Annotated in this window: 49 protein-coding genes, 1 tRNA gene and 3 pseudogenes (2 of these 53 cut by a window edge); 31 read left to right on the top strand and 22 right to left on the bottom strand. The window is 64.5% G+C overall.

Annotation, left to right across the window (positions count from 1 at the left end; translation table 11 throughout):
• Positions 1-302: the 5' end (the start) of a DUF3556 domain-containing protein gene (locus D892_RS0113140; RefSeq protein WP_024801675.1), read on the bottom strand. The gene continues 1,417 nt to the left of window position 1, outside the view; 302 of the gene's 1,719 nt are visible here — the first part of the coding sequence; the start codon lies at positions 300-302; its stop codon lies beyond the left edge, outside the window.
• Between the two features lie 339 nt (positions 303-641).
• A complete protein-coding gene (locus tag D892_RS0113130; RefSeq protein WP_024801674.1) occupies positions 642-1,592 on the bottom strand; it encodes an SDR family oxidoreductase in 951 nt (316 codons plus the stop codon).
• Between the two features lie 222 nt (positions 1,593-1,814).
• On the opposite strand from D892_RS0113130, the gene D892_RS47715 reads away from it, so the two are divergent.
• Positions 1,815-2,510 (top strand): hypothetical protein, encoded by a 696-nt coding sequence (locus tag D892_RS47715; RefSeq protein ID WP_198036889.1) that lies wholly within the window; start codon positions 1,815-1,817, stop codon positions 2,508-2,510.
• Positions 2,479-3,603 (top strand): XRE family transcriptional regulator, encoded by a 1,125-nt coding sequence (locus tag D892_RS0113120; RefSeq protein ID WP_255360219.1) that lies wholly within the window; start codon positions 2,479-2,481, stop codon positions 3,601-3,603. The genes D892_RS47715 and D892_RS0113120 overlap by 32 nt, the downstream gene beginning before the upstream one ends.
• A gap of 167 nt (positions 3,604-3,770) precedes the next feature.
• Here the strand turns inward: D892_RS0113120 and D892_RS0113115 are convergent.
• Positions 3,771-3,844: transfer RNA gene (locus D892_RS0113115), tRNA-Gly, on the bottom strand.
• A 1,278-nt stretch (positions 3,845-5,122) separates the two neighbouring features.
• Between D892_RS0113115 and D892_RS48490 the strand changes: the two are divergent.
• From D892_RS48490 to D892_RS41090, 5 genes and pseudogenes are all read left to right on the top strand, one after another.
• Positions 5,123-5,279: pseudogene (locus D892_RS48490) on the top strand (translation initiation factor IF-2 N-terminal domain-containing protein); the annotation flags it as partial.
• The gene (locus D892_RS48485) at positions 5,261-5,779 is read left to right on the top strand and encodes a helix-turn-helix domain-containing protein (RefSeq protein WP_369801823.1); all 519 of its coding nucleotides are present in this window, start codon (positions 5,261-5,263) and stop codon (positions 5,777-5,779) included. The pseudogene D892_RS48490 and the gene D892_RS48485, both read left to right, overlap by 19 nt.
• Positions 5,780-5,962: 183 nt before the next feature.
• Positions 5,963-6,124: a hypothetical protein gene (locus D892_RS46635; protein ID WP_156959496.1), complete on the top strand. Its 162-nt coding sequence runs from the start codon at positions 5,963-5,965 to the stop codon at positions 6,122-6,124.
• 192 nt (positions 6,125-6,316) lie between these two features.
• Positions 6,317-6,997, top strand: coding sequence for a hypothetical protein (locus tag D892_RS0113105; protein ID WP_024801671.1), 681 nt, complete (start codon positions 6,317-6,319; stop codon positions 6,995-6,997).
• Between the two features lie 330 nt (positions 6,998-7,327).
• A complete protein-coding gene (locus D892_RS41090; RefSeq protein ID WP_232236077.1) occupies positions 7,328-8,374 on the top strand; it encodes a pentapeptide repeat-containing protein in 1,047 nt (348 codons plus the stop codon).
• Positions 8,375-8,554: 180 nt separating this feature from the next.
• On the opposite strand, the gene D892_RS43655 is transcribed toward D892_RS41090, so the two are convergent.
• A complete protein-coding gene (locus D892_RS43655) occupies positions 8,555-9,880 on the bottom strand; it encodes a sigma-70 family RNA polymerase sigma factor (protein WP_232236337.1) in 1,326 nt (441 codons plus the stop codon).
• A gap of 5 nt (positions 9,881-9,885) precedes the next feature.
• On the bottom strand, positions 9,886-10,236 hold the full coding sequence (locus D892_RS47710; RefSeq protein ID WP_024801668.1) for a hypothetical protein: 351 nt from the start codon (positions 10,234-10,236) through the stop codon (positions 9,886-9,888).
• 568 nt (positions 10,237-10,804) lie between these two features.
• Between D892_RS47710 and D892_RS49610 the strand changes: the two are divergent.
• From D892_RS49610 to D892_RS0113065, 5 genes and pseudogenes are all read left to right on the top strand, one after another.
• Positions 10,805-11,127, top strand: a pseudogene (locus D892_RS49610) (recombinase family protein); the annotation flags it as partial.
• 114 nt (positions 11,128-11,241) lie between these two features.
• Positions 11,242-11,577 (top strand): helix-turn-helix domain-containing protein, encoded by a 336-nt coding sequence (locus D892_RS49605; protein ID WP_369801822.1) that lies wholly within the window; start codon positions 11,242-11,244, stop codon positions 11,575-11,577.
• Positions 11,578-11,634: 57 nt separating this feature from the next.
• On the top strand, positions 11,635-12,459 hold the full coding sequence (locus tag D892_RS0113075; RefSeq protein ID WP_024801667.1) for a hypothetical protein: 825 nt from the start codon (positions 11,635-11,637) through the stop codon (positions 12,457-12,459).
• Positions 12,452-13,621: an ImmA/IrrE family metallo-endopeptidase gene (locus D892_RS0113070; RefSeq protein WP_198036888.1), complete on the top strand. Its 1,170-nt coding sequence runs from the start codon at positions 12,452-12,454 to the stop codon at positions 13,619-13,621. The genes D892_RS0113075 and D892_RS0113070 overlap by 8 nt, the downstream gene beginning before the upstream one ends.
• Before the next feature lie 93 nt (positions 13,622-13,714).
• Positions 13,715-14,566, top strand: coding sequence for a hypothetical protein (locus D892_RS0113065; RefSeq protein ID WP_156959495.1), 852 nt, complete (start codon positions 13,715-13,717; stop codon positions 14,564-14,566).
• Here the strand turns inward: D892_RS0113065 and D892_RS0113060 are convergent.
• Positions 14,549-16,252 (bottom strand): hypothetical protein, encoded by a 1,704-nt coding sequence (locus D892_RS0113060; RefSeq protein WP_198036887.1) that lies wholly within the window; start codon positions 16,250-16,252, stop codon positions 14,549-14,551. The genes D892_RS0113065 and D892_RS0113060 overlap by 18 nt on opposite strands.
• Positions 16,253-16,476: 224 nt before the next feature.
• On the opposite strand from D892_RS0113060, the gene D892_RS45100 reads away from it, so the two are divergent.
• From D892_RS45100 to D892_RS0113025, 7 genes are all read left to right on the top strand, one after another.
• Complete coding sequence (locus tag D892_RS45100; protein ID WP_084161050.1) at positions 16,477-16,752, top strand: helix-turn-helix domain-containing protein; 276 nt, start codon at positions 16,477-16,479, stop codon at positions 16,750-16,752.
• 148 nt (positions 16,753-16,900) lie between these two features.
• Positions 16,901-17,215, top strand: coding sequence for a WXG100 family type VII secretion target (locus tag D892_RS43650; RefSeq protein WP_024801663.1), 315 nt, complete (start codon positions 16,901-16,903; stop codon positions 17,213-17,215).
• Positions 17,216-17,512, top strand: a complete 297-nt coding sequence (locus tag D892_RS0113045; RefSeq protein WP_024801662.1) for a WXG100 family type VII secretion target — start codon at positions 17,216-17,218, stop codon at positions 17,510-17,512. It abuts the gene before it with no gap.
• Entirely contained in the window at positions 17,509-18,897 is a 1,389-nt protein-coding gene (locus tag D892_RS0113040) for a hypothetical protein (protein WP_024801661.1), read from the top strand. The genes D892_RS0113045 and D892_RS0113040 overlap by 4 nt, the downstream gene beginning before the upstream one ends.
• Positions 18,894-19,157 carry a hypothetical protein gene (locus D892_RS0113035; RefSeq protein ID WP_024801660.1) on the top strand — a complete coding sequence of 88 codons (264 nt, stop codon included), beginning with the start codon at positions 18,894-18,896 and terminating at the stop codon, positions 19,155-19,157. Before D892_RS0113040 ends, D892_RS0113035 begins: the two co-directional genes overlap by 4 nt.
• A gap of 4 nt (positions 19,158-19,161) precedes the next feature.
• Positions 19,162-19,440, top strand: coding sequence for a hypothetical protein (locus D892_RS0113030; RefSeq protein WP_024801659.1), 279 nt, complete (start codon positions 19,162-19,164; stop codon positions 19,438-19,440).
• Complete coding sequence (locus D892_RS0113025) at positions 19,437-19,862, top strand: YbaB/EbfC family nucleoid-associated protein (protein WP_024801658.1); 426 nt, start codon at positions 19,437-19,439, stop codon at positions 19,860-19,862. Before D892_RS0113030 ends, D892_RS0113025 begins: the two co-directional genes overlap by 4 nt.
• 87 nt (positions 19,863-19,949) lie before the next feature.
• On the opposite strand, the gene D892_RS0113020 is transcribed toward D892_RS0113025, so the two are convergent.
• The 3 genes from D892_RS0113020 to D892_RS0113010 form a co-directional block, all read right to left on the bottom strand.
• On the bottom strand, positions 19,950-24,125 hold the full coding sequence (locus D892_RS0113020) for a hypothetical protein (RefSeq protein ID WP_024801657.1): 4,176 nt from the start codon (positions 24,123-24,125) through the stop codon (positions 19,950-19,952).
• A 113-nt stretch (positions 24,126-24,238) separates the two neighbouring features.
• Positions 24,239-24,646 carry a DUF6375 family protein gene (locus tag D892_RS0113015; RefSeq protein WP_024801656.1) on the bottom strand — a complete coding sequence of 136 codons (408 nt, stop codon included), beginning with the start codon at positions 24,644-24,646 and terminating at the stop codon, positions 24,239-24,241.
• Positions 24,643-25,542, bottom strand: a complete 900-nt coding sequence (locus D892_RS0113010) for a radical SAM protein (RefSeq protein WP_024801655.1) — start codon at positions 25,540-25,542, stop codon at positions 24,643-24,645. Before D892_RS0113010 ends, D892_RS0113015 begins: the two co-directional genes overlap by 4 nt.
• Positions 25,543-26,051: 509 nt before the next feature.
• On the opposite strand from D892_RS0113010, the gene D892_RS46630 reads away from it, so the two are divergent.
• Positions 26,052-26,846 (top strand): hypothetical protein, encoded by a 795-nt coding sequence (locus D892_RS46630; RefSeq protein WP_156959494.1) that lies wholly within the window; start codon positions 26,052-26,054, stop codon positions 26,844-26,846.
• Between the two features lie 56 nt (positions 26,847-26,902).
• On the opposite strand, the gene D892_RS0113000 is transcribed toward D892_RS46630, so the two are convergent.
• From D892_RS0113000 to D892_RS49595, 4 genes are all read right to left on the bottom strand, one after another.
• Complete coding sequence (locus tag D892_RS0113000; protein WP_024801653.1) at positions 26,903-28,516, bottom strand: LacI family DNA-binding transcriptional regulator; 1,614 nt, start codon at positions 28,514-28,516, stop codon at positions 26,903-26,905.
• A 1,438-nt stretch (positions 28,517-29,954) separates the two neighbouring features.
• Positions 29,955-30,452 (bottom strand): integrase core domain-containing protein, encoded by a 498-nt coding sequence (locus D892_RS49600; RefSeq protein ID WP_369801747.1) that lies wholly within the window; start codon positions 30,450-30,452, stop codon positions 29,955-29,957.
• Complete coding sequence (locus D892_RS46620; protein WP_232236076.1) at positions 30,394-30,795, bottom strand: IS3 family transposase; 402 nt, start codon at positions 30,793-30,795, stop codon at positions 30,394-30,396. Before D892_RS46620 ends, D892_RS49600 begins: the two co-directional genes overlap by 59 nt.
• Complete coding sequence (locus D892_RS49595; RefSeq protein ID WP_156959491.1) at positions 30,747-31,151, bottom strand: transposase; 405 nt, start codon at positions 31,149-31,151, stop codon at positions 30,747-30,749. Before D892_RS49595 ends, D892_RS46620 begins: the two co-directional genes overlap by 49 nt.
• A gap of 187 nt (positions 31,152-31,338) precedes the next feature.
• Between D892_RS49595 and D892_RS0112985 the strand changes: the two genes are divergently transcribed.
• A complete protein-coding gene (locus D892_RS0112985; protein ID WP_024801652.1) occupies positions 31,339-31,644 on the top strand; it encodes a hypothetical protein in 306 nt (101 codons plus the stop codon).
• Complete coding sequence (locus tag D892_RS0112980; RefSeq protein WP_156959490.1) at positions 31,641-35,615, top strand: hypothetical protein; 3,975 nt, start codon at positions 31,641-31,643, stop codon at positions 35,613-35,615. Before D892_RS0112985 ends, D892_RS0112980 begins: the two co-directional genes overlap by 4 nt.
• On the opposite strand, the gene D892_RS46610 is transcribed toward D892_RS0112980, so the two are convergent.
• The 4 genes from D892_RS46610 to D892_RS0112955 form a co-directional block, all read right to left on the bottom strand.
• Positions 35,593-36,405 carry a hypothetical protein gene (locus D892_RS46610; protein ID WP_156959489.1) on the bottom strand — a complete coding sequence of 271 codons (813 nt, stop codon included), beginning with the start codon at positions 36,403-36,405 and terminating at the stop codon, positions 35,593-35,595. The genes D892_RS0112980 and D892_RS46610 overlap by 23 nt on opposite strands.
• Before the next feature lie 368 nt (positions 36,406-36,773).
• Positions 36,774-37,877 (bottom strand): DUF4190 domain-containing protein, encoded by a 1,104-nt coding sequence (locus D892_RS0112965; RefSeq protein ID WP_024801649.1) that lies wholly within the window; start codon positions 37,875-37,877, stop codon positions 36,774-36,776.
• Between the two features lie 310 nt (positions 37,878-38,187).
• On the bottom strand, positions 38,188-39,000 hold the full coding sequence (locus tag D892_RS0112960) for a helix-turn-helix domain-containing protein (protein ID WP_156959488.1): 813 nt from the start codon (positions 38,998-39,000) through the stop codon (positions 38,188-38,190).
• A 38-nt stretch (positions 39,001-39,038) separates the two neighbouring features.
• Positions 39,039-40,046, bottom strand: a complete 1,008-nt coding sequence (locus tag D892_RS0112955; protein WP_156959487.1) for a terpene synthase family protein — start codon at positions 40,044-40,046, stop codon at positions 39,039-39,041.
• A 253-nt stretch (positions 40,047-40,299) separates the two neighbouring features.
• On the opposite strand from D892_RS0112955, the pseudogene D892_RS49590 reads away from it, so the two are divergent.
• The 5 genes and pseudogenes from D892_RS49590 to D892_RS0112940 all read left to right on the top strand — a co-directional run.
• A pseudogene (locus D892_RS49590) lies at positions 40,300-40,626 on the top strand (Rieske 2Fe-2S domain-containing protein); the annotation flags it as partial.
• A 60-nt stretch (positions 40,627-40,686) separates the two neighbouring features.
• The gene (locus tag D892_RS45090; protein WP_232236075.1) at positions 40,687-41,475 is read left to right on the top strand and encodes a hypothetical protein; all 789 of its coding nucleotides are present in this window, start codon (positions 40,687-40,689) and stop codon (positions 41,473-41,475) included.
• A gap of 94 nt (positions 41,476-41,569) precedes the next feature.
• Entirely contained in the window at positions 41,570-44,296 is a 2,727-nt protein-coding gene (locus tag D892_RS0112950) for an AAA family ATPase (RefSeq protein ID WP_024801646.1), read from the top strand.
• Positions 44,297-44,415: 119 nt separating this feature from the next.
• Positions 44,416-45,165 (top strand): SDR family NAD(P)-dependent oxidoreductase, encoded by a 750-nt coding sequence (locus tag D892_RS0112945; RefSeq protein WP_024801645.1) that lies wholly within the window; start codon positions 44,416-44,418, stop codon positions 45,163-45,165.
• A gap of 324 nt (positions 45,166-45,489) precedes the next feature.
• Complete coding sequence (locus D892_RS0112940; protein WP_156959486.1) at positions 45,490-46,341, top strand: glycosyltransferase; 852 nt, start codon at positions 45,490-45,492, stop codon at positions 46,339-46,341.
• 162 nt (positions 46,342-46,503) lie between these two features.
• Here D892_RS0112940 and D892_RS43645 read toward each other — a convergent pair whose 3' ends face one another.
• Positions 46,504-47,451 carry a hypothetical protein gene (locus D892_RS43645; protein WP_156959485.1) on the bottom strand — a complete coding sequence of 316 codons (948 nt, stop codon included), beginning with the start codon at positions 47,449-47,451 and terminating at the stop codon, positions 46,504-46,506.
• 775 nt (positions 47,452-48,226) lie between these two features.
• On the opposite strand from D892_RS43645, the gene gnd reads away from it, so the two are divergent.
• Complete coding sequence (gene gnd / locus D892_RS0112930) at positions 48,227-49,255, top strand: phosphogluconate dehydrogenase (NAD(+)-dependent, decarboxylating) (protein ID WP_024801642.1); 1,029 nt, start codon at positions 48,227-48,229, stop codon at positions 49,253-49,255.
• A 64-nt stretch (positions 49,256-49,319) separates the two neighbouring features.
• On the opposite strand, the gene D892_RS0112925 is transcribed toward gnd, so the two are convergent.
• Positions 49,320-50,648 carry a lipase family protein gene (locus tag D892_RS0112925; protein WP_024801641.1) on the bottom strand — a complete coding sequence of 443 codons (1,329 nt, stop codon included), beginning with the start codon at positions 50,646-50,648 and terminating at the stop codon, positions 49,320-49,322.
• Between the two features lies 1 nt (position 50,649).
• The gene (locus D892_RS0112920; RefSeq protein ID WP_024801640.1) at positions 50,650-51,945 is read right to left on the bottom strand and encodes a hypothetical protein; all 1,296 of its coding nucleotides are present in this window, start codon (positions 51,943-51,945) and stop codon (positions 50,650-50,652) included.
• Between the two features lie 292 nt (positions 51,946-52,237).
• Here D892_RS0112920 and D892_RS0112915 point away from each other — a divergent pair, with 292 nt between their 5' ends.
• On the top strand, positions 52,238-53,395 hold the full coding sequence (locus D892_RS0112915) for a glycoside hydrolase family 3 N-terminal domain-containing protein (RefSeq protein WP_024801639.1): 1,158 nt from the start codon (positions 52,238-52,240) through the stop codon (positions 53,393-53,395).
• Between the two features lie 70 nt (positions 53,396-53,465).
• On the top strand, positions 53,466-54,065 hold the full coding sequence (locus D892_RS0112910; protein WP_024801638.1) for a TetR/AcrR family transcriptional regulator: 600 nt from the start codon (positions 53,466-53,468) through the stop codon (positions 54,063-54,065).
• Between the two features lie 47 nt (positions 54,066-54,112).
• Here D892_RS0112910 and D892_RS0112905 read toward each other — a convergent pair whose 3' ends face one another.
• Entirely contained in the window at positions 54,113-54,994 is an 882-nt protein-coding gene (locus D892_RS0112905; protein WP_036567004.1) for a MaoC/PaaZ C-terminal domain-containing protein, read from the bottom strand.
• A gap of 10 nt (positions 54,995-55,004) precedes the next feature.
• The gene (locus D892_RS0112900) at positions 55,005-56,369 is read right to left on the bottom strand and encodes a 3-oxoacyl-ACP reductase (protein ID WP_024801636.1); all 1,365 of its coding nucleotides are present in this window, start codon (positions 56,367-56,369) and stop codon (positions 55,005-55,007) included.
• 248 nt (positions 56,370-56,617) lie between these two features.
• Here D892_RS0112900 and D892_RS0112895 point away from each other — a divergent pair, with 248 nt between their 5' ends.
• Positions 56,618-57,671 carry the 5' portion of an acetyl-CoA C-acetyltransferase gene (locus D892_RS0112895; protein ID WP_024801635.1) on the top strand. It continues 359 nt past the right edge of the window, so only the first 1,054 of its 1,413 coding nucleotides appear in the window; its start codon is at positions 56,618-56,620; its stop codon lies beyond the right edge, outside the window.

The following is a 57,671-nucleotide window of genomic DNA, read 5'->3' as shown; positions in this document are numbered from 1 at the left end:
CAGCCGAGCCCGACCACCTCGAACAGCATCGTGTACAGCACGACCTTCTCGAAGACGATCGGCTCCGACCACCAGGACCCCACCTCGGTGAAGCCGTCGACACCGCTGGTGGCCAGCGCGAACAACCAGCCGCCGAGAATGTAGAGGAGGATCTTGACCACATAGAACAGGTGCATCACCACCGGCGTGCCGAACCCGACCTCCGCCCAGTGCCGCGCCATCGGCCGGATCCGCTCGCTGCGGGTGCCCTTACTCCACTGCTCCATGTCGACCACCGGCAGATCGGGCGCCATCAACCCCATCAGAACCTCCGTTCCCAGCGCTGGGACCCAAGGCATTTCGGGCCCCGAGACATGCCGCAGCCCCGCCGCACCGGCCACCGCCGTCGACCCGGCCGGAATCACCGGTCGTCGCGCGGCCGCCGGCCGGCGGATGCACGGGCGGTCACGCTATCACATGAAATTAGAACATGTTATAGAAATAGGCTGGACGGTCGCTCGCACCGCGGCCTTCTTCACCAGCTCGGCGACCTCCTTCTCGTCGGCGGTCAGCACAGAACGCATGGTTGGCGTCTTCGAAACCGATCACTTGCCGACGTGCGATCGCGGTCCTCGTCGCTGCTCCGTGGTCGACACCGGCAGTCAGTCCGTTCGAGGTCGGGTTTCCTGGGCAGCCCAGGCGTCGGGCTGGGTTCCGTCGATGTCGGTGCAGCCGTACTCGCGAGCGAGTTCGGCAGCGGTGACCGACTTTTGGTTCCAGCGGGCCCGGTTCGGGTCTGCGGCGAGGGCTGCAATTCCGCGGCCCACGTACCGGGGCGACTCCGACTCGGTGAAACCTTCCGGCGCCTGTGGATAACCCTCGATCGAGCCGTCGAGTGCGGCGCGCCAGTTGCCCTCGGTGACACCGAAGTTGTCCAGCATCATCTCCGACCTCAGCCAGCCAGGGGTTACCGCCACCGCAGTGGCGCCGTGCGGTTCGAGTTCGTGTCCCTGGGAGAACGCCAGCCTGTTCACCGCGACCTTCGCCAAGTCGTAGTACACCGAGATGCGGTACCGGTCGGCGTTGAATTCCGCCGTTCCATCGGTGATCTCGACCAGCAGCCCGCCCGGCCGATCCACCAGCAGCGGCAGCAGGTGATGCGAGGTGATCAAGTGGGTGTCGATCGCCAGCCGCAGAATGCGCAGTCCGGTATCCGGATCGTGGCGCCAGATCGGTGTATTCCACGTCGGCGGAGGGCCTTTCAACACTTCGGCACCCCAGATGTCGTTCACCAGCACATCGATATGTCCGTAGTCCGCACGCAACCGTTGCGCCAGCCGCGCAACCTGTTTCGAATCCAGGTGATCGACCTGCACCGGAACACCGATGCCGCCGAGTTCGGTCACCAGTTCCGCAGTCTCCTCGATGGTTTCGTTCCGCTGGTAATCGGACCGAATCGCCGGATCACCAGCTCTGCTGGTCCGCCCCGTGCACACGACCGTCGCCCCCAACTCCCCCAATGCCGCGGCGATCCCCCGACCAGCGCCGCGCGTGGCCCCCGCCACCACCGCAACCCGACCTCGAAGCCCGTTCCGATCCGGAGATCCAGCCATGCCGTGAGTCTGCCAGGAACCGCCCCACCACGTACTCGACCCGGCCGACGGTACAACGGCACGACCTTGCCGGACGGTGCGGCGACCCGACGATCTGCCGCCGGCCGACTCGCCGTGGCCGGTCGTCCCGCATGTGAGCCCGTTCTGCCGCTCGAACCGGTTCCTTCCGATACCGCCCTTGACCACGTAATATTCTGGTTTCATACAGGAATTTGAGGCTTCATGACAGACAAGGGGGGATTACTCGTGACCGAGCCGGCGCAGCAATACGGACCCGTCATCATCAGACCCGAGGACGCACCCGATTACCTCCGCAAGATGGACCTCGACGTCACCGACATCGCCGCGGCGCTCGAGGCGGGAGAAATCATGGCGGGCAACATCACTCGCCACCATCCGACCATCGCGCCCGGACTCACACGATGGATACATGTCGTAGGCGCGTTGCGGGAGAAACTCGCAAGCACCCATCGCTGGATCGGTGTCGATCCGCAGAACAGGCCGGTCTCCAGGCGAATCGGTCACTCGTACACCCTGTCCACCCTGGGCGGCACCGAGGCCACCGGAGTGATCGACCACCCGTTCGGCCCCTTCGCCGCCAGGCGGAAGGGCAAAGCGACCGCGGAGGCTGTCCACGGGATCGAGCCATTGATAACCGTCGAGGCACTGCGCCCCGTCTCCCATCCCACCGGTAGCGACTTTCCGCCGCCGGGCCCGTGGTTCCTCGTTTACCACCGCACCGACGAGGGGGTGCGGAGCGAGGTATCTCTGCCGCTAGGCTTCGACGAAGATGCCGGACAGTTCACGGGATGGAAGGTGCGGGTCGTCCTTGATTTCTGGAAGCCGCAAACGGCCGGTGAACAACCGCTCGACATTGGAGGTCAAGATGTCGACTTCCGAGTCGTCGAGGTCGCCTAGGAGGTTCCTCGACCCGGAACGAATTCAGCTCGCCCGCATGCGGCGGGGGATAACCAAAGCTGAACTTGCCCAACGGCTCTCGGTTACTCCCCGCACGGTGGCGAAGTATGAGTCCGGGCTGGCGCCGCTCGGTGTCGCGCACACGTTGGAGGAGGTGCTGGGGTTCCCCGCGGCATACTTCGAACGCGGTGGTGCCCCCGAGCTGGTCGCGGCAGAAGTACGGTTCCGCGCGGCGCGGCGTACTACCGCCCGCGAGCGTGACGCCGCCGTCGCGGTCGGGGTTTCCGGGGTCGAGATCGACCGGTGGATCTCGACCCGGTTCGTACTACCTCCGGTCGACGTACCGTCCTTTGCCGGTGACAACCCCCGCACCGCTGCGTCCCTACTTCGGGGAGTCTGGGGGTTGGGAACCAAACCACTTCCCAATCTCGTCCAGCTGTGCGAATCGCGTGGCGTGCGCGTGTACGGCCTCCCCCCGTTCGCCGATGCCGTCGACGCCTACTCGATCTGGCGCCACGACACCCCGTACGTATTTCTCGCACGACGCAAGACGCCCGAACGCCTCCGATTCGATTTGGCTCACGAGCTGGGGCACCTGGTACTCCACGCCGGCGAAACGTGCGAGACGACGGCCCAGGAACGTGAGGCCGACACTTTCGCCTCCGAATTCCTCATGCCGGCCGCCGGCCTCACCGAATACCTGCGGCCCAACCCGTCCGTGCACGAATTGCTGGCTGCCCGAGAGAAGTTCAAGGTATCCGCGATGGCACTGGCTTACTCCGCCCACAAGGCGGGCCGGTTGTCCGACTGGAGCTACCGCCAGATGTGCATCGAACTGTCCGCCCGCGGATTCCGCACCGCCGAGCCCGGCGGAATGCCGACCTACGAGATGTCGCGAGTGTTCCCCCAGATACTCAACCGCTCCAGCTCGGCAAGAGTCGACGCCCGCCTCATCGCGACCGAACTGAACCTCCCCCTCAGCGACGTTCACGCCCTGACCTTCGGCACGGAACTCCACCCCGCACAAACCACCGAAGTCACCAGCGACACCACCCGCCGCCAACCCACCGGCCGACACCTGCACGCGGTCTGAGCAAGGACGCAAGACGATATCCGCCCGGTGCACTTGGGAACCACCCGGCGCCACCCGACCTGCCACTGCAAAATCGCCACCGTCGTACTGACGACCGGAACTGGTGAATGTGCACTGAGGCAAGTAATCTCGGCGTGCCGCCGCAACCGGTGCACTGCCTTCAGAACTGGAGCCGGTGACGGGAATCGAACCCGCACTCTCAGCTTGGGAAGCTGATGTTCTACCACTAAACTACACCGGCGTTGGTACGCGTAGACCCGCAGGAAAAGATAGCAGACGGACTCGACACACACCCAACTTCCCAGGTGGGAGGGATGGTCGTCCGCGCGCACTGGGGGCGGTGTGCCCGTGCTGCTTCGGAAGCCGATGTTCCGGTACCGAACTGCACCGACCAGCGCACAACGCCGCCGAAGAGGGTGGCGGCACGGGCAGTTCGGGGCCCGAGCGCCTCGAAAGGCTACTAGACCTGCGCTTATATAAGCCGCAGCGTGACAGTTGGGAACCCGGCAGCCCATAGAGTCGCTCGTCCTCGATCCGTTTCAGGATACTTGCGCGCGTTCGGTGGCCGATTTTTCCCAGATTGCCCGCCCGAAATGCCGAACCGTGCGATGTACCGAAATATCGAAATACGGACCCATGCGGTGCACAGAAATGCTGGGCTATACGTTTCACCGAGAGCTGTCCCATGCGGTGCACCAAAGCTGAGCCATGCGACGCAACTGGACCCAACCCGCTCACGACCTACAGGCCGTCGTCGTACACACTCCTACCACCCTGTGACCGTTCGCAGCGACCGGCTAGCAAATTGCAGTCACAATCCCCACGACGCCACGCCGGCCAAAGGATGTTCATACCAAATACTATGGGGGACAACATATTAGGGAGATTCCCGGCGGGATTGAATGACAGCTGGGCAGCGCGCAGGTCGACCACCCACCCTTTGGGTCAACGGCACCCTCGACAGCATCTCCACCTAGCGAGCCTGGTCAGGCCACGATTCCTGAGCTCGCCTTAGAGGCCGATCAGTCCAACAAGATGCGGATGCTCGTCCTTGCTTGCCACGACCAGCTTGGCACCTGGCCTCGACCGGGGAGACGAGCCCACCGAAAGCGGGACGACCACTGCCACGACTCCGGGCACAGCCGGTTGAGACATCGGCCAGCGCGGTGATGGAGGCCGACGGCCCGTCCGGCCCGTTTCCTGGCCGCCGGTCAGTGAACCATCTCGGAGCTTTGCCCCGCTCGTTCCTTCTGCTGGATAGCCGTCCCGCCGGAGCGAGTCGACAATCTGTCACAGGCCATGCCAGAATTGCTGTGTTGGCGACTTTTTGCGCCCAAAACAAGGTACATCTCGGACTCCTCCGGGGTTGTTTTATGCCCTGAACAGGGCATATACCGAACTATCCTCCGATTCCAAGATCGCTCTACATAGGTTGGTTGACGCACTGTCACACCTGTTTGACGCAGACTGTCACACTTAGAACGCTTGGCGTAATCCCATGCGAAGCGAGGGAGAGCGAGTGGCAGGCAAGATCCGCGTACATGAATTGGCCAGGCAGCTCAGCCTCACGAGCCAAGACTTGCTCGCAACGCTCCAGGCGCAAGGCGAGTTCGTGAAGTCAGCGTCATCGACGATCGAGGCACCCGTCGCACGTCGCATGCGCGAGTCGGTCGCCAGCGGCAGGTACACCAGTCGGCAGAATCCACTGTCGATGCCCGGCTACGCCGCCGCTCCTCGGCCACATCCGCCGCCGGCTCGGTTGATGCTGGACGAGGACGAGGACGAGGGCCCACAGTTGGTCACGGCACGGGAGGCAGTGGCCGACCTCGAAGTAGAGCCAGCGACCATCCGCAAGTGGGTCTCCCGCGGCTACCTGCAGAATGTCGGCTACCGCGGGCGAGCAGCGCTCTACGACAGAGACGATCTCGAAAAAGTCCGACGTAGGACACGCCGCAGAACGAACACATCACCGATCCGTCCGCAGCTCAGGGTGCCGGCGCATTACCTCGGCCGATGGATCACCACCGCCGAAGCTGCCAAGCTTCTCGACGTTGCTCCATCGACTGTGCGCAGCTGGGTGACGAGGGGTCATCTCGTACCTCTGCAACGAAGTCGTCGTGGCCACATTTTCACCGCCGGGAGCGTGCTCGCAGCTGGGCGCCGCAGCGCGTTGTAAACGAGTTCACGACCTGCCTTCTCAACCGACCGTGACATGACGAGGGGCCCGCTCGACGAGCGGGCCCCTCGTCATGTCCGGCCACAAACTCCGCAGCGAACTCGCTGCGGTCTTTAGCCCGGCCTGTAATGGTTCGGGTTCACCACCCCTTGGGAAGAGGGAGGTGGCGCCTTGGAGCTTGCTGTGCTCCTCAGTGCTACGCCTCTGCTGACCGCCCTGGGCTACTTCGTGCAGCGGGCACTTCCGCCGTTCACGGAACTCCTGGTGGCGGTTCTGCCTTTGCTGTCGGATCGCATCAATAGGCGTGCGATCCGGCTGGCCAAGGCGAACAAGCAGAACAAGTAGCACCGGAAAAACGCCCCAGACTTTCCGAGGGCGAAGCTCTCAACTTACTAATGCTTAAATGCGCATGTGAGAATATTTATGAGACGAGTCATCTGCGACCGTCGAATAGCATCAGCACCTCCGCCGAGTGCACCTTGCCCCGGGGCCGGGAACCCGAGGGGCGGTGTCTGTGGGCAGTTCTAGGATTGCTCGGTGCAGCAGAACGCGGCGAAACGCGCCATCGTGGAAGATGCGTACCGGCGTAGCCGTGGGCCGGTGGCCTTCCTCGATGAGTCGTACCAGGTGCCGGACCCGGTGATCGCACCCGCTGAGACGTTCTACATCTTCACCGCAGTGATCGTGGCGTTTGACCAGATGGACGAACTGCGCGACGGGCTGGCCGAGATTGCCGAAAGCACCTGGTGGCACACGACAAAGGCGCTGCTGGAGAAAGACGGCCGTACCAAGACCCGTGAGATGCTCGAATTCCTCGCCGAAGGACACGAGACCTGCATCATCGCTTTTCAGGTCCCCGTCGATGGCCAGGACCACGACGGGGAAACCGCGCGACGGGCGTGCTACCGCGGCCTGGCCATCGAGCTCGCTGCCGGGCGCGAGGACGCCTGGGCGCCGGTGGATCTGCTCGTACTCGAAGAGCGCAACCAGAACAACTTTCGCACCAAGGACCGGATCAACCACAAAGAGTTGATCGCGGAGAAGCAGATCCCACAGCCGACGCGACTGTTGCAGACCTCCCCCGCGGTGGAGCGACTGCTGTGGCTGCCGGACCTGGTGTCCTCGGCCTACCGCCGCACCCTCACTCACACGGACACCACGAGAACCTTGTTCGACGTGGTCAGGGACCGGGTGCACTTCGTGGAGCCAGTCGAATGAAACTTCCCCAGACACGAAGCAGCCCCCGGCTGCCGTAGCTACACCGAGGGCCAGACCAGCTATCGCGACTCAAGTCGGGAACACCGGTTCCTTGCTCGCAACCACCATAACACTGATTCCGTATGTTTTATTGCCTAGTTTTGCCAGTCTCGTCACAGAGATCTGCCCAGGTAGACGGCCTGTATGACAGAGACGATGCCCTGCGACGGCCGAGATCATCGCGCGGATGGCGGCGGGCAACCTATGTGGAGGCGCGGTGGACACTCACCCTGCGGGTAGCGTCGTCACGAAGACCGATGCGCGGGCGATCTTTTCGCGAGAATCATCCCGGTGATCGCACGCACGAGACGAAGAGTGCTCCGGGCCGCCAAGATGACCGTGGGCCGGGTCGCCACGAACGGGTTGTTGTGGTCGATCATCGGCGCGCTCGTGCTCGGGTCCGGGCTCGCACTCGCCGCGCAGTGGGCACTGGGCCAGCGCATCGAGACCAACGACAAGGTGCTCGCAGCACCGATCGACATCACCAAGCTGGCGCTGACCGTGGTCGCCGGCGTCGGCGGTGTCGTCGCCCTGGTCGTCGCCTACCGCCGCCAGCGTGACCTCGAGCACGGACGGTTCGTCGAACGCTTCGGCGCCGCAGCCGCCCAACTCGGCAACACCGACGTCGCGATCCGCATCGCCGGGGTATACGCCATGGCCGGCGTCGCCGACGAATCCCGCGGACTACGCCGCCAGCAATGCATCGACGTGCTGTGCGGATACCTCCGCCTGCCCTACGACGCCGAGCATGGCACCAGCGGACGCACCAAGTTCGTCGTCAAGGCACCCCGCGTCGACCACGGACGCGTAAGCGGCGAGACCGAAGAGCATGTCGAGTACCGGCAGAACGATCGGGAAGTCCGGCAGACGATCGTCCGCGCCATCGCTGATCACCTGCGGCCACAAGCCGAACACAGCTGGTCGAACAGCAATTTCGATTTCCGAACAGCCCACCTCGAAGACGCTGACTTCAGTCACACTACGTTCTCCGGCAGCGCCCGGTTCCAGGGCGCGACATTCTCCGGCAACGCCTTGTTCGTGGACGCGACGTTCTCCGGCACCACCCAGTTCCGGGACGCGATGTTCTCTGGCACCACCACTTGGTTCGTGAGCGCGACGTTCTCCGGCATCACCTGGTTCGAGGACGCGACGTTCTCCGGCACCGTCTCCTTCCAGGGAGCAGATTTCGGCACCAAGGTCATCTCGTTCTCCGAGCCGAAGCGATGGGGTCCACCAACGCCGAAGTTCGACTGGGACAAGAACACCACGCGGAAGCCAGCCAACGTAGAACCGCGAAACTGGCCGCCGACCGCGGCCTCGACAGCACACGCCGAGTGAGTGTTGAGAATCGATCGTTCTTCCGACACCCGGCTGTTCGTAGTGGACGCCCAGGTCGGCTTCACCGGGGCGGTGTCTAAAAAGCGTGCCGAAAAGCGTTGCTGTCCAACAAATCCGGTTAAGCCTTTTCGAACGATTCCGCTCGGTCACCTAGGCCTTTGACACCCGGCGGCGCGGAGCCTAGCCGGGCTGCGGCAGGTTCAGGCCGAGTTCTGATCGGATCTTTTTTCGGGCACGGCTGATCAACCTGCGCACGGTGTCTGGGTTCATGTTGAGTTCGTCGGCGATCTCGCCCGGAGTCCTTCCTGCGATCAGCCGGGTGGTCAGTTCGCGCTCACGCGGTGAGAGAACGCGAAGGATCTGCCGGGTGGTCTCCTCCGCGATCAGATCCTCAGCTCCGCTGTCCGTGGTTGCCGGGCTGGCCACGGCAGAGTCCCGTTCTACGAAAGGCATCGAGTCGAGGGAGGTCGTTCCTTCGCGGTATCGGGCGCGAGCTCGGTCCTGGAACGCCCAGCGGACGGAGTTGAACGCGTAAGCCCGCAGGTTCGGAAGCGGAAGAGTGTGGAGACGGTCCCAGCGATCGAGCAGGCGGATCATCGCGTCGTGCACGGCGTCGGCGGCCGCACCTTCGTCGGATGTCAACGAGCGGGCGAACCCGCGCAGTTCGGGCGCCATTAGGACGTAGAACTGTTCGAATTGGCTTCTCCTGAGTGCGGCCCTGGCAGATTCTTCGACCTTGGTATCGGCAGCGAGGATCCGCCGCCGACCAACTCCGTCCGGATCCTGCGCCCAGCCGAGGGCGGAGACGAAGCGTTCGGCGACACTATCGAAACCCCAGGTCAGCAGACTCCACCAATGCTCGGGGGAAGTCCATTCGTCACCGAAGACATAGAGGTCTTCGGCTAGACGCCACAGGGCTCCGGCCGCAACGGCCCGCCACCATCGGATATTGGCTTCATCGATATCGCCTTGGTCGTATGCCTGAAGCGCCCTGTACACGAGGGCGATGGGGTCGCCGTTGTCGGCGGCAGTGTGCCACCAGATCTCGGCGTCGGTGGGCCTGCCCGAGTTCTGCGTCTCGACCGCTAGGCTCACCATGGCCCTCACATTGTCCTTCGCCGCAGCGAGGCGGAACCACGCCTGAGCTTCCGCGTTTTTCCCGCGCTCCTCGAGCAGTCGGCCGAGGTCGTACATCCCATCGGCGTCGTCGTGCCGCGCGATTCCGCGAAACCAGCTTTCGGCTTCGTCCAACTTCCCGCGTTCTTTGAGCAGAAACGCGAGCGCACGCATCGCCGGGATGTCGGCGGTCATCGACGCCCGCCGATACCATCGTTCGGCAGCGTCGAGGTCGCCGTCCCGGTGCAGGCTTTGGGCAATCATGCACATGGCGTCCGTGTCACCCTCCTCGGCGAGACGGAGCCATTTCTCGTCACGCTTCGCGCGGCCCTGGAAGCGCCGGGCCTCTTTCTGCTGCCGCCCTGGTGATTCCTCGTCGCTCGTTGCCATCGTGGTCACTGCGATGGGGGTGTGCCGTTTTGGGGTGAGCGTGGTCGCCGCGGCCGCCGCCTGCGTGGTGCGTCGGCCTGCTGGTACACGTTGATGATCTGGATGCGGGGGAATGCCCGGTTGAACACGTAGCGCAGTTCGCGGAGCACGATCAACCCGAGGGTGCTGATGACCCAGCTCGCGCTCGCGCCCATCAGCATCACCGAGGGTGCCATCGAGAGGTCGGCGGCTTCGTTCACCAGATTGTGAGCGGGCGCCATGGTATGCACTGCGCTGGAGATACCGAAGGTGCTGGTCGCTCCGGCCAGGTGCAGCACCAAGCGCCGCGAGTAGTCCGGTGGTTCGGGAACGGGCACGACGATAGGTTGGCCGCCACACCCAGGCGTATGGGGGTGCTGTTGCGCGCTCACTGACAACTCCGTGGTTGCTCAGGAGAGCCGCGCGCGGCGCGGCTCCCGGGTCTGCTGATAGAAGGCCAGCCCCGCCCGCTCCCACGCTTCCGCCAAGAATTAAGGAGCACGACTTGGGCACGTATTCGGTTGTGCCGATCATCTTCCCCCGGTCATGGCCACATTCACTATTCACGCACAACCGCTACGGATATGATTTAGGTCACTCAGTGAGCCAAGTCACATAACGGTCCGGTTTTCGGGGATACGCGACGAGAGCGGGTAGATCGCGGGTCACTCCCGGGGTCTGCTGATACGGGCCGCCGCCGACGCTTCCGCCAAGAGTTCCGGCGGCGGCCCCACCACAAATCTTTCGAGGCCGATCGCGCCGTTGAACCACTGGATAGATTGTCCGGCAAAGGGGTTCGTACAGTCACGGCCATGACCGACACCTCCGCCGTACCGTCGGCGCTCGTTTCTCGCCGGCAATGCCCTCGACCCGGTCGGCGGCGGCGCGCTCGTCGGCTACGCCCGGGTGTCCACGACCGGACAGCTGCTCGACCGCCAGCTGCACGCGCTCACGCTCGCCGGGTGCCAGAAGGTGTTCGCGGACAAGGCCTCCGGAAAGAATGCCGAACGCGAAGAGCTGTGGCGCTGCCTCAAGTACTTGCAGCCCGGCGACACCCTCGTGGTTCCCGCGCTCGATCGACTCGGCCGGTCGCTGCAGGACCTATCTCGATCGTCGCGGGACTCCGCGAGCGCGGCATCGGATTCCGGTCCCTGCACGAAGCCCTCGACACCAACACCCCCGGCGGGCGCCTGGTGTTCCAAGTGTTCGCCGCGCTCGCCGAGCTCATCCGCGAGCTGATCGTCGACGGCACCAACGAGGGCCTGGCCGCGGCTCGGGCCCGCGGGCAGCGCCTCGGCCAGCCACCGGCCCCCACCGCCGGGCAGATCCGCCAGGCCCGCATCATGCTCACCCAGCCGGAGGAGTCAGTGTCGTCGATCGCACGGCTGCTCGGCGTCTCACGGTCGACGATCTACAAGTACGTGCCCGAACTTGCCGAGGGCCGCGGGCAGCTCCTCCCTCATTTCTGCACGGTCGGCTGCGCTCCACCGTGCGATACCCATACGAGAACCGCGGCCGGCCGCCTCACCGTCCGGATAGCCGGATTCGGTCTACGAATTGCGTTGTGCACCACCGCGTGCCGGATTAGCCCGTTCCGCTGCGGAGCGGACGGAAGCTCCTTGACCATAGGAATGCCGACTCGTCGACGTCGTGCGCTATTTTGCGGAAAACTTAAGTGATACTCTGCCCCGGCTGCCTGAAACATAAGCCGCCCGGGCAGGTCAGGGAGGGTCGTTATGAGCGAGCAGGCAGTGCCGACCGAATGGGAGACGTCGCAGTTCGGGCACCTGGCCCTCGAAGTACGCGGGGCGGTGTGGCGGGCCCTGGGAGCCGCGCACCTGCGCGCGCTGGCTGGCCACAAGGGCAGCGGACTTAGTTCCAACGACGCGTACGGGCTGATGTGGCTGATCCTGCCCGAGGAATTGGCCAAGGAACTGGCCACGGTCACTGCGGTGCGGACGCCCCGCCCGAAGGGTGCCCGCTACTGCCTGACCGTCCTGGACGAGAGCAACCTGATCATCTATCCGTGGAAGTACGGTGACACCGCCTACGCCCCGCTGGAGTCGGCGAAGATGAACCTCTCCGACGTGCGTAAGCGGCTGCTGGCGCTCGGCGCGGCGGCCGGATCCGATCAGCTCTCGATCGACCACGCCGCGATGTCCGACGAGGAACTCGCCGAAGAACTGCAGGCCGAAGAGGACTTCCTGCACGACGCCGCGGAGGCCGGGCGGCTGATCGTGCTGGCCTTCGCCAGCAACCCGCATGCCGGCGTGCTGCGCGCCTTCTGGGGCGACGCCTCACTGGGCGACGACTCCGGGCACCTGAACTGGAGCCACGTCGAGGAAGTACCGCCCGCGGCCGAGCCCGGTGGAGGGCAATCTCGCCCGGCCCCGGCGCGTCCCCTCGCGCCCGTGCCAGGCCCGGATACGAATAACGACACGGCCGCGCGGTTCGACCAGGCCCCGCTAGAGGAAGTCGTGCTCTCGGCACGGAACCCGGCGGTGCCCCCGGACGGCGGCCAGCCCCCTACCCCCGATTCTGAAACCGGAAGTGATGACTGACCGAACCCAGCTACGTCTGTTCCGCGGCGGCCCCGGCGCGGCTCCGGCCACCGCGGTCGTGGTGGCCGAGGCGTTCGACGCCGGCCGCCTGACCCAGGCCCGCCAGCTGGCCGGCCTGACCAAGGCGGCCGTGGCCGAGCAGGTCGGTGTCTCCGGCGCGGCGGTGAGCCAGTGGGAATCCCAGACCTCCCCACCGCGGCCGGACCATCTGGTCCGGCTCGCCGAGGTCCTCGACGTCCCGATCGAGTTCTTCGCCGGCGGACGCCCGTTCGCCCGATTGGACAGCGCGGCCGCGCACTTCCGTAGCCTGCGGTCGACCCGCGTCTGCCAACGGGCCAAGGCCGTCGCGTTCGTCGAGCAGGTGTGGGAGCTGACCTACGCGCTGGAGAAACGCGTGCAGTTCCCGCCGGTCGACCTGCCCGGCTTCCTGCCCGACGACACCGACCGGCTGCCCGATACCCCCGCCGCGGCGGCCCGGTCGCTGCGACTGCACTGGGGCCTGGGCACCGGCCCGATCCCCCACCTGGTCCGGACCATGGAGAGGCACGGCATCGTCGCCACGATGGTGTCCTTCGCCGACGCGGACACCGCCACGGTCAACGCCTTCTCCACCTCGCGGATGCCGCGGCCGCTGATCGTGCTCACCCCGGACCGCAGCGACGATGTCTACTGGCACCGGTTCACCGCCGCCCACGAACTCGGCCACCTGGTCCTGCACCGCGACGCCGCTCCCGGCGACGCCCAACAGGAACGCGAGGCCGACGCCTTCGCCGCCGAATTCCTCACCCCCGCCGGACAAATCCACGACCAGCTGCCCAGCCGGTTCGACATCAAGGTGCTCGAGCAACTCGGCCGCGAGTGGGGCGTCTCGCTCAAATCCCTGGTATATCGCTGCCGGGAACTCGGCACCATCTCCGACGCCAGCGCCCGCCGCGCCTACCAGCGGCTCAACCACCTCTACGAACTCGAAATCATCGCCCCGCAGCCCGTGACGAACTATCCCGGCGAGGTACCCAGCCTGCTCGCCAAAGCCTTCGAACTCGCCGAATCCACCGGCAGCACAACCATGGCCGACCTCGCCCGCGAACTGCGATGGAAGATCCCCCGGCTCCGGCTCCTACTCGGCCAAACCGACCAGCGCCCCGTCCTACGCTTGGTCTGAGGCATCGATCGGCCGAACTCGTCCGGCGCCACCCGCACTGTTTGACTAGCACACCGTTGGGGCAGAGAGCTGTGGCAAGGAGTCGTGTCGGTAGTGCCCGCTATCGTCAGTACGGTGGGCTGGAATGGGATCGGTCGGTTTCGCAGACCAGGGGACAGTAAGCCCGGCGAGTCGGTTATCGAGCGCGATATCTTCTCGATTCTGAACTTCGTGTTCGGCGGTGGTAGCCCCAATTACAAGGTCGGCGGACGTTACGCGCTTCGAGCCGACATGATGTTCCCGATCGGCGAACAGCACCGGCATAGTCTCGTCATCGAGTACGACGGCGCGTACTGGCACAGCGATGACGAGGACACAGATATGAACAAGATTGTGAACACGCTGTACGACCCCAGCGGCCCGCACGACATCATGCGACTTCGTGAACAGCCGTTGCGTCGCCTATGGCCAGTCGACGTCAGCGTTCCTCCGCGCGCCGATGCCATGACCTGCGCGCGCCTTGCGCTGCTACATATCGCTCATCGGCCCGAACCCTACAAACTCGACCACTACTACCTGGACAGAATCCATCAGTTTCTCGCGTTCGGGGCCACCCGTCTGCCAGAGGACCAGATCCATTGCGACTTCTGCCTGGAACTGAACTATCTGGCGCGGGGAGACCGCCCGACCTTGGATCGCCGGGGCCGCCGCACCGTTCCGGACAGCACCGAATTCATGGAAGTAGCGACCTGTCTTGCGCGACTGAGCAGTCGGATCGAGGACGTATGGCGTCCGGGAGATCGCGAATGGGAGGCCGTCGAAACGGCCGCCCACCGGCGGCGCAAGTTCAGAACCTGGTTGCTGGAGCAACGCACGAACGAACCACCCCACGAGGACCCCGTCGAGATGGGAACGACCACACCCCTGTTCAGGGAACACGAAACAGGTTTATTTGGCGACAGTTGAGCCTTCATGACATGAGTCGCCACATAGCTGAACGCCGGGGTTGCTGCAGGATCTGGTGACAGTGTCACCTCTCCGTGCAGCAGCCCCCCATCCCACCTGCTGTGCCCTCGTGTGCAGCAGCCCGTTCAGAACAGCGACCGACGAGGTGGGGCACATCGCGAGACGCGCATCCAGTGCTTCGAACCACATATCGATCAGCAGTTCGGCAAGCTGGTCCCGCATCGTGTCGGTGATGTGGGTGTAGTTCGCCTGGACGGAGGTGTCCTCGTGCCCGATCCGCTCATCGATCAACACCTTGGGGATGCGCGCTTCCTCCAGATCAGTCCGGTGGCTGTGCCGATTTCGGTGCGGGCGACCGTCGCTGCAGATGACTGTCCAGCACGCGTCGGTCCGCTTCTGGGTGTGCGGCCCCTTCACCGGAACCCCCTGCAGTGCATCGGCTTTGACTGGCACCGGGCGCTGCGGCCGTCCTAAGTTGGCGGGATAGTGCCCGGTGACCGCAGGGAAGTACACCCACTCCCGGAACGATGAGCGTGTCCAGTGCGGAATTCGCTCCCCCGGGGCCGGCGGCTTGTAACCCAGTTCGTCAGCGGCAGCGTAGATCTTCGCCCGTGTCTCGTCCGGCAGTCGGGCACCGCCGGTGAAGGCAGCCCGCACCTTGTAGTCGGAGACACCCACCAATGCTGCTACCGCGGCCCGCGAGACACCCGCCGAACCGCCGGCCGCTCGCCGCCGGGTGTTGCCGGTGAAAACGTAGGTCGCGCCGTGACACGAACACGGCGTCGGCTGAGTCCGAGACACATGCTGGGTCAGCAAGTCCCAGAGAAATAGCGGCACATCCACATCCCGGTTGGACTCGTCCTTCGGAGCGCTCTTGATCAACTTGCCTCTCACTTCGGCCAGTTGCCACTCGACCCGCACCACCCGGCGCAGCGGATGCCGGGTGTTGATCAAGTACTTGGTTTCGAGCCCGTGGAGCTCGCCGGACCGCATACCGGTGTAGCGCTTCAGGATCTCCCACACGAACTCGTCGTCCCGACCACTCAGCAACGCCATCCGCTCCGCAATGAGCAGGGCATCGAGTGCGGACAAGATCGCTTGCGACGCTGGACGATTCCTTCGGCGGCTCGTCTTTCGACCACGACCGCGCTTGCGCGCGGCGACATTGAAGGAGATGAGCCGGTCGGCGGTCACCGCGTCGCTCAAAATGGTGCTCAATAGGCCGCGCCAGAGTGCGATGCTCGACCGCTTGTTTCCTGCCTCTCGTTCTTCCTTCTCCCACTCGGCGACCAGGTCCACATCGATCGCGTTCAATGGATAACGTCCGAACTTCGGCAACAAGTGGCAGTCGATCGTGGATCTGTAGCTACTCATCGTGCTCTCGACGAGATCCAGCCGCTTGTACCACTTTTCGACATACACCGAGAACAGCATGTCACCGGGATCCTCGACCGCAGCCGGAGGCGGCGCGGTCGTGGCGGCTCCGCTCGAGCGAGCCGCGAACGCAGCAATTCCGCTACGCAGCGTGAGGTCGCCCAGCCTATGTTTGGCGAGGCCGTACCCGGTCAGCGCGATGGATTGAGGCAGACGTAACGCGGCGTCATCGGCAAGCTCGGCTGCGGACAGCTCAGTCTCGATTGAGAGATTGCCGCAGTCCTGAAGTCCTTCCACGGTCAGTGTGGACAATGCCCAAGCTCCTATCTCGTGTGTTGGCGGCAGTCGATCAGTACGGGCAGATTCCTCCGACACTGGCCGAGCTTGTATTGCGCGAACCGAAGAAATGGTCCGGTCGAGCAGATCAGGCGCCGGGATCGAGCCGAGCATAGTACGACGTTTATGCATGGGATGGATAGACCTAGGACGTTTACGCTCTGGATCATTACGCGCTGGACGTTTTTGCTTGGCTCGATATGTCTGGCTCAGGCAGGCCTCCGCTCAACCCGACCGCTGCGGCGTTCGGGGAGCGGCTGCGTGCCCGGCGAAACGAACTTGGGTGGAGCCAGGAAACAGCCGCCCACGCCTGCGGTGTCCACTGGACCTATCTCGGTCAGGTCGAACGAGGCCGCCGGAGCCCGAGACTCGAAAACATCGTGAAGTTCGCGAGCGGACTGGCCACGACGCCCGGCAAGCTCATGGACGACCTCCCCGTCTCCGAGGACGAGAAAACCCAGACCAACGCCCCGTGAGGGGTATCTCCTCGATCAGGACTGAGCCCGCCGACGAAGTTATGCGTGGGCCTGTGGCATGCGACCCGGCGTCGATGGGAGAGGGCCCCACCTCGACGTGTACGTCGTCCTATAGTGCGAAGGAAGCCTGATCTACTGAGGGGGAGGTATGGCGGATCCTGTAGATGTCACACCGGAGGACGTCCACGCCGCGGCCGACTGGTTGGAGGCGTCGGCGCGGGAGTTCGGCACCGATCTCAGCAACTTGATGCGTGAGGTCCGGTCGTTCGTGGGCGGCGACTGGAACGGCCCAGCGGCCGGCACGCACAGCGAGGCGTGGGACGAGTGGGAGCAAGGCGCACGCCAGGTCGTCACCGGTCTCGAACACGATGCCGCGGCACTGCGCCAGGCCGCGAGCAGCTTCCGCAGCACCGAGCAGGGCAGCGCCGCCTCGATCACCGCGACCGGACCCGAGGCGGTGTAGATGAGCGGCAGCGACTTCCGTGTCGACCTAGCGGGGATGCAGTCGTTGGTCGACCAGGCCAGTGATCTCGAGAAGCGGATCGAGGACCGGCTCCGCGACATCCAGGCTCGCGTCGCCGAACTGCACATTGGTTGGTCCGGCCAGGCCGCCGAGGCACACCGCACCGCTAGCGCGGAATGGGCGACCGGGGCGGCCGAGATGAACACCGCGCTTGCGGAGCTGCGTGCCGCGCTCGAGCACGCACGAACCGTCTACACCCAAGCCGGGCACACGAACGTCGGGATGTGGCCGACATGACGACCCCGACCGTCCCGGTGATCGTTCATCGCGCCGAGGAATATCACTCTGCCGGTGAGGTTTTCGGGCAGATGTCCACCGATGCGGTGACAACGCATTCGTCCCTCGCGGCGGTGCTGATGGCGTACGCGGGCATGGCGGGCAGCGACAGCGTCGGCGCACAGTGGGCGGCCGCCTATGACGAGGCCGCTCAGCTCGCCATCTCGGCATCGTCGAAGCTGGCGACCTCGTGCGGGCAGACCCGGGACCTGATCGTGGTCGGCGCACACAACCACCAGGTGGCCGAGGCCGCGGCAGCGCATCGCGAGCTGCCCACGCCGCCGGCGCCGCCGCTGTCAGTCGATCCCTGCCTGCCAGAGAACACGCCGTCGGCGGCGGGAGACGGTGTCCCGGAGCCGTTCGGCTGGTCATTGATCAAGGACATGGTGGGGTTTGCCTGGCCGAACGGACACCAGGACCAGCTCAACGCCGCCCAAACCGCCTGGCACACCGCCGCGGCGGATTTCCGGACAATCGCCGGTCAGGTGCCGCGAGCGGTCGAACTGCTGAACAACCAGCAGTCCCCCGAGATCGGGGTCGCCGTGGACACCTGCCAGACCCGGCAGGCCGACCTCACCGCACTGGCCGATGCATGTCAGGTGCTGGGCGACGCGTGCGGGGAGTACGCCCACTACCTCGACGAGGCGCATCACCAGATCCTCGACGAGCTCAAAGCACTCGCCATCGAGACCGCCGCCGCGGAGGCCGCCTTCGCGGTGCTCGCACCGTTCACCGCTACCGCGTCGGAGTGGATCGGCAACACGGCGCTGGCCGGTCGGATCGCGATGAAGGCCCGGCGGGTCACCACGATCATCGCCGAACTCGCGGCGCGGGTGGCCAAGATTATCGCGGAGGCGGTGCGCCCACTGGTCGAGCGACTGAAACCGCTGCTCGAGAAGGTCCGCGTGTGGGTGGGAGCAGCACGCACGAAGTTCCTCGGCCACGGCATGCCCGCCAGCATGTATTCGCGCTCCGGTGCGTTGTCGAATCGCGAAGTCCTGGAAGGCAATATCGGCCTGCCGCGAACCATGGAAACCGTCGAACACTACGCGCAGCTGGCCGGCGTCGACCTGCGCGCCGCCAGGCTCGAGATCACCGAGGACGCGGACACGATCAGGTATCTCGACTTCCAGGAAGCGATCGCCCGCACCGACGACCTCGGCGTCCAGCTCGGACCGGCCGCATTCCAGGACGAGGAGACATTGGTCCGGACCCTGGCCCACGAGGCCGTGCATGTCCGACAGTACGCGGACGGCACCATAGGCTCGAGGACGGCCGCGTTGGAAAAAGAAGCCTACGACGCCGAAGACGGCTTCGTTGCCACCTGGCGGAGGAACACACAATGACAAACGCCATCTCACACCTCGTCGTCGAGCGAGTCGACGTCCTGCCGGGCCGGGCCGGGCGGATCTACGTCACCGGAGCCCTCTCCGGCGAGCCGGTCAGCATCGGCGACACCGTGTCCGTGCAGAACGGCGACGAGACAACCACCACGACGATCAAATCCATCGAGATCCACAGCCCACCGGGCAAGACAACCATCGTCCTCGACGCCGACCTCCGGCCAATCATCAACGCTGGCACCGTCATTCAGCGATGGGCGTGAAGCGGTGAGCGAATTCCACGTCAAAAGCCTGCTCCCGGCCAGCTTCCAACCGAACCCGTTCACCATCGGACGAGCCGTCAGTGATTTCTCTGTCGGCCAGCCGGTCGAGCTACGCAAGCTGGAAGGGACGGTCTATCGCGGAACCCTTGAATCCCTCGATTTTCATCAGTCCGCCCCGGGCAAGTATGCCCTCACCTTCTCCGCCGAGATTTCAGCGCAAGTTAAACCAGGCGACGTCATCTACTCCCTGCCCGTCGACGAAGGGATCGACTTACGGCGATGACCGACATCCAGGAATGGGAACAGCAACTCCAACAAGAACTCAACGAGATCCGCCGCAGCAGCCAGCAACTCGCCAAGGCCGTATCAGCGGTCCGGGGCCACGGCGAGATGCGCGGTGTCGCAATCGAGGTGAACGCCGACGGTGACATCACAGACCTGCAGATCGCTACCGGAGCCATGCGGTGGACCAACAGCCAGCTCACCACCGCCATCGTCGCCTGTCACCGCAAGGCACGGACCGAAGCCCGGAGCAAGATCAAACGGCTTGCGGCCAAGGCAGATCCGCGCGTCCGAGACCAACTACAGCATCTCCACAACGGTCGAGATCGACAGGAGGCTAACATCGGACCGAAGACCGAAGAGGAGATCCAAGCCGCAGACGACGAATACTTCGAACGCATGAACCGGGGCGGCTGGAAGTAGTGACAGTATTCTGAGCGCATGGCGACTGCTCGGCACGCGGCGTGATAGTGCTTTGCGTCCCGACTCGACCCACCTGAGCGTTGCAGTTCAATCCGCAACAATGCGGTGTGTGCGCCAAATATTCTTGCGGGACTGGTATACGGCTCGAATTCGCCCTGGTATGTCCCCCTCCAGCGATATCTGAGGTTGCCGTTCGCCCCAGCCAAAGGTGATCACTGCCCGACCTTGGGCGAATACTCGGAGTATGTCCTCGCGAATATACAATAGATGGCCCTGGAACCCTGCGGGCGCGGAGTAGCTTTTGGCTGCAGGTCGCCCATCAGCATCGACTTGGTCGAAGCTGGCGCTTGCAGCGCGTAGCCCTGACCATTGTGAGAGCCGTTGACTCGGCACGTAGGCGAACTGCTGATTTTCGGAACTGTGGTGAGCCTCCCAGGCGAATGAATGCGCGAGAGATTCATACTCAATCCTCCGGTATAAGGGCCATTCGTTTGCGGGGGTGTAGAGACTCTCATCGACGGACGCCTGGCTCTCGTCCACCTCTGCAATGTCGTCTGTCGGCTCATTTTTACCGGCCTCGTCAGTGTCGTAGAATCGCACGCTATCGATGTAGGGGTCTTCAAATTCATGTGGGTCGCTTTCGTTCCCCTCCCTGTCGCCACCGGGGTTGCCAGTGTGCGGAGGGGGGCCGGTACCGGCGATGTCGTCGCCGGATGTCACCATTCGCGAATGCCACGGAATCTCGCCAGCGAACAAGTAATATGCAGTTGGCAATTCTATAATGTCGCGGCCAGGGTGATCGACGGCCGACCACCACGCCAGTAGAGCATCTAGGACGTCGTGCTGGAGGGCTACCGTGTTAAACAATCCGAACACGCTCCTGCCGGTCTCGGCATCCTTGGCATTGAGTTCAGCGTGTACGAGGACCCACGGCCCCGCCGACCCGTCGAGGGTCTCGCAGTACAGGAGTTCGTCGGGAACCTCAACAATCCCATCTAGCATCCAATTGCGGTCATCATACGGTGTGGGCTTCGCCCATTTCGGAATCTGGATTGGCAGCACCGGCGACGGTTGCGGAAACGTCGGGTCGATATCGACCTCAAGCCAAGGAACATGTTCTCCGCGCGCGCCGAGCATTCCCGATGCAAGGTGGAACCCGATCCACCCGTACTTCTTGCCATACCGGTCTGTACGCCCCTTATCGCGATAATTTCGGCGCGAGCCGATGGAGGAGTCGATGGCCGAGAACTGCTCCTTTCGCCATCCCAGGTCATAGATAACTCCCAAAACGTGGTCGGTTACCTCAGCGTGCCCTGTGTGCTCGTAATCATAGTTGTTGCGGTCCTCGAAAAGGCGACCAAATGTGTAGTTACCGAAATCCATGTGAATGGTGGCGTCTACCTCTTCTCGTCGAACATCACCGTCGTGTAGAGGGGCGGGAAGAACGGCGTTCGCGAACTCGATCCCATCAGCCAATGCTGCGGGGACGGCACCGGGGTAGTGCGCGCGGGCGAACGCGACCGTACTTGCGAGATAGTAACGAGTCAGTCGGTGATAGGTAGGCGCAGTAGACTGTTGCCCAGTAACGATCGGAACCAGCCGGTGTAGATAGATTTTGAGATCGTCGCCGAACTCGGGTTCGAAATTCTGGTACGCCGTGGCGACCCCATAAGCGGCGGCGACCATCCGCTCAGCGATATACGCATCGTTCACCGTCAGTGCATTGAGGGCCAGCGCAAACACCCCTGAAGCGTCTCCACGTCCGTACCAGTACAATGCCGCAGTTGCAGCATCACGCAAGTCGCGGACCGTGCTGGTCAACATCCACATAAGCCACCGGGCCCGCAATCCATCAGCCTCGGTGCGGCCTGCGCGCTGTTGCCAACGCGCTGTCAGCGCATGAACATCACCCAGCATCACCTCCGCATTACTTCTTAGCCACTCAGACCACAACAGGTCGCGCTCCCCGACCGCCATCGGCCGCAGCAACGAATCGAGATAGTCAGCGTTCAACGGATGCGATACGACAGCACGCACCGATTGCATCCGGAACCAGAAGCCGTGCCGACCCGCCAAAGACACGAAGTTGTTTGTGAACGCCTCTATCGTGGCAGCATCCACAGCGGACGCACTCAGTTCGGTGGTTCGTTCCAGGGCAGCATCCATCAGCGGATCCTCAACCATCTGCCACAATTGCCCCAACCCGGCTTTTGGCAGAACGAACGTCAACGCGTCGAAGATATCGACCGCGAGCGGGTGCAATTTCTCACCGTCGCTGGCGAACCGTAATGTCATCTCAGGCGTCCGCAACGCATGCGCGAATCCGATGCCACCTGTGGATACCATCGCAGAGGCAATGATGTGACCTGCCAGAAGGTCGTAAACAATCGCAACTTTCATTTCACCAGCTGAGGACACTCTCGAATGAGCCGTACTATCGTGTACATACCCCTCCTCGGCTGGCTGACGAATGAGGATTCCTTCGTGTACAAGAGCCGCGAGAATGCTGTCCTCCCAACGTTCGTTGTCTGAAAACAGCTCGCGGACTCGGATCTCATTGACATCGCGCGACAGAGCTTCCCACATCTCGACGCCGAGGCGCTTGAGAGCCCTTGTGACGTCTTCGCTGCTGATATTGGTGTGCAGTTGGTCGATGCGTTGAGTCACGTCATGCAGGTACTCGTCGAACATTTCATTCAATGATCGAGGGAGGAGCGCCAGCCCGACTCGGTTCTCGCGACTCGGGTTCGCAACTGAGCAGAAGATGCGTAACGCTAGGGGCTGCCGGAGAAGCTCACGCGGAAGATCGGCGCCACTGGCGTCGATGTTGAAGAAGTCGAAATACTTCTGCGCAACCTCGTCGAGGTCTTCGGTAAACCCATTGAGCTCGATCAGGTCAGTGACCGTCGGCGGAATTGCGCCGGGCACGAAGGCCTCACGGATCGTACACACGACCAATACCGACGGGTACTTCTTCAACGTGATCTGCAGTTTTCGCAGAAGCGGCTCCCATGCACGCGGGCTTTCCGCTTCGTTAAGCGCATCGATGACCACCGGCAATCGGCATCGGGCGCGAGCGGCAGCAGCATCAACTGCAGCAAGGAGAGCCTCGAACGTCTCCACGGGCTGACCAGACCGTGTGACCTGCTTCGCCAACTTGTCTAGTTCGTCGCGGGCGCCCAGCCGACGCCCGTACAGCAAAACACCTGCCGGACGCGACTCCGTCGCAGCGGTGAGCTTCGCAGCGAGTTGCGTCTTCCCGTAACCGGCTTCACCAGTCACTACAGCGAGCTGAATCTGCAACTGGTCGAACACTTCTCGGGCAACAGCTGCGGCGCGACGAGTACGTGCCACAAGGTTAGTGCAGGGTAGGGAAGCTGGATGGTTCGCGGCCCGCAGACGCCGCAAGACCGGCGGCGTCTTCAGCGGTGACAGCGGGACGTCCACCTGGCCGAGCTCAAGCCAGCTGTGTTCACCACCGAGTGCCAAGTGCTCGTGCGCGGCGGCGAGGAGATCACGGATCGTCGTAGCGGTCACGAGGAGAGCGTCCAGCTCAGTTTGTATGCCGGCGGGCAACGGCCTCGCTGCGACCTCACGGTCGATGGCTTCGATCAGTTCTGAGATTTCGGTACCGACCGTATCCAAGTGCGCCCAAGCTTCCGGCTCAGCCAGCATCCGGCGCAGAGCCTGCTCGGCGTCCGTGCTCTGATGCACTTCGGGAAACCATCGTTCCCGCACCTCCTCCACCGCAGCCTGCCGCAACTCACCCAGACGGTGCGGTTCAAGGACGAGATCGCCGAAGTACGTATCACGTAGCAGCGCAGCCTCCCCGACCAGCAGGTTGGCGAGCTCGTCAGTGACCCAGTTGTCCAGCGAGAACCCAGGTGTCAGTCCGTCGTACCACGCCTGATCGGTCGGGGTCAGCGGCCGCCGCGTGCACAACACCCAATTGGTCAGATCTGGCAGATGCGTTTTCGTCTTGGCTTGGGAGTCCTCGACGTCTCTCCTGCGGGTCGCCCCGATTTGAGTCCCGGACCCGATCTCCCACCACTTCGTCTGCCAGCCGAACCATTGGCCAGCGTCACCAAGCGAGCAATCCCGCTCAAGTTTGAGATGAAACTCGACACCAGGCTGTTGAGCACGAGCTCTAAATATTCCGAACCTGCTGTAGTTCAGCCAAATGGCTCCTCGCCACAAAAGCTCGAAATTCGCACGGCTGTCACCCGGAAGGCGCTCGAACCGTTCCCAGTTCAATCCCGTCATCGGCCCTCACCGCAACCGAAGTGGCAAATCTAATGAAGGTGCCCAGGCATCCATAATTACAGAATCACCGGCCTTCGATCTGACCAGCGCACCGGCTTCAGAAGCATGCAGCCTCATGTGGGCCGACCATAACCGGTACCCTTGTGCTCGTGCGCAGAATACACCTCAAGCTTCGCGCCACGGTGGAGCAGCACTTTGACGAACGCAATGACTTCGACCTCATCGGTGATGATAACGACCTTATCCTGCTCGACCTTGACCTGAACGTCGTACAAGAACTGCTCAAGATCGGCGCACCCGAGACTGTTCACCTCCAGCTCGCGCAACAGCTGCCACATCTGTTCGCTGAACTCCTCTGGTGAGTCACTTACCTGCCTACCTGCCGCCTCATCAGCTTCGACTGCCTTGGTTAACCGATCGATGACGTCCTTCGCCGCCCGCGCTGACTTCGCGTCCTCGAATTGCCCGATCATAACCAAGTTCATCGAGTGCTCGGTCCCGTACCCGCTCCAGACCTTCATGCAACCTCCGTCATTGCGAGCCGTCCAAACGCTGCCAATACTCCGTCTTCGCCAACCTTCTGTCCAGCCTCCGAGTACGACGACGCATGAACAATGCCGCTGGCGTCGAGGTGCGCATACGACCTCAGCCCAGTTTCGTTCGGCAGAGCCACAGCCGTTGGCATGGATATCGCTGCGTCCTCGGAAATGGTTAGCGGTACCGAACCCGAGTACGACAGCACCCATGTCTCCAGCTGGTCCAAGACATCACGAGGCGCTCCCCGACCGATGGCAGTGGGTCGCTCAGGCAGCAAGAGCAGTTCAGCGGCCCCGTGCTCAGCTGCCAGATCCGCGACCGCAGTCAGCTGCCCAACAGTTTCAGCGTTCACGACACAGTTGAGCCCGAACGGAAAGCCCTCAGCGATAAGGTCCAGCCGCACGCGCAGTTCGGCGAAACTGCGACCGCGCAGCCGTTCGTAGGTGGCCCCAGTACCATCGACACTGATCCGCACGAAGTTCAGTGCATCCTTTAACCGTGAGACCAGGTCTGCGTTCCACTTGTGCCCGTGGGTCGTCATAGTGATGGCCAACCCAGTGTGTTCAGCGGCGTAGATACAGACGTCAGTAATGTGTCGGTACACGGTCGGTTCTCCACCACCAAATCCGATGCCGAGGGTGCCGGCGTCGTCGAGCTCGACTATCCACTCACATAGGCGCTTCGGGTCCAGGTGCGCGCGATGCTTCGGCGCGTAGCAGTATGCGCAGGTCAGGTCGCAGGCGTTCGTAACCGCGATCGACACCTGCCGCGGCGCCACCGACCATTGGCCTTCTGGGACCCTCACTTCATCGATAAGCACGTTCAGGCCGGTTGCGCGGTCGAACAAGTGAATGCCGTCAGGACCGAGTCGACACTTCACCCTGTTCGCCTTTCGTACCGCCACATCGGAACGGACACGCTCAGCCAGTCATCGTAATCCGTTGGTTCTCGCTGAGTCCGTCGATTCTCGCCATCCGGAGGCAACTCGGAATGATGGATGCTCAATCCTGCTGGAAATCTCGCCCTGGCGACTGTTCTGACGCAGCTGGCCCCATCGCTGGGATGGTGAACCCACACAGCAGGCCCCGGCGATACGCAGCCACCGGCATCTCAGAGCGAATCGCCTTCCCCAACCATGTTCGACCTTGTCAGATCCCGAAGCCACCAAAATTGGGCAGCGCACCCGAGCGTTGGGCGAGGCGGCCAACGGCATAGCCCCTTCGTCACGGCAAGGAAATTTCTGCGCTGCCGAATGCGCTGTAGGTGGCCAAGCCGACTGTCAGCTATGAGCCACCACCGGGCAAGGTCAGCCGGGGAGACCACAGGCACCACTCATCCGTGCCCAAAGCCTCTAGATTCGGCCTCTTTCAACCGCTATTTTGTTACGTCATGAAAAGCGCCTTCGCCAAGTTGTCAAGAGCGAGAAAGCATCTCGAAAACTTCGAAACGAGCCTTACGGACTACCGCGACAGCGATGCGATTCGCTTTGACGTCCGGCACAGAACGGACCCGCTTGACTCCCAGCAGGTGATCATCGAGTGCATCGCGAGACTGAAAGTCCCTCCACCCAGCGAGGATTGGGGACTCATGATCGGTGACATCCTCACCAACCTGCGCGGTGCCCTCGACCACGCTCTGTTCGGTCATATCGTTGCCCGACACCCAGGTCTCACCGAAGACGAACAGAGGTCTATTCAGTTCCCCGTCGTAGATGACCCGGCCAAATGGCCAATTCAGGAGAGAAAATACATCGACCCCTCGACCCCCTGGGTCGATCGGGCCGTCTGGAACGAGATTGCGGCAAATCAGCCGATGCATAGCAGCGATCCCAGCCATCAACAGCTGCACGTTCTTCACAGGCTGGTGGTGCTGGACAAGCACCGCACTATCCATGTCGTCGTTCATCGCGCTTCCGCGTCGCTGGATGAGAGCTATAACAATCTCACCGAGCTGCCCCAAGGTGGCCAACCGCTCATGGAAGGCGCCGTACTTGCCCGAGGCCGTGCCCTTCGCCCGCTGGCAGGCCCACCCCGACCAGAGCGAGGACGCGGGGGGACCGCGTACCTCGAACTACTGGAGGTCCCCGGTTACACACACGACCAAATGGGAGCACTCCGCACCATGCAAGGAATGGTCGACGTTACCGGCCGATTCCTTGACCGGCTGAAAGCCGCTGGCTGCTGAGCGATTCAAGTCGCCAGTTCGCCGATCGTTTGGCCTGATGCCATGGCGGATCGTGCTCAGGCGACGATGAACAGTGACCGCGCATATGCCCGGGCGTGCAGCAGCTCGTTCAGGACCCGGACGGGCGAGGTCGGGCACATCGCCAGCCGGGCATCCAGCGCTTCGAACCACTGAGCTGTCAGCATCTCGACGAGTTCGTCTCGCATGTCGTCGGTGACATGGGTGTAGTTGGCCTGTACCGATGCGTCCTCATGGCCGATCCTCTCGTCGATCAGCACGCGTGGGATGCGTGCTGCTTCAAGGTCGGTGCGGTGGCTGTGCCGGTTGCGGTGCGGGCGGCCGTCTGCGCAGATCACTGTCCAGCACGCGTCGGCCCGATTCCACACATTCGAACCTCGCACCGGGATGCCCTGTAGCTCATCGGATTTCACCGGTACTGGTCGGAGTGGCTGCCCTGCGTTGGCCGGATAGTGACCGGTGGTCGCCGGGATGTACACCCATTCTCGGAATGACGACCGGGACCAGTGTGGTGCTCGCTCACCGGGAGCGGGCGGCTGATAGCCGAGTTCGTCGGCTACAGCGAGGATTCTTGCCCGTGTCTCGTCCGACAGCCGCCCGTTGGACCCGAACGCTGCCTGAACAGTTCGGTCGGAGACACCGGCCTTCTTCGCCACGGCGGACTGTGTTGCGCCGTTCGGGTTACCGACGGCCCGTCGACGACGGTTTCCCGTGAACACATAACGATAACCATGGCATGGGCACGGCTGTGGTTGTGTCCGCGCTACTTGGTCGCTGAGCAGGTTCCACAGGAACAGTGGGAGGTCGATGTTCCTGTAGGACTCGTCCTTTGGAGGGATCCTGATCGGCTTGCTGTGTACCTCGGCCAGCTGCCATTCGACTTGTAGCAGCCGCCGACGGGGATGGCCGGTGTTGATTAGGTATCGCGTTTCGAGGCCGTGGATCTCGCCGGACCGCAACCCGGTCCACCGCTTCAGAATCTCCCATACGAACTCGTCGTCACGGCCGGACAGCAGGGCCATCCGCTCGGCCACGAGCAGCGCGTCGAGAGGAGACAACAGGAGCTGCGACGACGGACGGGCCCGCTTGCGGCTCGTCCGTCGGCCGCGGCCCCGCTTACGGGCGGCGGGGTTCTTACTGATCAGGTTGTCTTCGGTAACCGCGTCGTTCAGGATGAGAGACAAGCGTCCGCGCCAGAGCGTGATGCTCGACCGCATGTAGCCGGCGGCGCGTTTTTCTTTCTCCCACTCGGCGATGAGATCCGCGTCGATGTCCTTCAACGCGTATGGCCCGAACTTGGGTAGCAGGTGGCACTCGATGGCCGACTTGTAGCCGACCATCGTGGTCTCGACGAGATCCAGTCGCGTGTACCACTTTTGGACGTAGGTGGAGAACAGCATGCTGCCGGGGTCTTTGCGGCCCGGCATCGTGGTCACTCCCGAAGCGACCGCGGATGCGCCAGGCGAGAGCCCAGCTCCGCGCCGATGTTCAACCTCAGCGTGGTCCGCCGCCTGCACGGCAGCCCGCTTGCTCGGATACCTAACCGGCTTGCCTGCTTCATCGCGCAACGCGGCGTATTGGCCTGGGCCGATCGTGACGTGCGCGGTGTAGTAGGCGGTCCGCCCGCTGTAACGCTTCTTGGCGTGGGCCATGTCAGTCCACCGTCCGTCCCAGCCCGAAGCAACCTACCGGCAGCGCAAGGAGATACATCATGGGAAAGCTCTCAGCGTCGTGCGCTAGTCAGCGCAATGGGAAGAGGCACAGCACCAGCCGAATCAGGCTCGGCTGGTTGCCGAATCACGCCGATCTCGCCCTCCGACGCACCCCCTGCAGGCAGATACGCCTGACAGGATCTTCAGCAGAGTAACCAGTTGTGCTCTTGTGATGCAACTGGTTTCGCTGCAAGTGCCTCCCACCGCGACACGCCGACCGCGCGGCGCGCGGGGGAATTCTCCTGGCTAGCAAGCATTCAGCTAGGTACGGCTCCTACACCGTTGCACTCCGGATGCCGCGCCATCGGATCCGCCTGCGCCGCACTGGATCTCCCGTTCCTCGCGGTGGATCCCGATTAGCGGGCGGTGGCGCAGAGGGGCCGGGCCCCGCTGGACACCGCGGACTGTTCTGGTCTGGTACTGGCCACCGGTAACAACGCACACCTTCCCGACTCGCGGGGTCGCCCATCACCTGAGCACGTCCGGATGCACTCGACTTTGCCGAAATTTCCCAACCGCACAGATCAGCCACATCCACGGCAGTCGACAAGAAGTCCGAAATACCCACGGAGCTGGGAGAATTGAGCGCTCAAAAACCGGGAAAGGCCCAAATCTCAGACTTCTACCACTAAACTACACCGGCGCTGAGCCACGCTGGACCCGCTGAAAAGATAGCAGACAGACTTCGTGGACACCCAACTTACCAGTTCAGAGGGGGTAGTCGACTGCTCGCGATGGAGCCATGCCTCCACGCTGCGCGGGAAGCCGATGTTCCGGTTCCAAATAGCACCGGCCAGCGCCGGACATCGACGAAGCGGTGGCAGCGCTGTCAGCTGGCGTCCGAAACAACGCCAAAATAGCCTAGAACTGCACTGATATGGACCACCGCCGGACCGGACAGCTTCGGGCAGCGCCCCCGGTCAGCGTTCGCACCTACCCACCCCGACACGCTCAAGCGCGTTTCGCTCGCTCAATTTTTCCCAATCGTCCGACGCGACAGGCTGATTCAAGCCGTACAGATGGACTCGACCAGCAAACAGTATGCGGCTCGATACGCCCCCACGCAGTCATTCGCAGCGACCAGTCAGTAAGTTTCCTGCCCCGCCCCGGTAACGCTTCGCCGAGGTCTTGACGCTGCTGGCCTAAGGCGCCCGCATCCAGAGCACCGGCCATCGGTTAGATAGGTGAAGTGCTTGTGGAGGGCCTGCCGGATCTGCTCAGCGTTGAGGGCTGGTACTGAGTCAGCGGGCAGTCTCGCCTGCAGGCAACTTGCGCTCGAGGGTCTTGGCTTTGCGCTTAAGAGCCTTGGCCTTAGCCGCGAGCTGCTGTTCCGACTCCTGCTGCTGGCTGAGGTTCACCCCGAACCGTGGACAGTTGGTTACGCAGCGTTCGCTGTGACTGTCGTGATGGACTGCTCGTAGCGTATGGGGCTGATGCCGCCGATCGCGGAGTGCCGTCTCGTAGTGTTGTACCAGTGTATCCACTTGTCAACTGCGGCAACGAGTTCGGGCTTCCGGGTGAAGGTGTGGCGGTAGTAGAACTCGTGTTTCAGGGTTGACCACAGCGATTCGGAGGGGCTGTTGTCCCAGCATATGCCGGTAGCGCCCATCGACCGGCGAAGGCCGTGACGTTCGCAGGCTTTCGCGGTGAGGTGGGCGGTGCTCGCCACCACGGTCCGAGTGCAGGATCGTGTCAGCGACCTGACCGCCGCGCACGGCGACGGCCTGCTCGATCGCCGCGGTGACCACGCCGGCGCCGATGTGATCGGCCACCGCGTGCCCGAGTACCCGCCGGGTATGCCCGTCCCGGACGGCACATCAGAACATGTCGCCTTCACCGCAGGTCGAATACGTGAAATCGGTGGTCCACACCGCATCGGGGCGGCCCTGATCGAACACGCGGCAGACCAGATCCGGCGGGAACGACGCGGCCGGACCCACCACGGTCGTGCGGACCTTGAACGTGCGCGGGCTGATGCCCTCGATCCCGATTCCGGCCATGATCTCCGCGACGGTCTCGTGGTTCACGACCTCACCGCGCCCGCGCAGCTCGCCGGTGATCCGCGGGGACCCGTAGGTGTGGCCGGAATCGGCATGCACATCCAGGATCTTCACCGCCAGGTCCGCGCGCCGCTGCCGGCGCGGCGTGAGAGTGGTTGCCGCCCCGCGTTTCACGTGCTGGTAGCAACCGGACCTCGATACCTCCAGCAGCCGAGCCATCCGGGCGATCGAGAACCGTTGCCCCTGGGGCGCCCTCGTGCCGGCCCTACGGGCAATGTCGCCGGGGCCGGCGTACCCGGCCATCGGATCGAACCGGGCCGGTTCTGCTGCATCGCGGCACAGTACACCGAAGCTTTCGAGAGGAACGCATTGTCCTTCTCCAGCTCGCTGACTTGCCTTCGGAGCCTCAGCAATGCGGCCCCCTCAGCCGCATCCACGGGCTTCTCACCGTGCACCTCGGCCGCAGCGATCCCGCGCCGCTCGTCTTTCCCCCACCTACCGAGCAAACTCTCGTGAACACCCAGCTCACGGGACACTTCAGCGACCGTGCGACCCGAATCGATCACACGATGCACAGCCTCAACTTTCTACTCGGTGTCCACAACCCGGGGTGAACCTCAATACATCAGCCGGTAACGATCAATAGCAGCGCTCCGATGATCGTAATACCGCGGGCCTACAGCGCGATCGGCGCAGTGCCTCAAGGGGAGGAATGCTGTGGGAACCTCACGATCGAAGCACAAGAGTTTATGGATCTGGGTCGTGGTGATCGGAGTGATCGTCATGGCAATCGCCGCACTTTTCTGGTTGCTGGGCACCGAAGAGGCGGACCGGGTCAGCAGCGGCATCGGTGCAGGTGCCGGCGCGGTCGCCGTGGTGCTCGGTCTGGTGGCGTTGCGAGGGAGCACAGCCAACGGGCGCCCCCGGGCCCCGGACGCCAACCTGGTCGATACTGAACCACGGAATGGCTACCACGTGACGATGCACAATAAGGCCGGAGGAAATGCGCAAATGAACGTCCTCGGGCAAGGTGTTCAGCGCAATGATCAACGCAGGAGCGACTCGTGAACTGGCGGAGCCGCGAACGAGAGCTTGCGCGCTCCGCCCCCACACAACAGCACACCGATATGCACACAAAAGTCGAGGACAATGCCCAGGCGAATCTGTTGGGCAGCGGTGTGCAGTGCAACCTTGGCTCGGTCAGCATAACCGTCAATCCGCCGCAATCGGGCCGGTCGTCTGCCATACCGGTCCAGCCGTTGCCTACGGAGCCCTCCGAGGGATTTGTGGGACGTAAGGCGGAACTTCGGACAGCGATATCGTTCGTCTCCAGCGGACACGTCATCCCCATCGTCGGTCCTGAGCACGCCGGAAAGTCTGCGTTCATAACGACCCTAATGAGCGAGCAGAGGTTCCGAGACTCGCTACCGCAGGAACGGCAATTGGGTGTCGTGAAGGTTTGGCTTCCCGGCCCAGGCAGCGAGGCTCCCCTGGCACGCGCGCTCGCCGCACAGTTCGCACTGGACTTGGACGTGTTGGACGACGACGGAAACGATACCTCGTCCATTGAGCGGAGAGCCCGGCACAAACTGCACGAGCTGTTGATCGGTATGTCGAGAGATCGCGATCTTGTCGTGGTGATAAACTGCACCCGCTTCACCGACGACGTCACCGATCTGGAGTCGGACCTCGATGACATTCTGGCCAATCCGGCGTTCGAAAAATCAGTCGTACTCATCGTTAGCACCACCAACGTCGTGGCCGACGGTGGGCAACAACTCCGCTTGATGCCGCCCATCCGGCTGGGCCCGCTCAAGCATGACGAAGCAGTCCAACTGCTCTCTGCCGAGCTAGCGAAGCGCAATATATGCTCCGACGCCGACGAAGCAGTCCGGCAGGCGAACGACGATATTGCCAAGCGGCCGAAGATCATCCTCCTGGGTGTCGACGAGTACTCCCGTGAGATCTACGACCGGGATCCACGCGACGAAGATCCGGAGCGGATCGCGTTAGCCTTGCTCGAAGCCTGCGGACTGACGATCACCACCGCGCTAGCAAACGCTGGAATCCAGCTGCTTGGCGATTCCAAAGAACCCGACGCCTTGGCGCTACTGATGGTCTGGTCGCTGACCGAACAGATGCTGCTCCCACCGGATATCCTCCGGCCCGCCGGCCTGGGCAATGGGCTGGAGTTCTTAGTCGACCACGGCGTCCTTGCTGAGGCGAGGTCGTCTTCGTCGTCGGTGATGCACTTTCGGCTGAGCACCGCCACTCAGGTCGCCCTTCGCAATCTCGTTGCGGTCGCGTCAGGTGGAAGAAAGGACAAGCGGTTGCGGAGCGCTGAACGAAACGCTCTGGGACCTGCCGCGTCCAATCCTGCATTGCTGGACACCGCACTGAGCCAGATGGCGTATGCCTTGTTCGACAACATCCTGCGATACGGAGCCGATGACGACGAGGGCGGCGCGTCGCAAGCGTCCATCATTTTCGCCGTCGAGTGCGCAGTCGGATGGATCAGTAACCATGCCTCCGGTCGGCTGCCCAGGCTTTCTCTGATCCTAGAGCGATTCGCGAACTCGCTGGACATAACGGCAATCGTGCTCCCGGTCGTACCCACTGCGAGAATGCCGATGGATGAGGATATGAGTCCGGCACCCGACACCGGCTCGCTCTACCACGCCGTCTCCGTGCTGAACGTAACGATGCGCGAACCCGTAACCGACCAGTCCGCTGCCGAATTCGTGACGGCCGGTAGGACAGCGGCCGACTTGTTGGTGAGTGCCGCACCACTCGTCCCCACCCAAATGCTGCGGTCAATCGACAACGCTCTCTTCTTCGGCGGCCGTCGCTTCGGCCGCCGAGCGGAGGTACTCACTATCCGCCGCGGGGTCTGTGACCTTCTCCGAAGCGATGCGCTGCTGGAGGCCCGTGACCAGGTCAGTCGCCTAACGGGCGTCGCCTCCTGGCTGCTGAACACTGTTGTCACGCAAGTGGACGAACAGCAAATGGATGAGGCGAGAACCACCGCATCGGCTGCAAATCAACTGCTTGGTCTACTGCCACCGCCCCGGACAGCCGCTGGCACAGCCACGTTGCTCCGGCTTCGCATGCAAGCTGCGAAGGCGACTGCCCGGATGGCCACGACGGAGGAGGAGCGGCTGACAGCGCTGGCCGCGGTCGTAAGTCTCGCCACCACGGGGTTGGAGAACTGCGCGTCTACAGAGCCCTTCCGACAACTGTGGACCAACAGATTTCTCGACGGAACCAAGTTCCATGCGCTGGAGTTCCGTCAAGACCAAGATCGGGTGCGAGCCGTGGAATCCGCCCGAGACGTCCTAGCTATCCACTACGGTCCGATCGCCAGCTGGGACCCAGCTCTGCGAGTGACGGTCGCGAAGTTCGAGCTAGTGCTTCACCGGGAGAATGCCGATCCGGAACTAGTACTGGACGGTGCTAAATCGATACTGGCCCTGCTCAAGCCGGTGCGGGACCTCTTCGCTGCTCAGGCGATGGCCGGATACCCAGCCGGACTGTTGCAATTGGCGCTCGCCAAGGTCTTCATGACAACTGCTCTGCTCCAGAACGATCGGCCGCGCGACGCCGTAGGGGAAGCAAAGGAGGCAGTCCAGATTGCTGAGACAGCGGTCACGCATGGTCCCGCTGGCACCGATGTCTACCGAGTCTGGCTGAAATGTCTCGGGATCCTGGCACAGTGTGAAGTAAATGCCAGCGACGACCAGTCAGGTGCATCGAAGCGGCGTCAAGCTGTCGTACAGATCAAGGCGTGGCTGCAGAAGCAGACCTCTAGTAACCACAGGCACGCCCAGCTCGCCTTCCTATGTATCGAAGAAGAGTGGTATCAGGACGGGCGCAGCCTGCAACTCGCTGCGCGGAAGGCGATAGGCCGATACAACGAGCCATACGATCAGTGCCTAAGAAGAATCTACATGGCGCGTACCCGCACCCTGAAAAGCCATGAGCGCCGTTACGGCCCCACGGTGGGGACACTTCTGGCCCACGCCGATGTGGAACGTCAATACCGCCAGCTCTTGACGACCACAGCAAAAGGTCAGTCGGCAGCGGCAGCGCGCCCGGTCGACAACTCAACCACCTGGTCAATTCTCGACCGAGCTGCAGAGCTTTACCCCTACAGCGACCGCGTCCGGTCGGCGAAGGCATCCGTCTTCCGCAGGTTATGGCAATACGACGAGGCCGTCGAGCAATTCGAAGCAGTGATCAGACTGTCGACCAGCGGGCATCGACGGCGCGTCGCACAGATCAACGCGGCCGAGGTCCTCCTCACCTCGGTGCGTTCCGGAAAGCCCGTGCAGGCGGACCACGAAGAAGCTCTGCGCCGAGCCGCCGACCACCTCGTCGAACCCCTCGGGCATAACTTCAAATCCGAGAAGGTCCATGTGCTGCGCGCACGTATCGCCTTGGAGGCAGGCGATACGGTCGATTGGAGCCATATGAACACAACTTTTGCGAGACTGTTCGACGGCGGCTTCCCCACTGCCATCAGCACATATCTAAACCAACGGCGCCTGGCGGACGCCGGCCAGGACGCCGTATCGGACGAAAAAGCGGGTGAAAACGCCGAGCTTTCCAAACTTCTGTACGACAACTTCACCGATACCAGCCTCATTGCAGGCCTGGGACACCTCTATCTCCGCCAAGCGGAACTGCTGGGTGTACCGGACAGGTCGTCGAAGGACCAGCAGTTGGCGAGTGAGGCCGCGCGCCGGGCGTACGACTGCTTCGACGCCAGCCGCGTCGTGCTGGAAGCTCGCTATGACAATGAGAGCACGCCGAACCGCTTCAATCGCGCGCGAGCCATCTGTCTAGCGGCGGCACTGGAGCGGACAGTTGATCCATTTCCGTTGCGCCCCCTAGATGAGAAAAGCTGGTTAGACCTAGCGCTCAAGCTGTATGAATCTGCTCGTGCCCGCTCGGTCGCCGCGTTCCATGACCAGTGCCACCAGCGTTATCTCGAAACCCAGGGACTCCTCCGGCTGCTCACGAATGAGGACAACATATAACGGTGGCGAATCCGTGAGGTGCCGGTAAAAATAAAATATTGCACAGTAAAGTGCGCTTGAGGCGGCGATCATCTGCCATGTCGACGGGTAACGTTGGGCGGCCCTGGAACCCAGTCCGATGGACGCCACCGTGTCTCTGGTCGTGGTCAGGGCGGACAGATGTTCTGCGTGTGGTTCGGGTCGGGTTGTTCGCCGTCGGCGGGGTCGAATATAGCGAGGCGCCGGTAGGCGGTAGATCCTGAGGCTGCCCCAGCACCGGGTCGGATTCGACGGTGAATGCCAGATACGCGGTGTCCTGACCGGTCGCGGAGGTCCACGCGCCGACCACGGTTGTGAACAGGCCACCGATGATGCCGCTGACCGCGGTGAGGAAGACCGCACCGGAAAACCCGCCGACAAGGCCGACGCAATCGAGAACGGACTTCGCCAGCCTCCCTGATCTGGTGCCGAAATCGTTGCCGGACAATTGGTTCAACCCGTCCACCGTATCTGCGAGGCAAGTAAGTTTGTCGACCTTGTCGATGACGAGGTTCGCCAGGTCCAATTTGATACCGAAAAGGTCGGCAGCCGTGGAGATTTCCTGGAGCACGACCGACACCAGCGACAGTCCGGCGTCGACCGTCAGCCGCGCAGCCCGCGGCGGCAGTTCGGCAGCGAACGGAAACACTGTGCTGTCACCGGGCACGAGCACGGAAGACGATTCGGCCGAACCGATCTGAGAGACAATTCCGGCCGCTATCGCACCCGCCAGATCCCGCCCGTGTACCTCGAAGCTCCGTGCTTGCGGCACCGTCCGTAGCCTGCCTCTATGTGTCCCGCCATCTGCGTGCGATCGAGAGTGAACAGAAGTTCCAACGGCACCGAAGGCTGCACGTCACCTGCACCGAGGCGCACCTCCACACCGTCGCCCAGCGGCACGAACATCGACTCGGGTACCGCAGGTGCGACCGGATTCAGCCGAGCGACCGACACAACGGTGCTCTCAGGCGCGACACCAGCACCCGCGATCACGACCACCGGCCCTTGCTCTACCCGGAACCCATCGGCGCTCACCTGCACGGTCGCCACCCGGTCGGAGGGCGGTGTCCGATCCGGTGCACACGCCCAGCAACAATCATCAGCGACACGGCGGCCGCGGCGGCCCAGCGAATCCTCATCTCAGCGAGCGCCGTTCAGGACAACCACAGAAGCGACGACCGCGGCGAGCACGGCGACGAGCGACAGGTAGCCGAGGATCAGACCGGCCAACGCCATCCCATCGCCTTGCTCCCCCGTCCGCCGGATCTGAGACCGGGCAACATGTCCGAACGGGATCGCCAACGGTCCCGCGACGACCCCGAGCACCAGCGCTGTCACCGCCAACGAATTCGTGCGCGCAGGATCCACTATTGCCCCGGCGACCCGGTTCGCTGTCACCGGCGCACCATCGGCGGTGTATCCGACCACCGGATAGATCGGGACACCGTCGGTGGTCAGTCCGATCGTCGGCGGGCCACCGCGCACCGGCTCGGATCTCACGGTCCGGCGAGCCAGCAGACGATGCTCGACAAGCGTGCACACACCGTTGCCCAACAGGTAAACCAGCATGCCGATCGGCATCACGATGCCGATCAGCGCGGCCAGCACCGGCAACACCCACCGGCCGATCGCGTACAACAGTGGCGCCGGGCCCACACCACGATCGGCGAAGGAGCCAACAGGAGAGGACCAACCATTCACTGCGGTCAGCACCACTATCGCGACAATCATCGGCACGGCCACCAATGTCACGACACCGGTCGACGGAGTTCCGCCGTAGTCGACGAACGCCTCCAACTGCGCTCGCGACGTTGTGATCCCGGCAGTCGGCGGAGCGCCGAACACGCGCGCCACCAGCATCGCCTGTACCTCGTCTGAACCGAACAGGTAGTTGGCGGTGTGAGCGTTGTCGTAGACCGACAACCCCAACCCCTCTCCGGTCCGGTTGAACGAATTCCAGACATGCACCAGCCCGACGAACACAACCACGTGCACGACGATCCGGGCAAGATACAGACCGAGCGGGAACCTCGGAGAATCCGTTGCGGCACCGAGTGTTTCGTCCCTGCCAAGCCGACCGGCCAGCACGGCGGCCAGCGGATACATGCACAGCCTCAAGACGAACACGAATACGAGCATCGCCAGCAACCAACCGAAGCCGTTGTCGCGCCCCACCAGCGCCGCGCACACCAGGTGACAGGCCAAGAACACGGCTGACACGGGATAGTAGACGAAGTCCAGCATCGGACATCCTCACGTACGGTTCGAGTCACCCGATCGGCACAACACCAACGAGTGCATCTCCCCAGCTATCCCCACCGGTCAGAGTACACCGCAACCAGCCTGCCGAGACATCGGAATCTGCTCTCTCCATTACATATTCGGGCGTGGTGAGGGAGGCATTCCAACCCCCAGTCGGAATTTCCGTACCCACCGCCCGCGACGACCCAGCCGGACACGTCGACGCAGAGCCTATGAAACCTCCAGTGCCGCAACCATTTACTCCTCAACCAGGCCAATCTCATCCCGGCCGGGGGAGTTTCGAGCCGCAATATCACGCGGCCACCAGCGGCGACCTGTTCCGTGCTCTGGCTTGAAGCAGCTCGTTCAGGACCCGGACTGGCGAGGTCGGGCACATCGCCAGCCGGGCATCCAGCGCCTCGAACCACCGAGCCGTCAGCATCTCGACGAGTTCGTCGCGCATGTCGTCGGTGATGTGGGTGTAGTTGGCCTGCACCGACCCGTCCTCGTGACCGAGCCGCTCATCGATCAGCACCCGCGGGATACGCGCGGCCTCCAGCCGGTAACCGATCTCGTCGGCCGCCGCGAGAACCCTCGCCCGTGTCTCCTCCGACAGCCCGTCGCCGCCGGCGAACGCGACCTTGACCGCCCGCTCGGAGACACCGGCCCTCTTCGCCACCGCGGCCTGCGTCGCACCTTTCGGGTTACCGACAGCCCGCCGCCGGACGTTGCCGGTGAACACATACCGATAACCGTGGCACGGGCACGGCTGGGGCCGGGTCCGCGCCACCTGGCCGGTGAGCAGGTCCCACAGGAACAACGGAATGTCGATGTTTCTGTAGGACTCGTCCTTCGGCGCGATCCTGACCGGTTTGCTCTTCACCTCGGTCAGCTGCCATTCGACCTGCATAAGCTGCCGATGAGGATGTCCGGTGTTGATCAGGTATCGCGTCTCCAGTCCGTGAATCTCGCCCGACCGCATCCCCGTCCACCGCTTCAGAATCTCCCACACGAACTCGTCGTCACGGCCGGACAACAACGCCATCCGCTCGGTGACGAGCAGCGCGTCGAGATGAGACAACAGCGCCCGCGACGACGGGCGGACCCGCTTAACGAATGCATCCACAAGCCGGCATGTATGCGCAATTTCCTCAGTTCACCGCCCTATGCTTCGGCTGCTCTCGGCGGGTTGTACCGAGGGGCAAGTGCTTGCCAGGCGGTGAAGCCACCTACCCACAATCGGGCGTGTTCCTCCCAGATCAAGGTGGTCTCGCGCGCGGCAGGATCGATGTCGTTCAGCACGTCGGGCAAATCACGGTGGATCTTGTCGATCTGGTTGGCGTAGCCGGTGGCGAGACCGGTCACATGCTCGACAGCTTCGACCAACGTCATCCCGTGGTGGTCGCGCAGGAGAAGGACGGAGTTGTATGCATCGCCGATGGAGTCTTCCTTCTCATAGGACACAAGATCGTTGCCGACGATGACCAGGTCCGTGAGCAGGCGTAGGAGTCGCTGCAGGACGGGCTGGCGCAGAACCCGGGCCGGCAGTTCGAAACCATGAACTATCTCGTGCTTGTCCTGGCAGTTGGTCATTGCGATAGATCCGCGCCTGGTCTGTAGGTACATGTCCAGGTCGGTCGGCGTTGTCCGACGGTACCGGTCGATGGTTTCGGTGAGATTGCCCCACAAGTAGTCCAGCCAGTGCCCGGCAGCCCGGTGTCGCCATTTCCACGACATGAGGCCGACGCAGCGCGTCCATACGTCATCGAACATCGCCACGGCGGGTATCGATCTGTCGAGCCGAGTCCGAGCGATATCTTCATCGAGTACATCAGCGATTTTTCCGATGAACGAAGAGGCTCCACCGGGGTCCTCGAAGAATACTTCGTCGATCAGGTCGTCGAGATAGACGTAAAAGCACATCTCATCGACAAGCAGATCATAGACCTCACCTTCGGCATCGGGGTTTGCATGGGTAATCAGCGTGGCAGGCCGGTAGGCTGAGACCTTTTCCCACCGGCTCGGTTCCGATGCCGCAATGCCATAGTGACGACCCCAATACTGTTCACGATCCAAGGCACGGTCAGGATGTTGATTGACTCGGTGCGGAAACCGCACCGGGATCGTCAGATCTTGGGAGGCCGGCTCCTTTCGTAACACATCCATGCCCATCGCTCGCCATCTCGCTAGGTCTCGATATCTCCCGGACAGATGTCCACTGTAAACCGAATCCCACCCTTCAGGGTATAGATTGTAGGCATGTAAGATATTCATCTTCTACATATCCGGACCGGCCCGGCAGGCGCTAGCGTGTTCCGTATCGGAACCGAGCGCAGGTGGAGATCCGACCGAGGCCTTTCTAGCTGCCGGATAATCATTCCGCATCGGGTGACTCGGCATTCCGTGTCGACCGTTAGGAACAGCAATGATTTCCATCTCATCGCTCGCTGGCCGCAACAGCTCGGCAAAGAATGATCGGGCTGTTGCGCAGAATCCCAGCGCAGGTTCGCGCCTGCCGCATCCCAACAGCTGGTACCTCATATGTTTCACACATGAAATAGCACCCGGACAAGTTGTTACAAAGCAACTAGCGGGCGAAGAGATCGTTCTCTATCGAACCGAATCGGGAAGCGTGCGGGCGATCCGGCCATATTGCCCACACCTGGGCGCCCATCTCGGACATGGAGGTCGCGTAGAAGGTGAACTACTACTCTGCCCGTTCCATCGATTCGCCTATGATACATCGGGAGCGTGTGTAAGGACGGGATATAATACGAAGCCTCCACCGAATGCCGGTTTGCAGACATGGGAGGTGCGAGAAATTGATGGCGCAATCGCTGTGTGGTATCACGCTCACGGCGCACCGCCGGAGTGGGAAATAGAACCGACTACGGATCGCATCCACCCACTGGCACACAGCAGCGCTCGCATCGTCAATCGGGTGCAAGACTTCCTGGAGAACGGCGTTGATGTAGGCCATTTTATGCCGGTGCATCATACAGTGGTTTCCAACTACAGGCACAGTAATTCCGGGCCGATCTTCTCGGCGGAGATGGACTCCAGGAGCGCGACGCAACTATCGGTATTCAGCGGAGACTCCCACCTGTACCTGGAATGGGTTGGCATGTTCTGCATCCGCGGAATCCTGTCGTATCACAAACCTGAGATGGAAGCCCGGATGTGGGCATTCGCCACACCCGTAGATCTGGACCACATAGACATCACCTTTGCGATGACTGCGACACGACTCGGCCCGTTGAACCTTGTCGAACTGGCGAAAAATCCCCTGATCAGACCTGTAGTCAAATTTCTGAGCAGACTGATGGTCGTAGCGATCGTGGCCGACAGCCATCGCGATATACCAATCTGGGAAAATAAGGTGTTTCTGACTCGACCCAAGCTGGCAAAAGGTGACGGTCCGATCATGGAGTTTCGTAAATGGGCGAACCAATTCGAACAAGAATCCGACCCGGACGGGTCGATACGGCACGTGTCGGATCGGCACCGAGGCGGCAGCCGGGCCGCGGACGAAGCTGAGGTGGGTAGCGAGCGACCGGGCTTCTCTCCCCGGGATCACTCCGGACACGGTGGTGGTCGATAGGTTCCCGCATCCGGTGCAGCCCTGAAACTTTTCGGTCCACAGAAATCCCGTAGAGGTCGGGTGTGGCGCGGTCGTCGTCATTACGCTGACGAGCGTGTTGGTAGGGCGTGAGATCGAGCGGGCCGAGGTCGAGGGGCTGCTCGGTGATGCCAGAGCGGGTAACAGCCGGGCCCTGGTGATTCGGGGGGAAGCGGGTATCGGGAAGTCGGCGTTGATGGACTATGCCGCGGGTGCGGCGGCGGGGATGCGGGTCGTGCGCGGGGTGGGGGTCGAGTCCGAGGCCGAGCTCGCGTTCGGGGCGCTGCATCTGCTGCTGTATCCCTACCTGGATCGGCTCGACACGCTGCCCGGGCCGCAGCGGTCGGCGTTGCGTGCGGCGTTCGGGCAGGTCGAGGCGGTCGAGTCGAATCGGTTTCTGGTCGGTGCGGCGACGTTGACGCTGCTCGCCGAGCTGGCCGCCGACACGCCGACGGTGGTTCTCATCGATGATGCGCAGTGGCTCGACCGCAGCTCCTCGGACGCGCTGCTGTTCGCCACGCGGCGGTTTCACGCCGACCCCATCGCGGTCGTCCTCGCGGTCCGGGAGACCGCGTCGCCGTTCGCCACGCCCGGAATCGGCACGCTGCGGCTGGAGGGGCTGCCGCCGGCGGCCGCGGCGGCGGTGCTCGATGAGCGCGCGCCGGGGCTCACCGTGCCGGGGCGTGACCGCGTGCTGACCGAATCCGCCGGTAATCCGTTGGCGCTGATCGAACTCGGCGGAGCCCGGCGGGCCGCCGAACGCACCGGAGACGCGGATCCGATACATGAGGTGGGCCCGCTGCCCGTAACCCGCCTCGTACAGGAGAGTTTTCGCGCTCAGATCTCCGAACTACCCACTGCCACAAGAACGTTGCTGCTCATCGCGGCGGCCGATACCGGCGCCGGAGTCGATACTATCCTGCGTGTCGCCGCCGCCTTCGGACTCGCCGCGGCCGATCTCGAACCCGCCGAGCGGGCCGACCTCGTCGTGATGTCCACCGACACCCTCACGTTCCGGCATCCGCTGATCCGGGCCGCCGCCTACCAGCAGGCGGCCCATCATCAGCGAATCTCCGTGCACGAGGGCTTCGCTCGCGCGCTCACCGACGCCGGCGACGCCGATCGCCGGACCTGGCACCTCGCCGCCGCGACCACCGAACCGGACGAGCGCGTGGCCGCCGAACTGGAGAATACGGCGCGACGGGCCCAGTACCGCGGCGGTGCGATGGCGGTATCTGCCGCCTACGACCGGGCCGGACGGCTCAGCGCGGATCCGGAACAGCGCGCCCGGCGCGTCCTGATGGCCGCCCGCGCGGCCTACGACGCGGGACGATCGGACCGGGCGATCCGCCTCGCCACCGAGGCCATCTCGCTCACCGGTAACAGCGGAATCATCGCGGACGCAACGCATATCAAGGCGCAGATCGAATACGAACGCACCTCGCCCGCCGCGGATGGCGAACTCGCCCTGCGGGCCGCCGAACTCGTGGTCGACGACGATCCCGAACGCGCGGTCTTCATACTGACCGAGGCCGCGTGCTGCGGCCGGGACGCCGCGCGGCACGATCTGCTCGAGCGGACGGCTACCCAGTTCGAATCCCTGCGACTGCCCGCGAATTCGCCGCTGATCAGCCACGTGGCGGCACAGATCGCCTGGCCCGATTTCCTTGCCGGACGGCCCGAAGAGGCGGCCGTCGAGACGATGCTCCGGCAGATGATCGATGCGCGGGGCGAAAAGGTCGACTCCCTGCACAAGATAGTCGCGGCGTTCAGCGGGGTGATGCTGGCCGAGGACGAGGACGCCGCCGCGATCACGGATACGGCGCTCGATCAGGCCCGGCGGACGGGAGCCGTGCTGTGGATTCCGTACGCGCTGGAGGTACTCGCCCTCGCGAGGCTGCTGAACGGACAGTTCGTCCAGGCGGAAACCGCTGTCGCGGAGGCCGTTTCGCTCGGTATCGAGCTCGATATGGAGACCGAGGTCGCCGCGCTGCGGGCCGTCGAGGTGTGGTTGGCGGCCGTCGCCGGGGAGGAGCAGCGCAGCCGTTCGCTGGCCGCGGATATCGAGCCGATGCTGTCTGCGCGGCACCCGACGCACGCGGCGCTCGCGTCCTGGGGGCTCGCGGTCACGGATTTGGCTGCCGGACAGTTCGATTCGGCGCTCGGCCGGCTCGAAAGCGTCTGTTCGGGACCGGCCGCATACGACTTCCCCATCCGAGCCGTACCCGATCATGTGGAGGCGGCGATCCGCGGCGGCCTTCCCGAACGCGCGCACGAGCATCTCCCCGCGTTCGAGCGCTGGGCGCAAAGCATCCGGAATCCGCTGGGGGAAGCGCTGTTACACCGATGCCGGGCGCTGCTGGTGGCCGATGACGACGCGGAGAAGCACTACACCACGGCCCTGCGGTTGCACGAGCGGCACGGCGGGCCGTACGACCGAGCCCGCACGCAACTGTCGTTCGGCGAGTGGCTGCGGCGCCGGCGACGCCGCGCCGATGCCCGTGCGCACCTACTCGCGGCGCTCGATGCCTTCGATCGCGTCGGCGCCCGGATATGGGCGGATCGAACCCGCGTCGAGCTGGCCGCGCTCGGTGAACAACCGGCCGAACAGCGCGGTGCTCCGCTGAAACTGCTGACGCCGCAGGAGGTGCAGGTCGTGCGGCTGGCGGCGGCCGGGCACAGCAACAAGGAGATCGGTGCCCAGTTGTTCCTCAGTCCGCGCACGGTCGGCCACCACCTGTACAAGGCCTATCCGAAGCTCGGTGTCACGCGGCGGATCGAGCTTGCCCAGCTCGAGCTGTGAGCCGATGACCTATCCGGCGGCCCTCGGGGCGGCGGGACGCCAGTCGTGCGACCGATGCGACCGGCGGTACCGGAGAAATAGCGTTTCTCCTGCAGGGTAATTCGACAGGAGAGAACATCATGTTGCTGGAGAACAAGACCGCGGTGATCTACGGCGCCGGCGGATCCATCGGCTCCGCGATGGCCAAGGGCTTCGCCGCCGAGGGGGCGAGCTGCCATCTCGTCGGCCGCACGGCCGCCACGCTCGACAAGGTCGCCGACGAGATCCGCGGCGAAGGTGGGCGCGCCGAGATCGCCGTCGTGGATGTGCTGGACGCCGCCGCCGTCGCGGACCATGCCGATGCCGTGGCCGAAAAGGCCGGGAGCCTGGACATCTCGGTCAACGTGATCTCCCAGGACGCGCTCTTCGGGCCGCTCATCGACATGTCGATCGACGATTTCGCCGACTCGATGGCCAAGATCGTCAGGTCCCAGCTGTCGACCACCAAGGCCGCGGCGCGGTACATGATCGAGCAGAAGTCCGGGGTCATCCTGTTCTTCGGCGGCTCCGACCCGACCATGAAGATGCCGGGATTGGGCAACGTTCAGGTGGGCATGGATGCCGTGGAGGCACTGCGGCGGCAGTGGTCGGCCGAGCTGGGTCCGTACGGTGTCCGGGTGGTGTCGCTGCTGACCGGCGGCATCACCGAGTCCTTCCCGGACATCCCGGAAACCGAGCCCGCGCGCAAGGGCATCATCGACGCCACGCTGCTCGGCCGCGGCGCGAGCCTGTCCGACGTCGGCAACGTCGCCGCCTTCGTCGCCTCGGACCGGGCCCGATCGCTGACCGGCACCCAGATCAACATCTCCTGCGGGGCCTGCGGAGACTGAGACGAACCGCATTGCGGCGCAACGAGTATCTGCACGTCGCGGGCGACCGGGCTCGGCCGCCCGCTTCGCTCTGCCACCACTCGGACGCGCCGCCATCGGCCGGATCGCCGTCCGCGATGCCGCACCCCGTGCGCCGAGGCTCCCCGGCGAGCAGGATCGGGATGCGATAACGTGTGGCGGGCCACGGGTCGCAGCGCGGCAATGGCAGTACAGACGTCGATATGCGGAGGCCGGTCCGAATTGCCGTTGCGCACCGATCCGATGAGGTTCGCCGTCACGATCGCACCCCCGAAGTCGTTTTCACACCGCGAGGCTTTTCGTGAAGTGGCCGAGACCGTACATTGGGCCCTGGATCGGTTGGGTTACGGAAGTGTGCTGGTCAACGATCTGACAATACCCAACAGAAGGCATATCGTATTCGGCAGCAATACGCTGTCGTGGTGGGGGCAGGAGGTTCCGGAGGATGCCATTCTGTACAATTTCGAGCAGATGGCGCCGGGATCGCGATGGGTGACCGACGAGCTGCTGGATTTGTTTCGCCGCCACGTCGTCTGGGATTACAGCCGATATAATGTCGAGGCCCTCGCGTCGATGGGCATGACGAATGTGCACCACGTTCCGATCGGCAGCGTTCCCGAACTGGAGAAAATTCCGCCCGCCGATACGCAGGATATCGATGTGCTGTTCGTCGGCGGTCCCAATCCGCGCCGGCACGCACCGATCGCGCAGCTGCAAGAGGCCGGGGTAAACGCGCAATCGCACTACGACGTCTACGGTCGTGCCCGCGACGACCTGTACGCCCGCGCGAAAATAGTTCTGAACATTCACCACGGTCCGCGGATATTCGAAATCGTCCGCGTATCGTATCTGCTGGCCAACGGCATTTTCGTAATATCGGAGGACTGCGTCGACACCGACGCCACCGCGGAATTCTCCGACGCGGTCGTATTCACCGAATACGACAGCCTCGTCGAGACGTGCCTGCACTACCTCGCGGATCCCGCGGCGCGAGCGGCCCGGGCCGACGCGGGCCGCGCCCTCATGCGTGCCAGGCCGGCCACGAAATATATCGATGCGGCCGTGAAAGCTCTCGAATCGGCCGACGAACGCAACCGCATCTCCCGAGACCGAGAGTTGGCCACGGGCTTCGGCGCCGGAAGCGCCGACCACGGATGATCTGCCCGGCCGAGATCTCCTGAGTGCCGGCGAGTGCGGTACCCACGCCAACGGCCCATCGGCCAGGGCCTGCGCCACAGGCGATCTGGCCGTGGTCGTCCCGGATGCGGTCGGACGTGCCGGAACGTGAATCGCGGGCGGCGAACCTAGACGTCGCGCAGGTCAGGCCGCGTCGGCCGCACCGCCATCCGCTGAGCCACCGTCGGCCGCGCCACCATCGGCCGCGCCACCGTCGGGCGAACCTCCGTCAGGCGAACCACCATCGACGTGATCGCCGACCGGTGCGCTGTCCACACCGGTGCCGACCGCAGCGCCGACGACGCCGCCCGCTACACCACCGGCCACGGCGGCCGGGATGCCCAGTGCGGCAGCACCAACCGCAGCGCCGACTGCGGCACCGATCGCCGCGCCGCCGGCGATCGACGGGGCTGCGGCCACACCGACCGTGGCAACACCGCCGACAACGCCACCGGCGACCCCGCCGATGACACCACCGATCACAGCACCGGGAACCGCACCCACAACGGCGGCCGGAATACCGGCCGCAGCCGCACCCAGAGCCGCACCCGCCATCGCCCCACCGGCCACCTTGTCCGACCGAGTGCCTTCGATGCCAACGGAATTCAGGCCCGTGGCGATATTCGCCTCACCCTGAGCGACCGTGGTGTTGAACGTGTTCAACACGTCGTCGGGCAACTCGTTGGGCGCCGGGGCGCTGAAATCACCCACGCGCACGGTGCGCGGCGGCGGCGCGATCGGGGCGACCGGCTCGACGGGCTGGGGCGCGTGCAGTTTCTGCCAGTTGACACCCGGGGCCGGCTTGGACTGCTGCGGGATCGGCCGGAAGTTCGGGGGGACAGCGTAATCCGCGTTCGGCGGGGCCGCCGGCGGCGCCGCGGGTGGAGGCGGCGGTGTGGTCGTGATGCCGGGCTGCGACAGGCCGGGGCGCGGGGCGACCAGGCTGTCGGCGCCGCCCGGTGCCACGCCGGGCTGCGAGGTGGTCGGCGTGGGGACCTGCGGCCGCACCTGCGGGCCGGGCGGCGGCGGGGTTGCCGTATCGGGCAGCTTCGGCGTCGTCGGCTGCTTACTGGGCGACTCGGTACTCGTCACCGGAGCCGAGGACTCGACGGCCTGATCGGTCGAGCTGGAACAGGCCACGGCCAACGCCAGCGGAATAACGCCGACAGCAGGTAAGAACACACGTCTTGCAGTGCTGCTGTTCAACTTTCGATGCCGACCTTCTTGCACGTCGTCCCACCACCCTCATCAGTTTCGTACTTGATGGCCCCCCGCAGCCAGGTGGCCACGTGCGCGAGTGATCCTATCCACGCCACAACACGTTAACGCAAATCGATGTGATCGAGGTCATCGTAACGGGCCGCGGAAAAATTCGCTCGGCAAGGCGAATTACCGCTGCTACCAGTGCGATCGGTCGGTTTGGCGATTGTCCGGGCCGGACACCCCGCAGCGAATCGCGCGGTGCCGCAGACATTTCGACACACCCGGCGTCCCCGCCACCCGCAGGGTCGCGATGCGGCACGGTCGCACACGGCGGCACGGTCGGACAGCAGCACGGTCGCACACCACTGCCGGGGCCGCGCGGTGCACCCCGCCCACCGGAAGACCCCCCGGCAAACAAAGAGGCCCCGCGCGGTTGCCGGGTCGGGGGTCTGGCAACAGCGCGGAGCCGACCTGAATATCGGTGGCACGCTCAGGGCGTTACACCCAGACCTGAGAAATTTCCGATCGAGTCACCAGGGACAATCTAGGACGGTTGCGGCGCGGCGACGGCATACGTCACCGCGTAGGGTCGCCAGCAGCGCCGCCAGGCACAGCCAGCAGAGCTCGGACCTGCCGGAGCTCGGACGAGTCGAGGAGATTGGGTATGCAGCTTGGAATGATCGGGCTCGGCCGGATGGGCGCCAACATCGTGCGGCGCATCGTCCGCGACGGGCACACCGCGGTCGGTTACTCGCGCCATCAGGACCAGATCGAGGAGTTCACCGCCGAACTCGGCGAGAACTTCACCGGAACCACCGATTACGAGGCATTCGTCGCGCTGCTGGAGAAGCCGCGCGTGGTGTGGGTGATGATCCCGGCCGGCGCCACCGGCGCGGTGATCGACCGGATCGCCGAGCTGCTCGACCCGGGCGACATCATCATCGACGGCGGCAACAGCCGCTACCACGAGGACGTCGAGCGCGCGAAGGTGCTGACCCCGAAGGGCCTGCACTACCTGGACATCGGCACCTCCGGCGGGGTGTGGGGCCTGGAGCGCGGCTACTGCCTGATGATCGGCGGCGAGGGCGAGACGGTGAAGCACATCGAACCGCTGCTGCAGTCGATCGCGCCCGGCGTGGACGCCGCCGAGCGCACCCCCGGCCGCACCGGCGAGCCGTCCCCCGCCGAGCAGGGCTACCTGCACTGCGGCCCCGCCGGTGCCGGGCACTTCGTCAAGATGGTGCACAACGGCATCGAGTACGGCGCCATGCAGGCCTACGCCGAGGGGATGAACATCCTGCACAAGGCCGATATCGGCAAGACCGAGGCGGGCAAGCACTCCGCCGAGGAGACGCCGCTCGAGCACCCCGAGTACTACCAGTACGACATCGACGTGGCAGAGGTGACCGAGGTGTGGCGGCGCGGCTCGGTCGTCGCCTCCTGGCTGCTGGACCTGACCGCGGCGGCGATGCACGCCGATCCGCAGCTGAGCACGTTCGGCGGCCGGGTGTCCGACTCCGGTGAGGGCCGCTGGACCATCCACGCGGCGATCGACGAGGGCGTGCCGGCGCCGGTGCTGTCGGCGGCGCTGTACCAGCGCTTCTCCTCGCGCGACGAGTCGCTGTACGCCGACAAGGTGCTGTCGGCGATGCGCAAGGCCTTCGGCGGCCACAACGAGCTGCCGAGTAAGTAAGGAACGAACGAGTGGGCCCCGACCGGCTGGTCGGGGCCCACTCTGTCACCTCGGTCGAAGGCGCTCAGTCGAAAGCGCTGTCCAGCCAGTCGACCGTCTGCATGCCGAACAGGTCGGTGCCCCAGCCGTAGAGGTCGGTGAGCATCTTCACCATGCCGCAGTCCGTCGGCTGGTAGGTGACGTCGGCGCCCTGTTCGCGGTAGGTGTCGGCCAGCTCTCGCGAATCACGGGCCGGGACCAGGGACATGGGCGAATCGTCGCGGGCGCACGAGGTGATCAGCACCTTGGACTTCGGCGCCCCGGACCTGCCGAGCTCGTTGTCGTCGAACACGTGCTGGAACGCCGGTTCGTCGGCGGGATTCAGCCCGGATCCGAACATCGTGTTCAGCGGGACGAAGGGCATCCCGAAATAGGCGTCCTGGCATTGCGTCCGGAAGAAGTCGCCCACGCTGCGCCCGACCGGGTTCAGCTTCGAATTCAGGTCCATCTCCGGGTATTTCGGCTCCAGCCCGAACAGCGTCGCGAAGGCGAAGCCGGAGCCGACCGAACCGTCGGCGACCCGCATGAAGTTGCGCTGGTTGACCACCATGCCCTCCAGCACCGTCGATTTCACGTTCAGCTCGGGCGCGTAGGCCGGCTGCAGCTCGGCCGAGAAGGCCGCGCCGACACCGCCGCCGGCGATGCCGAACAGGGCCATCTGCGCGTTCGGGTCCAGGCCCGCCTCGCCGAAATGCAGTGCGGCACGGGCGCCGTCGAGCTGGGTGTGCGCGGCGTACCTGCCCGCGAACACCCCGTGCGGACGGGGGTCGGCGTCGTTGCCGACGTCCGAGATCATCACCGCGTGCCCCTTGCCGAATATCAGCGCCAGCGGACCGAGGGCCGACCAGGACGAACCGTCCAGCGGCGCACCGCCGGTCCACTGCGTGCTCGGGTGACAGCCGGCGCCCACGCTGTCGTTGGCCTCCTGATAGGAGACCAGCCGTTTCTGGTCGGCGGGCCTGCCGTCGCGCGGAATCATCAGGATGCCGGTGCTGACGGCCGGGGTCACGCCGTCCTTCTCGGTGCTGACGTACATCAGCTTCCAGGCGTCCAGGTTCGCCGGCTTCAGTCCGGTGAACAGCACGTCGACCTTCTTGGATTTCAGGATCGTGCCCGGCTTCTCGGTGCCGGTGAGCGGCGGTTCCCGGTAGAAGGGATCGTTCGCCGCCAGCCCCTGGAACACCTCCTGTGGCGAGCCCGGGGTGGCACCGGTCAGCGCACCGACGACGTAGCCGTTGAACACCTTGTCCAGGCCCGGGGTCTGCGGCGGAACCGGTTCGGCCGCAACGGTTCCCGCGGCGGCGCAGACCATCGCGAACGCCGCGGCCAGCGCGACGAGAGATCGCTTGCGCATCTCAGTTCTCCTGTCCGGTCGCGGGTGTCACCTTCAGCTCCTGCACGGCCGAGGTCAGCAGCTGCGGGATGTTCAGCAGCGGCCGGTGCGACTCCAGCTGTTGTTCATACGGCATGCGCATCGTGGCTTCCAGTGCGGGCCAGTTGTTGTCGACCTGCCACTTGTACTTCGGCAGCAGTTCGGTGGTGATGTAGTCCCACCGCGGGTCCAGCTCCGACCAGTTCCAGTCCGGCAGCGGCATGGTCAGTTCCATGGCCCGGCCGTCGGCGCCGGTGAAGGGGATGCGCACCGGGCGGAATTCGCGCGGCGGCACCACCCCGGCCACCGAGGGCGAGCCGGCCGCGCCGCTGAGATAGGTGATCCCCTCGCCGACCGGGCCCTTGTACGCGCGGACCTCGTCCCACTGCTCGCCGATCGCCCACTGTTGTTCGCGGCGCAGCAGCGTGCCGTTGCCCTCCGCGATCCGATCGTGGTCGCCGGAGGCGACGATCCGGCCGTGGTCGCCGGAGGCGACATCGCGCCAGGCGGCCATGATGTCGTCGCCGAACAGGCCCGCCTCCCGGAACTCCGAGAGCGCGGACAGACCGCCGGTGACGTAGGCGTCGTGCATCGGCATCAGGTCGGAGAAGATGTTCTTCTGCATCACCAGGATCATCCCCAGGATCCACCGCACGTCCTCGGGTGTGATCTGCGGAGCGGCCTGGGCGAGCGCCCGCAGTCCCGCCGGCAGCAGCGCCACCGCCTGCGGGCCCGCGATCTGTTCGACCGCACCCAGCACGCCGTGCGCGGCATCGGCGAGGCCCGGCAGGCCGTAGATATCGCTGCCCAGCAGCTCGAAGTCGACGAGCCCGCCGCCGAAGTCGGCGCCGACCTGACCGCCCATCCCCGCCCACTGCAGCTCGTGGTGATCCAGTTGCAGGTTCTCGTAATAGCGGTAGGACTTGATCAGGTTGTCGCGGTTGGCCCGCACACCGGCCCGCGGATCCCAGGACTTCAGATCGATCCCGGCCTTCTCGGTCGCGTCGACCAGCCAGTACTGGTACAGGAGGGCGGCGTAGCGGGTGGCGGGTACGCCCACGGCGCGCGCCCGGTCCAGCAATCGGCCCAGTTCCGCATGGTCGTAGGGCAGTTCGGGGTTGACGCCGCCCGGGCCCTGGGCCGCGTTCCGGTTGACCAGCGGCAGATCGAGGTAGCGGTCCACCTCGCTGTCCGCCGTCGCCGCCGGCGCGGCGAGGCCGAGTGTGATCAGAGCCGCGAGCGCCAGTCCCGCTCCGCGCGCCATTGCGCCGATACGCATCGTCGATGTCAGCCTTCCGCTCTGTGCTGTGGATTGAAAAGAACGCAGGGTGCCGACGGCGATCGGCCGTCGAATTGCGGTAACCCTGTCGATACCAGCTCCCGGCCGCCACGCCCGGCCGCCGCGCCGACCATCGATAGCGATCTGCCATGTCGACGGCCGACGAGACACTAGCAGTAGGTGTTACTCACGATCACGGTGGTCGTGCCGCGAACCACCGCCCCCGGTCCGCGGCGCGGCCCATCGAGCCCGGGCTGTCGGGCGGTCCGCCGGACGGCTACCGTTCAGAGCCATGCGCACCGTTCCCGGGCTCGTTCTCGCGGTACTCGCCCTCACCCTGACCGCCTGCTCCGGCGGCAGCACGCAGACCACCGAGACCTCCGGCGCCACCGGCGCGCCACCGGAGTCGACGGCGCCGCCCACCAGCACCCAACCCGATTGCAACGCGGGCTTTCTCGCGCAGTTCACCACCCGGCAGAAACTCGCGCAGTTGCTGACCGTCGGCGTCAACGGCACGGCGGATGCGGAGAGCATCGTGCGCACCGAACAGATCGGCGGCATCTTCCTCGGCAGCTGGACCGATCAGACCCTGCTGAGCGACAAGCAGCAGATCGATCGGGTCAAGTCGGCGGCGCGCACCCCCTTGATGGTGACCATCGACGAAGAGGGCGGCCGGGTGTCGCGGCTGAGCAACCTGATCGGGTCCGCGCCGTCGGCGCGGGAGAGCGCGCAGACCATGTCCGCCGACGATTACTACCGGCAGAGCGTCGGCCGCGGCCGGGCGATGCACGACCTCGGTATCACCGTCGACTTCGCGCCCGACGTCGACGTGTCGAGCCAGCCGGACGACAGCGTGATCGGCGACCGGTCCTTCTCCGACGATCCGGAGGTGGTCACCCGCTACGCCGATGCCTACATCCGCGCCATGCGCGACGCCGGCCTCGGCGCGGTGATCAAGCACTTCCCCGGCCACGGCTCCGGTTCGGGCGACTCGCATACCGGCGCGGTCCGCACCCCGCCGCTGGACCAGCTGCAACAGGTGGATCTGGTGCCGTTCCGCAACCTCGTCGGGTCGGGGGCGGGCGTGATGGTCGGCCATCTCGACGTCCCCGGCCTGACCACACCGGACACGCCGGCCAGCATCAGCCCGCAGGTGATGTCGTTGTTGCGCCAGGGCGCCGGCTACGGGGCGGCGCCGTTCGATGGTCCGATCTTCACCGACGACCTGAGCGGCATGGCCGCGATCACCAGCCGGATGGGTATCGAGGACGCGGTCGCCGCGGCGCTGGAGGCCGGTGCCGACAACGCGCTGTGGATCAACTCCGATGCCGTCTCGACGGTGCTGGATCACCTGGAGCAGGAGGTGCAGGCGGGGCGGCTGTCGATCCAGCGGGTCGACGAATCGGTGCTGCGGATGGCGCGCTACAAGGGCATTCCGATGCACTGCTGACCGGGCAAGTACCTCCCGTGGAACTTACCTTGGAGTAAGATACGGGTTTCACGAGGGTCTAGGAGAGCGAATGGCAGGCGGTACGAAGCGGCTTCCCCGGGCGGTTCGTGAGCAGCAGATGCTGGATGCCGCCGTCGAGGTGTTCTCGCGTAAGGGGTACCACGACACCTCGATGGATGCCATCGCCGCGGAGGCCAAGATCTCCAAGCCGATGCTCTATTTGTACTACGGCTCCAAGGACGAGCTGTTCCGGGCCTGCATCGCGCGCGAGAGCGTGCGGTTCATCGATGCCGTCGCGGTCGCCGGCAATCCGACGCTGACCCCGCACGAGCAGTTGCGCGCCGGGCTGGAGGCATTCCTGTCGTACGTGGACACCAACCGGTTGTCCTGGCAGGTGCTGTATCGGCAGGCGCTGGGGCAGCAGCCGTTCGCCTCCGAGATCGCCAACAGCCGCGAGCGGGTGATCGAGCTGACCGGCAAGCTGCTCGAGTCCAGCGCCAAATATGCCGAGCCCGGAACGAATTTCGACATCGTGGCAGTCGCGGTGATCGGCGCCGGCGAGGCGATCGCCGACCGGATCGCCGACGGCGAGGTGCAGGTGGCCGAGGCCGTGGACCTGCTGGACAATCTGGCCTGGCGCGGCCTGGCGGGTAAAAAGAAGGCCGAGTAGCGCCCGGCGGCGTTCCGGACCCGCGGGGCCCGGAACTCACCGCGACGTCAGCGCAGCGTGCCGGTCAGGTACGGATATCCCTTCTTCGGGTGCTTCAGCGACAGATCCCAGCCGCTGCCGCCGTCGGGATCACCGACCTGGTCGGCGTACACGTTGACCGTGGACGGCAGCAGGATCGGCTTGCCGAACTTCAGCGAGTAGGTGGTGCGCTCCGGCACACGCCCCTCGATGACGCCGAGAATCGCCGCGGCCGACCACATTCCGTGCGCGATCGAGCGCGGGAACCCGAATGCCTTGGCGCCCAGCGACGACATGTGGATCGGGTTGCGGTCCCCGGACGCCGCGGCGTAGCGGTGGATCATCGCCTGATCCACCCGCAGCGTGCGCAGCGGCGGCGGGGGCGCCTCCTCCGGCTTGGGCTCGGGCTTCGGGCCACCCGACAGCGAGGTGCGCTGCTGGTGCAGGAAGGTGGTGACCTGCCGCCACACCTGCTCCCGGCCCACGCTGACCTCGCTGACCGCATCGACCAGCAGGCCCTTCGGATGCTCGCGCAAATTCTCCACGTGCCCGTGGATATCCAGCGGCTCGCTGACCGAGATCTCCCTCGTGCGCTCGATGACGTTCTCCGCGTGCACCGCGCCCACCGCGACGAACGGGAAGTCGCGGGCGACCACCAGTTGCATCACCACCGGGAAGGTGAGCACGAACGGATAGGTCAGCGGCAGCGAATCGCCGAAGCGCAGACCCGTCGCATGGCAGTACGCGGCCAGGTTGTCGGCATCGACCCGGACACCCTTCCATTCGATGACGCGGTCCGGGATAGCGGACTTGCGGCTCGAAACCAGCGGCAGGGGAACGGCTCCCAGCGCCGCCTTCAGATAGAGACCGCCGGTCTTGGGCGGCGTGGTCAGCGAAATGGTCTGGGTCATGATGCTCCGATCAGGCACCGAGCAGGCTCTGGCCGCAGACCCGAACGACGTTGCCCGTCACCGCGTTCGACGCCGGGCTGGCGAAGTAGGCGATGGTCTCGGCGACATCGACGGTCTGGCCGCCCTGCGACAGGGAACTCATCAGTCGGCCCGCCTCCCGAGTGGCCAGCGGGATGGCGGCTGTCATGGCGGTTTCGATGAAGCCGGGGGCCACGGCGTTGATGGTGACGCCCTTCTCGGCCAGCTTCGGCGCCTCGGCGTCCACCATGCCGATCACGCCGGCCTTGGACGCGCCGTAGTTGGTCTGGCCGCGGTTGCCCGCGATGCCGGCGATCGACGAGATATCGATCACCCGGCCTCCCTCCTTCAGGACGCCTTTCGACACCAGGGCTTCGGTGATCCGGTGCGGGGCAGCGAGATTGACGTTCAGTACCGAGTTCCAGCGACCCTCGTCCATGTTGGCGAGCAACTTGTCGCGGGTGATCCCGGCGTTGTGTACCACGATGTCGAGGCTACCGAAGCGCTCGGCCGCGAGTTCGGCGATCTTGTCGGCGGCATCGGGCGCGGTGACGTCGACGGCCAGGGCCGTGCCACCGACCTTGTTGGCGGTCGCCGACAGCGCCTCGCCGGCGGCCGGGATGTCGGCGACGATCACCTTGGCGCCGTCGCGGGCGAAGACCTCGGCGATGGTGGCGCCGATGCCGCGCGCCGCACCGGTGACCACGGCGACCTTGCCGTCCAGCGGCTTGTCCCAATCGAAGGAGTTGTCCACCACGCCGTCTTCGCGACCGACCCGGAACACCTGCGCATCGACGAACGCCGACTTGCCGGACAGCAGAAACCGCAGCGTGGACTCCAGTCCGGTGGCGGCCGCGGCGGCCTCCGGGTGCAGGTATACGAGGTTGACGGTGGCGCCGCGCAGCAGCTCCTTGCCGACGCTGCGGGTGAAGCCCTCCAGCGCGCGCTGCGCGATCTGCTGCTCGACGCCCGAGGCCAGCTCCGGCGTGGTGCCGACGACCAGCAGCCGACCGGACGGCGCGACCGACCGCATCGCCGGCTGGAAGAACTGGTACAGCTGCTCGAGCTCCTCCACCGAGCCGAGGCCGGTGGCGTCGAACACCAGGGCGCCGAACTTCACGCCCGATGTGGGGGAATCCACGAAGGTGTAGTCGGACAGCAGGTTTCGGGCCGCGTCGGCGACCCGGCCCTTGCCGCCCAGCAGTACCGGCCCGGGCAGCGCCGCCTCGCCGGGGGTGTAGCGGCGCAGGTTCTCCGGCTTGGGCAGCCCCAGCTTGCTCGCCAGGAACGCGCCGGGGGCCGAGTGGACGAACGATCCGTAGAGGTTGGGAGCGCCCTTGCTTTTGCTGGCTGCCACGGTTCCTACCTTTTCCTTGTGTGTCGAATGTGAACGGTGTGTCGAATGTGAACGTCGAGCGCCGTCGGACACATCTACTGTCGGGCACATCTACGAGGTACGGTGTCGACAACGAACTTACTCCAGAGTAAGTTTAATGTAAACCGACAGCGAAGGGGCATCGGTGCTGTGCCGCATGTCGGCCACGCCCCGAGCGCCGAACAGTTCCGACGAGACAGTCAGTTCCCGACGAGACAGTGGAGACTCGAGTGACTACCAAAGCCCGTTCGGCGAAGGCCGCGTCCACCGGCACCTCATCGAGCAGCACCGGATCGAGCAGCACAGCATCGAGCAGCACCTCATCGAGCGGAAAGGCCCCGCACACCAAGCAGACCCGTCCCGTGGCGGTCCTGGGCGGCAACCGGATCCCGTTCGCCCGGTCCGACGGCCGCTATGCACACGCCTCCAACCAGGACATGTTCACCGCCGCGCTGAACGGGCTGGTCAGCCGCTACGGCCTGCAGGGTGAGCGGCTGGGCATGGTGGTCGGCGGCGCGGTGCTCAAGCGCGTCGGCGAGCACGGCATGATCCGCGAGAGCGTGCTGGGCAGCGAGCTGTCGCCCTACACCCCGGCGCACGATCTGCAGCTGGCCTGCGGCACCGGCCTGCAGTCGATCGTCACCGTCGGCGACGCGGTGGCGCTGGGCCGCATCGAGGCCGGCGTCGGCGGCGGCACCGACACCACCTCTGACGCGCCGATCGGCGTGAGCGAATCCATGCGGGAGTGGATGCTCGACGCCAACCGCGCCAAGAAGAACTCCGACTACGTCAAGCTGGCCGGACGGCTGCGCCCGAGTATGGTGGGCATCGAGATCCCGCGCAATGCCGAACCGCGCACCGGGCTGTCGATGGGCGAGCACGCCGCCCTCACCGCCAAGGAGTTCGGCATCGCCCGCGAGGCGCAGGACGAGCTGGCCTACCTGTCGCACCGCAACATGGCCGCGGCCTACGACCGCGGCTTCTTCGACGATCTGATCACCCCGTTCCTGGGCCTGACCCGCGACGACAACCTGCGGCCGAACTCGACCGTGGAGAAGCTGTCGACCCTGAAGCCGGTCTTCGGCCACCGGCTCCCCGGCGGCGAGAAGGATCCGGCCGCGACGATGACGGCCGGCAATTCCACCCCGCTCACCGACGGCGCGTCCGCGGTGCTGCTGGGCAGCGAGGAGTGGGCCGCCGAGCGCAACCTGAAGCCGCTGGCCTACCTGATCGACAGCGAGGTCGGCGCGGTCGACTACGTGTGGGGCCCGGACGGCCTGCTGA

The sequence above is a fragment of the Nocardia sp. BMG51109 genome (assembly GCF_000526215.1).
Lineage (GTDB): Bacteria > Actinomycetota > Actinomycetes > Mycobacteriales > Mycobacteriaceae > Nocardia.
The sequence above is the reverse complement of the archived record's forward strand: the minus strand, read 5'-3'. Positions and strand labels throughout refer to the sequence as shown.

What these genes read in the sequence shown, in the direction of transcription:
- D892_RS0113035 (WP_024801660.1), top strand. Translation starts at nt 18,894, where the DNA reads ATGACAAACGCCATCTCACACCTCGTCGTCGAGCGAGTCGACGTCCTG.
- D892_RS0113000 (WP_024801653.1), bottom strand. Translation starts at nt 28,516, where the DNA reads ATGGCCCACGCCAAGAAGCGTTACAGCGGGCGGACCGCCTACTACACC.
- D892_RS0112965 (WP_024801649.1), bottom strand. Translation starts at nt 37,877, where the DNA reads ATGCTGGACTTCGTCTACTATCCCGTGTCAGCCGTGTTCTTGGCCTGT.
- D892_RS0112905 (WP_036567004.1), bottom strand. Translation starts at nt 54,994, where the DNA reads ATGACCCAGACCATTTCGCTGACCACGCCGCCCAAGACCGGCGGTCTC.
- D892_RS0112925 (WP_024801641.1), bottom strand. Translation starts at nt 50,648, where the DNA reads ATGCGCAAGCGATCTCTCGTCGCGCTGGCCGCGGCGTTCGCGATGGTC.
- D892_RS43650 (WP_024801663.1), top strand. Translation starts at nt 16,901, where the DNA reads ATGGCGGATCCTGTAGATGTCACACCGGAGGACGTCCACGCCGCGGCC.
- D892_RS0112920 (WP_024801640.1), bottom strand. Translation starts at nt 51,945, where the DNA reads ATGCGTATCGGCGCAATGGCGCGCGGAGCGGGACTGGCGCTCGCGGCT.
- D892_RS46620 (WP_232236076.1), bottom strand. Translation starts at nt 30,795, where the DNA reads ATGGCTCGGCTGCTGGAGGTATCGAGGTCCGGTTGCTACCAGCACGTG.
- D892_RS43655 (WP_232236337.1), bottom strand. Translation starts at nt 9,880, where the DNA reads ATGGCAACGAGCGACGAGGAATCACCAGGGCGGCAGCAGAAAGAGGCC.
- D892_RS0113045 (WP_024801662.1), top strand. Translation starts at nt 17,216, where the DNA reads ATGAGCGGCAGCGACTTCCGTGTCGACCTAGCGGGGATGCAGTCGTTG.
- D892_RS0113015 (WP_024801656.1), bottom strand. Translation starts at nt 24,646, where the DNA reads ATGAAGGTCTGGAGCGGGTACGGGACCGAGCACTCGATGAACTTGGTT.
- D892_RS0113075 (WP_024801667.1), top strand. Translation starts at nt 11,635, where the DNA reads ATGAGCGAGCAGGCAGTGCCGACCGAATGGGAGACGTCGCAGTTCGGG.
- D892_RS49600 (WP_369801747.1), bottom strand. Translation starts at nt 30,452, where the DNA reads ATGCGGTGTGGACCACCGATTTCACGTATTCGACCTGCGGTGAAGGCG.
- D892_RS47715 (WP_198036889.1), top strand. Translation starts at nt 1,815, where the DNA reads ATGACAGACAAGGGGGGATTACTCGTGACCGAGCCGGCGCAGCAATAC.
- D892_RS48485 (WP_369801823.1), top strand. Translation starts at nt 5,261, where the DNA reads ATGCGCGAGTCGGTCGCCAGCGGCAGGTACACCAGTCGGCAGAATCCA.
- D892_RS0113020 (WP_024801657.1), bottom strand. Translation starts at nt 24,125, where the DNA reads ATGACGGGATTGAACTGGGAACGGTTCGAGCGCCTTCCGGGTGACAGC.
- D892_RS0112915 (WP_024801639.1), top strand. Translation starts at nt 52,238, where the DNA reads ATGCGCACCGTTCCCGGGCTCGTTCTCGCGGTACTCGCCCTCACCCTG.
- D892_RS0112945 (WP_024801645.1), top strand. Translation starts at nt 44,416, where the DNA reads ATGTTGCTGGAGAACAAGACCGCGGTGATCTACGGCGCCGGCGGATCC.
- D892_RS0112955 (WP_156959487.1), bottom strand. Translation starts at nt 40,046, where the DNA reads ATGGGCATGGATGTGTTACGAAAGGAGCCGGCCTCCCAAGATCTGACG.
- D892_RS0112910 (WP_024801638.1), top strand. Translation starts at nt 53,466, where the DNA reads ATGGCAGGCGGTACGAAGCGGCTTCCCCGGGCGGTTCGTGAGCAGCAG.
- D892_RS0113070 (WP_198036888.1), top strand. Translation starts at nt 12,452, where the DNA reads ATGACTGACCGAACCCAGCTACGTCTGTTCCGCGGCGGCCCCGGCGCG.
- D892_RS45100 (WP_084161050.1), top strand. Translation starts at nt 16,477, where the DNA reads ATGTCTGGCTCAGGCAGGCCTCCGCTCAACCCGACCGCTGCGGCGTTC.
- gnd (WP_024801642.1), top strand. Translation starts at nt 48,227, where the DNA reads ATGCAGCTTGGAATGATCGGGCTCGGCCGGATGGGCGCCAACATCGTG.
- D892_RS0113130 (WP_024801674.1), bottom strand. Translation starts at nt 1,592, where the DNA reads ATGGCTGGATCTCCGGATCGGAACGGGCTTCGAGGTCGGGTTGCGGTG.
- D892_RS49605 (WP_369801822.1), top strand. Translation starts at nt 11,242, where the DNA reads ATGCTCACCCAGCCGGAGGAGTCAGTGTCGTCGATCGCACGGCTGCTC.
- D892_RS0113120 (WP_255360219.1), top strand. Translation starts at nt 2,479, where the DNA reads ATGTCGACTTCCGAGTCGTCGAGGTCGCCTAGGAGGTTCCTCGACCCG.
- D892_RS0113025 (WP_024801658.1), top strand. Translation starts at nt 19,437, where the DNA reads ATGACCGACATCCAGGAATGGGAACAGCAACTCCAACAAGAACTCAAC.
- D892_RS46630 (WP_156959494.1), top strand. Translation starts at nt 26,052, where the DNA reads ATGAAAAGCGCCTTCGCCAAGTTGTCAAGAGCGAGAAAGCATCTCGAA.
- D892_RS0113040 (WP_024801661.1), top strand. Translation starts at nt 17,509, where the DNA reads ATGACGACCCCGACCGTCCCGGTGATCGTTCATCGCGCCGAGGAATAT.